Annotated in this window: 53 protein-coding genes and 1 pseudogene (2 of these 54 cut by a window edge); 27 read left to right on the top strand and 27 right to left on the bottom strand. The window is 39.0% G+C overall.

Annotated features, from left to right (window positions below; genetic code table 11):
- Positions 1–958: the 5' end (the start) of a chromosome segregation protein SMC gene (smc, locus tag M2419_RS07530; protein WP_259254703.1), read on the bottom strand. It extends 2,585 nt beyond the left edge of the window; 958 of the gene's 3,543 nt are visible here — the first part of the coding sequence; its start codon is at positions 956–958; the stop codon falls past the left edge of the window.
- Between the two features lie 69 nt (positions 959–1,027).
- Positions 1,028–1,732 (bottom strand): DsbA family oxidoreductase, encoded by a 705-nt coding sequence (locus tag M2419_RS07535; RefSeq protein ID WP_159726487.1) that lies wholly within the window; start codon positions 1,730–1,732, stop codon positions 1,028–1,030.
- Positions 1,733–1,842: 110 nt separating this feature from the next.
- On the opposite strand from M2419_RS07535, the gene M2419_RS07540 reads away from it, so the two are divergent.
- Positions 1,843–2,658 carry a patatin-like phospholipase family protein gene (locus tag M2419_RS07540; protein ID WP_259254704.1) on the top strand — a complete coding sequence of 272 codons (816 nt, stop codon included), beginning with the start codon at positions 1,843–1,845 and terminating at the stop codon, positions 2,656–2,658.
- Positions 2,659–2,762: 104 nt separating this feature from the next.
- Here M2419_RS07540 and M2419_RS07545 read toward each other — a convergent pair whose 3' ends face one another.
- Positions 2,763–3,677: a glycerophosphodiester phosphodiesterase family protein gene (locus M2419_RS07545; protein WP_259254705.1), complete on the bottom strand. Its 915-nt coding sequence runs from the start codon at positions 3,675–3,677 to the stop codon at positions 2,763–2,765.
- A gap of 378 nt (positions 3,678–4,055) precedes the next feature.
- On the opposite strand from M2419_RS07545, the gene topA reads away from it, so the two are divergent.
- The 3 genes from topA to cmk are packed head-to-tail and all read left to right on the top strand — an operon-like array spanning position 4,056 to position 7,566.
- On the top strand, positions 4,056–6,455 hold the full coding sequence (gene topA, locus M2419_RS07550) for a type I DNA topoisomerase (RefSeq protein ID WP_259254706.1): 2,400 nt from the start codon (positions 4,056–4,058) through the stop codon (positions 6,453–6,455).
- Positions 6,456–6,457: 2 nt separating this feature from the next.
- Positions 6,458–6,871 carry a hypothetical protein gene (locus M2419_RS07555; RefSeq protein WP_153844669.1) on the top strand — a complete coding sequence of 138 codons (414 nt, stop codon included), beginning with the start codon at positions 6,458–6,460 and terminating at the stop codon, positions 6,869–6,871.
- A complete protein-coding gene (gene cmk, locus M2419_RS07560; protein ID WP_259254707.1) occupies positions 6,871–7,566 on the top strand; it encodes a (d)CMP kinase in 696 nt (231 codons plus the stop codon). Before M2419_RS07555 ends, cmk begins: the two co-directional genes overlap by 1 nt.
- 43 nt (positions 7,567–7,609) lie before the next feature.
- Here cmk and M2419_RS07565 read toward each other — a convergent pair whose 3' ends face one another.
- The 4 genes from M2419_RS07565 to M2419_RS07580 all read right to left on the bottom strand — a co-directional run bounded on the left by M2419_RS07565 (position 7,610) and on the right by M2419_RS07580 (position 10,802).
- Complete coding sequence (locus M2419_RS07565) at positions 7,610–7,903, bottom strand: hypothetical protein (protein ID WP_075992843.1); 294 nt, start codon at positions 7,901–7,903, stop codon at positions 7,610–7,612.
- Positions 7,904–8,066: 163 nt separating this feature from the next.
- Positions 8,067–9,266: a pyridoxal phosphate-dependent aminotransferase gene (locus M2419_RS07570; RefSeq protein ID WP_153844667.1), complete on the bottom strand. Its 1,200-nt coding sequence runs from the start codon at positions 9,264–9,266 to the stop codon at positions 8,067–8,069.
- Positions 9,267–9,363: 97 nt separating this feature from the next.
- Positions 9,364–9,738, bottom strand: coding sequence for a DUF1573 domain-containing protein (locus tag M2419_RS07575; protein WP_075992841.1), 375 nt, complete (start codon positions 9,736–9,738; stop codon positions 9,364–9,366).
- Between the two features lie 98 nt (positions 9,739–9,836).
- Positions 9,837–10,802, bottom strand: a complete 966-nt coding sequence (locus tag M2419_RS07580; RefSeq protein ID WP_153844666.1) for an SIS domain-containing protein — start codon at positions 10,800–10,802, stop codon at positions 9,837–9,839.
- A 101-nt stretch (positions 10,803–10,903) separates the two neighbouring features.
- Here M2419_RS07580 and recQ point away from each other — a divergent pair, with 101 nt between their 5' ends.
- The 3 genes from recQ (at position 10,904) to M2419_RS07595 (ending at position 15,103) form a co-directional block, all read left to right on the top strand.
- Positions 10,904–13,093, top strand: a complete 2,190-nt coding sequence (gene recQ / locus M2419_RS07585; RefSeq protein WP_153844665.1) for a DNA helicase RecQ — start codon at positions 10,904–10,906, stop codon at positions 13,091–13,093.
- A gap of 15 nt (positions 13,094–13,108) precedes the next feature.
- The gene (kdsA, locus tag M2419_RS07590; protein ID WP_120334127.1) at positions 13,109–13,924 is read left to right on the top strand and encodes a 3-deoxy-8-phosphooctulonate synthase; all 816 of its coding nucleotides are present in this window, start codon (positions 13,109–13,111) and stop codon (positions 13,922–13,924) included.
- An 84-nt stretch (positions 13,925–14,008) separates the two neighbouring features.
- Positions 14,009–15,103: an SGNH/GDSL hydrolase family protein gene (locus M2419_RS07595; protein WP_153844664.1), complete on the top strand. Its 1,095-nt coding sequence runs from the start codon at positions 14,009–14,011 to the stop codon at positions 15,101–15,103.
- Between the two features lie 152 nt (positions 15,104–15,255).
- Here M2419_RS07595 and M2419_RS07600 read toward each other — a convergent pair whose 3' ends face one another.
- Together M2419_RS07600 and M2419_RS07605 are read right to left on the bottom strand one after the other, a co-directional pair.
- Positions 15,256–16,557: a DEAD/DEAH box helicase gene (locus M2419_RS07600; protein ID WP_153844663.1), complete on the bottom strand. Its 1,302-nt coding sequence runs from the start codon at positions 16,555–16,557 to the stop codon at positions 15,256–15,258.
- A 53-nt stretch (positions 16,558–16,610) separates the two neighbouring features.
- On the bottom strand, positions 16,611–16,940 hold the full coding sequence (locus tag M2419_RS07605; protein WP_153844662.1) for a multidrug efflux SMR transporter: 330 nt from the start codon (positions 16,938–16,940) through the stop codon (positions 16,611–16,613).
- 152 nt (positions 16,941–17,092) lie between these two features.
- Here M2419_RS07605 and M2419_RS07610 point away from each other — a divergent pair, with 152 nt between their 5' ends.
- The 6 genes from M2419_RS07610 to M2419_RS07635 all read left to right on the top strand — a co-directional run bounded on the left by M2419_RS07610 (position 17,093) and on the right by M2419_RS07635 (position 24,586).
- A complete protein-coding gene (locus M2419_RS07610; protein ID WP_153844661.1) occupies positions 17,093–19,339 on the top strand; it encodes a sensor histidine kinase in 2,247 nt (748 codons plus the stop codon).
- 12 nt (positions 19,340–19,351) lie between these two features.
- Entirely contained in the window at positions 19,352–19,984 is a 633-nt protein-coding gene (locus M2419_RS07615; RefSeq protein ID WP_153844660.1) for a response regulator transcription factor, read from the top strand.
- 314 nt (positions 19,985–20,298) lie between these two features.
- Positions 20,299–21,579, top strand: coding sequence for a hypothetical protein (locus tag M2419_RS07620; protein WP_153844659.1), 1,281 nt, complete (start codon positions 20,299–20,301; stop codon positions 21,577–21,579).
- 65 nt (positions 21,580–21,644) lie between these two features.
- Positions 21,645–22,649 (top strand): YihY/virulence factor BrkB family protein, encoded by a 1,005-nt coding sequence (locus M2419_RS07625; protein WP_182331898.1) that lies wholly within the window; start codon positions 21,645–21,647, stop codon positions 22,647–22,649.
- Between the two features lie 67 nt (positions 22,650–22,716).
- A complete protein-coding gene (locus M2419_RS07630) occupies positions 22,717–23,256 on the top strand; it encodes a helix-turn-helix domain-containing protein (protein ID WP_259254710.1) in 540 nt (179 codons plus the stop codon).
- A gap of 106 nt (positions 23,257–23,362) precedes the next feature.
- Entirely contained in the window at positions 23,363–24,586 is a 1,224-nt protein-coding gene (locus tag M2419_RS07635) for a retropepsin-like aspartic protease (RefSeq protein ID WP_159726507.1), read from the top strand.
- A gap of 65 nt (positions 24,587–24,651) precedes the next feature.
- On the opposite strand, the gene M2419_RS07640 is transcribed toward M2419_RS07635, so the two are convergent.
- Positions 24,652–25,809, bottom strand: coding sequence for a Gfo/Idh/MocA family protein (locus M2419_RS07640; protein WP_153844655.1), 1,158 nt, complete (start codon positions 25,807–25,809; stop codon positions 24,652–24,654).
- Positions 25,810–25,843: 34 nt separating this feature from the next.
- Positions 25,844–26,896, bottom strand: coding sequence for a sugar phosphate isomerase/epimerase (locus M2419_RS07645; protein ID WP_182331900.1), 1,053 nt, complete (start codon positions 26,894–26,896; stop codon positions 25,844–25,846).
- Between the two features lie 331 nt (positions 26,897–27,227).
- Between M2419_RS07645 and M2419_RS07650 the strand changes: the two genes are divergently transcribed.
- Both M2419_RS07650 and M2419_RS07655 read left to right on the top strand, forming a co-directional pair.
- Positions 27,228–28,916: a GMC oxidoreductase gene (locus tag M2419_RS07650; RefSeq protein ID WP_182331902.1), complete on the top strand. Its 1,689-nt coding sequence runs from the start codon at positions 27,228–27,230 to the stop codon at positions 28,914–28,916.
- A 20-nt stretch (positions 28,917–28,936) separates the two neighbouring features.
- Positions 28,937–29,506 (top strand): gluconate 2-dehydrogenase subunit 3 family protein, encoded by a 570-nt coding sequence (locus tag M2419_RS07655; RefSeq protein WP_259254712.1) that lies wholly within the window; start codon positions 28,937–28,939, stop codon positions 29,504–29,506.
- Positions 29,507–29,535: 29 nt separating this feature from the next.
- On the opposite strand, the gene M2419_RS07660 is transcribed toward M2419_RS07655, so the two are convergent.
- The 4 genes from M2419_RS07660 to M2419_RS07675 form a co-directional block, all read right to left on the bottom strand.
- Positions 29,536–30,075 (bottom strand): hypothetical protein, encoded by a 540-nt coding sequence (locus tag M2419_RS07660; protein WP_153844651.1) that lies wholly within the window; start codon positions 30,073–30,075, stop codon positions 29,536–29,538.
- Positions 30,076–30,206: 131 nt separating this feature from the next.
- On the bottom strand, positions 30,207–30,800 hold the full coding sequence (locus M2419_RS07665) for a LytTR family DNA-binding domain-containing protein (RefSeq protein ID WP_259254713.1): 594 nt from the start codon (positions 30,798–30,800) through the stop codon (positions 30,207–30,209).
- Positions 30,793–31,968, bottom strand: coding sequence for a sensor histidine kinase (locus tag M2419_RS07670; RefSeq protein WP_259254714.1), 1,176 nt, complete (start codon positions 31,966–31,968; stop codon positions 30,793–30,795). The genes M2419_RS07665 and M2419_RS07670 overlap by 8 nt, the downstream gene beginning before the upstream one ends.
- A gap of 63 nt (positions 31,969–32,031) precedes the next feature.
- Positions 32,032–34,434, bottom strand: a complete 2,403-nt coding sequence (locus tag M2419_RS07675; RefSeq protein WP_259254715.1) for an outer membrane beta-barrel protein — start codon at positions 34,432–34,434, stop codon at positions 32,032–32,034.
- 247 nt (positions 34,435–34,681) lie between these two features.
- Here M2419_RS07675 and M2419_RS07680 point away from each other — a divergent pair, with 247 nt between their 5' ends.
- A complete protein-coding gene (locus M2419_RS07680; RefSeq protein ID WP_259254716.1) occupies positions 34,682–35,704 on the top strand; it encodes a bestrophin family protein in 1,023 nt (340 codons plus the stop codon).
- Between the two features lie 6 nt (positions 35,705–35,710).
- Here the strand turns inward: M2419_RS07680 and M2419_RS07685 are convergent, their stop codons facing one another.
- A complete protein-coding gene (locus M2419_RS07685; RefSeq protein ID WP_153844647.1) occupies positions 35,711–36,169 on the bottom strand; it encodes an Lrp/AsnC family transcriptional regulator in 459 nt (152 codons plus the stop codon).
- A 144-nt stretch (positions 36,170–36,313) separates the two neighbouring features.
- Between M2419_RS07685 and M2419_RS07690 the strand changes: the two genes are divergently transcribed.
- The gene (locus M2419_RS07690; RefSeq protein ID WP_259254718.1) at positions 36,314–37,519 is read left to right on the top strand and encodes an aminotransferase class I/II-fold pyridoxal phosphate-dependent enzyme; all 1,206 of its coding nucleotides are present in this window, start codon (positions 36,314–36,316) and stop codon (positions 37,517–37,519) included.
- 208 nt (positions 37,520–37,727) lie between these two features.
- Positions 37,728–38,912 carry a metallophosphoesterase gene (locus M2419_RS07695; protein ID WP_259254720.1) on the top strand — a complete coding sequence of 395 codons (1,185 nt, stop codon included), beginning with the start codon at positions 37,728–37,730 and terminating at the stop codon, positions 38,910–38,912.
- A 35-nt stretch (positions 38,913–38,947) separates the two neighbouring features.
- On the opposite strand, the gene M2419_RS07700 is transcribed toward M2419_RS07695, so the two are convergent.
- Both M2419_RS07700 and M2419_RS07705 read right to left on the bottom strand, forming a co-directional pair.
- Positions 38,948–39,352, bottom strand: coding sequence for an NUDIX domain-containing protein (locus M2419_RS07700; protein ID WP_259254722.1), 405 nt, complete (start codon positions 39,350–39,352; stop codon positions 38,948–38,950).
- Positions 39,353–39,450: 98 nt separating this feature from the next.
- Positions 39,451–40,278, bottom strand: coding sequence for an ankyrin repeat domain-containing protein (locus M2419_RS07705; protein ID WP_259254723.1), 828 nt, complete (start codon positions 40,276–40,278; stop codon positions 39,451–39,453).
- Between the two features lie 236 nt (positions 40,279–40,514).
- Between M2419_RS07705 and M2419_RS07710 the strand changes: the two genes are divergently transcribed.
- Together M2419_RS07710 and arr are read left to right on the top strand one after the other, a co-directional pair.
- The gene (locus M2419_RS07710; RefSeq protein WP_259254724.1) at positions 40,515–41,726 is read left to right on the top strand and encodes an amidohydrolase; all 1,212 of its coding nucleotides are present in this window, start codon (positions 40,515–40,517) and stop codon (positions 41,724–41,726) included.
- A gap of 225 nt (positions 41,727–41,951) precedes the next feature.
- The gene (gene arr, locus M2419_RS07715; protein WP_182331912.1) at positions 41,952–42,695 is read left to right on the top strand and encodes an NAD(+)--rifampin ADP-ribosyltransferase; all 744 of its coding nucleotides are present in this window, start codon (positions 41,952–41,954) and stop codon (positions 42,693–42,695) included.
- A 32-nt stretch (positions 42,696–42,727) separates the two neighbouring features.
- On the opposite strand, the gene M2419_RS07720 is transcribed toward arr, so the two are convergent.
- Positions 42,728–43,312 carry a hypothetical protein gene (locus M2419_RS07720; protein ID WP_182331914.1) on the bottom strand — a complete coding sequence of 195 codons (585 nt, stop codon included), beginning with the start codon at positions 43,310–43,312 and terminating at the stop codon, positions 42,728–42,730.
- A gap of 324 nt (positions 43,313–43,636) precedes the next feature.
- Positions 43,637–44,203: a YceI family protein gene (locus M2419_RS07725; RefSeq protein ID WP_259254725.1), complete on the bottom strand. Its 567-nt coding sequence runs from the start codon at positions 44,201–44,203 to the stop codon at positions 43,637–43,639.
- Between the two features lie 199 nt (positions 44,204–44,402).
- Here M2419_RS07725 and M2419_RS07730 point away from each other — a divergent pair, with 199 nt between their 5' ends.
- The gene (locus tag M2419_RS07730; RefSeq protein WP_182331915.1) at positions 44,403–45,458 is read left to right on the top strand and encodes an NAD(P)-dependent alcohol dehydrogenase; all 1,056 of its coding nucleotides are present in this window, start codon (positions 44,403–44,405) and stop codon (positions 45,456–45,458) included.
- Positions 45,459–45,495: 37 nt separating this feature from the next.
- On the opposite strand, the gene M2419_RS27465 is transcribed toward M2419_RS07730, so the two are convergent.
- Positions 45,496–45,750, bottom strand: coding sequence for a GNAT family N-acetyltransferase (locus M2419_RS27465; protein ID WP_409049504.1), 255 nt, complete (start codon positions 45,748–45,750; stop codon positions 45,496–45,498).
- Positions 45,747–45,944 carry a hypothetical protein gene (locus tag M2419_RS07735; RefSeq protein ID WP_259254726.1) on the bottom strand — a complete coding sequence of 66 codons (198 nt, stop codon included), beginning with the start codon at positions 45,942–45,944 and terminating at the stop codon, positions 45,747–45,749. Before M2419_RS07735 ends, M2419_RS27465 begins: the two co-directional genes overlap by 4 nt.
- 323 nt (positions 45,945–46,267) lie before the next feature.
- Here M2419_RS07735 and M2419_RS07740 point away from each other — a divergent pair, with 323 nt between their 5' ends.
- Positions 46,268–47,212 carry an aldo/keto reductase gene (locus M2419_RS07740; RefSeq protein ID WP_182331917.1) on the top strand — a complete coding sequence of 315 codons (945 nt, stop codon included), beginning with the start codon at positions 46,268–46,270 and terminating at the stop codon, positions 47,210–47,212.
- 139 nt (positions 47,213–47,351) lie between these two features.
- On the top strand, positions 47,352–49,067 hold the full coding sequence (locus M2419_RS07745; RefSeq protein WP_182331918.1) for a hypothetical protein: 1,716 nt from the start codon (positions 47,352–47,354) through the stop codon (positions 49,065–49,067).
- Between the two features lie 45 nt (positions 49,068–49,112).
- Here the strand turns inward: M2419_RS07745 and M2419_RS07750 are convergent, their stop codons facing one another.
- Both M2419_RS07750 and M2419_RS07755 read right to left on the bottom strand, forming a co-directional pair.
- Positions 49,113–49,844, bottom strand: a complete 732-nt coding sequence (locus M2419_RS07750) for a DUF3667 domain-containing protein (protein ID WP_227550078.1) — start codon at positions 49,842–49,844, stop codon at positions 49,113–49,115.
- Between the two features lie 85 nt (positions 49,845–49,929).
- Entirely contained in the window at positions 49,930–50,736 is an 807-nt protein-coding gene (locus tag M2419_RS07755) for a DUF5694 domain-containing protein (protein ID WP_259254728.1), read from the bottom strand.
- 150 nt (positions 50,737–50,886) lie between these two features.
- Here M2419_RS07755 and M2419_RS07760 point away from each other — a divergent pair, with 150 nt between their 5' ends.
- Entirely contained in the window at positions 50,887–51,642 is a 756-nt protein-coding gene (locus M2419_RS07760; RefSeq protein ID WP_182331920.1) for a response regulator transcription factor, read from the top strand.
- A gap of 59 nt (positions 51,643–51,701) precedes the next feature.
- On the opposite strand, the gene msrB is transcribed toward M2419_RS07760, so the two are convergent.
- From msrB to dxs, 3 genes and pseudogenes are all read right to left on the bottom strand, one after another.
- Positions 51,702–52,121: a peptide-methionine (R)-S-oxide reductase MsrB gene (gene msrB / locus M2419_RS27470; RefSeq protein ID WP_349675893.1), complete on the bottom strand. Its 420-nt coding sequence runs from the start codon at positions 52,119–52,121 to the stop codon at positions 51,702–51,704.
- Positions 52,122–52,229: 108 nt separating this feature from the next.
- Positions 52,230–52,805 (bottom strand): annotated as a pseudogene (msrA, locus tag M2419_RS27475) (peptide-methionine (S)-S-oxide reductase MsrA); the annotation flags it as partial.
- A gap of 293 nt (positions 52,806–53,098) precedes the next feature.
- Positions 53,099–55,051: a 1-deoxy-D-xylulose-5-phosphate synthase gene (gene dxs / locus M2419_RS07770; RefSeq protein ID WP_259254730.1), complete on the bottom strand. Its 1,953-nt coding sequence runs from the start codon at positions 55,049–55,051 to the stop codon at positions 53,099–53,101.
- A 73-nt stretch (positions 55,052–55,124) separates the two neighbouring features.
- Between dxs and M2419_RS07775 the strand changes: the two genes are divergently transcribed.
- From M2419_RS07775 to M2419_RS07785, 3 genes are all read left to right on the top strand, one after another.
- Positions 55,125–56,543 carry a PLP-dependent aminotransferase family protein gene (locus tag M2419_RS07775; RefSeq protein WP_259254731.1) on the top strand — a complete coding sequence of 473 codons (1,419 nt, stop codon included), beginning with the start codon at positions 55,125–55,127 and terminating at the stop codon, positions 56,541–56,543.
- Between the two features lie 76 nt (positions 56,544–56,619).
- Complete coding sequence (locus M2419_RS07780) at positions 56,620–57,135, top strand: N-acetyltransferase (protein ID WP_182331926.1); 516 nt, start codon at positions 56,620–56,622, stop codon at positions 57,133–57,135.
- Positions 57,136–57,346: 211 nt separating this feature from the next.
- Positions 57,347–57,671, top strand: partial view of a hypothetical protein gene (locus M2419_RS07785; protein WP_182331928.1) — the 5' portion only. 974 nt of this gene lie beyond the right edge of the window; 325 of the gene's 1,299 nt are visible here — the first part of the coding sequence; its start codon is at positions 57,347–57,349; its stop codon lies off the right edge, out of view.

Below are 57,671 nucleotides of genomic sequence, written 5' to 3' on the forward strand. Positions count from 1 at the left end.
GGTTTTCCTTATCTTGAAGATTTTTAACTTTTTCGTTTTTGATCTTCTTTTCCGATTCATAACCTCGGATTTTATTGACAAATTCCTGTGTTGTTTTTTGCTGTACCGAAAGGTTTTTTTCCTGTTCCAAATTTGTCTGGCGGAGTGTTTGGAGTTCAGTTTCCGCGTTCAGGATATTTTGCTGTGCATTGATGGCATCTTTTTGAACCTTGGATTCTTGTGTCTGAAGTCTTTCTAATTCGGTCGAAAAATCAGCAATTCTATAATAAGCCAAATCTATACTGCTTTGGCGGTATTCTGCTTTAAGTGAGGTATATTTTTCAGCTTTTTTAGCTTGATTTTCTAATGATTTGAGATTCTTTGTGATTTCATAAAGCAAATCATCCACACGGCTAAGATCGGCCTCAGTATCTCTCAGCTTTGCTAAAGTTTGTTTTTTACGAACTTTATACTTAGAGATTCCGGATGCTTCTTCGAAGAGGTTGCGACGTGAATTATCTTTGTTGTTGATAATTTCATCAATCATTTTCAATTCGATAATCGAATAACTGTCGGCACCAACCCCGGTATCCAGGAACAGATCCGTGATATCTTTTAAACGACATTTGACATCATTCAATCGATATTCACTATCGCCGTTGCGAAACAGCTTACGAGTGACGGTCACTGTCGAGAATTCCGTTGGCAGAATATTATTGTTGTTGTTGAAGGTCAGCGAAACTTCTGCAAGGTTTGCCGGCTTTCTATTTTTCGTTCCATTGAAGATAATATTTTCCATTTTATCGGAGCGAAGCATCTTTGTGCTTTGTTCTCCCAGTACCCAGCGTATGGCGTCGACCACATTGGACTTCCCGCATCCATTGGGACCGACAATCGCTGTGACACCATCATTGAAGTTGATCGTGATCTTGTCTCCGAAACTCTTAAATCCTTTAATTTCTAGTTTGGTTAACTGCATTTATACCAAATTTGTTTGTCGTTATAAGCTTGCGAAAATAGTAAAATTAAACAATAATTTTTTCTTTCTTTATTCACATTTTCCTGTTTCAGGATCACATGAAGGGCCTTCTTCGCCTCTGCGTTCAAGAGGTGCAGGCTGACTGGCCAGGCATTCATTTATTGTATTGTGAAAGACTTCCATGGGCTGTGCTCCGGGGATAGCGTATTTTCTGTCAAATACAAAGAAAGGAACACCTCGGAGTCCTAAGCTGACACCTTCTTGGATATCCTGTGCAACATCATAAGCAAATTCATCTGATTCCAATAAGTTTTTTACCTCCTGAGCGGAAAGATGCTCTTCTGTTGCGATAGCGATGAGAACCTCGTTGTTATTTACATCGAGACCATCGGTGAAATGAGCCTTAAATAAGGCTTTTTTGAGCTGAGTGCCTTTTTGCTGTGCCTGGGCGAAATGGATCAGACGATGAGCTTTTTTTGTATTTACAACGATTGCTTTTTCAAAATTCAGGTCAATACCCAGCTCTTTTCCCTGCGCACTGAGTTGTGAAGTCATCGCAACCACATCGTCCATGCTCATGCCCTTCGTTTGAACGAGGTAGTCGTAGGTTGGCATTGCCGGAGCATCTTCGGGATAGTCGGGGTTAAGCTGATACGATTTCCAGATGATTTCAGCGGCTGGCTTACTTGCGGTTTGCTGGAGCGCCAATTCAAGCTTTGTCAAGCCAATATAACAAAATGGACAAATGATGTCCGACCAAATTTCTATTTTCATATTTCTTTTTTTACTGCGTATATTGTAATCAAAAATACATATAATAACGATGATTATCTGTTTACATTGTTGCTTGGATGTAAACAAGTGTTTCATGTACTTGTATACTTATGTTGGAGAAAGCTTTTTTGAATCGTAAAGTTACCCTTGTCCTGGGTGGAGGTGGTGCAAGAGGTCTTGTGCATATTGGTATTATTCGACGGCTTGAAGAGCTGGGCTTCGAAATCGATGAGGTGGTAGGTTGTTCAATAGGAGCACTTGTTGGTGGTATTTATGCGCAAGGGAAGATGGATGTTCTCGAAGATTGGATGCAGAGCCTGACGAAGAAATCGGTCTTTAATATGATGGATTTTAGCTGGAAGGGGCTAGGAATGATGAAGGGAATCAAGGTGTTTAACGCCTTGAAATCTGTGATCCCTGATGCTAATATAGAGACTTTTCCAATTTTGTTTAAAGCCATTGCGACAGACCTAAACTACGAAAAGGAGGTTGTGCTGGATTTTGGGAGTATGTATGATGCCATTCGTGCTTCGATTGCTATTCCAGCTGTATTTACAGCGGTGGAAGAGGAGAACCATGTGTACGTTGACGGTGGTGTGCTGAATCCATTGCCCATAAATCATGTAACCAAGAAAGAGAATTTAATCATTGCTGTTAATTTGGAATCTAAACCGGATAAACAATATTCTGTTATCAAAAAACTGGACCCGAAGACTTCGAATTCCTTGGATATTCTACAAGCCTCATACTATGTGATGCGCAGGAAAATGAGCCGTATGATTGTTGATTTATACCATCCCGATGTGGTGGTGGATATTCCCTATAATATATGTAACCTTTGGGATTACCACCGCTCTGAATTTTTGGTTCAAAAGGGACGTGAATATATTGACAAAGCATTAAAAAACAAAACCAAAACAAAGTAGTTTAGGGCGATTAACGAACTGCTTTGCTTTGGCTTGGTTTCTCCTGACATTAAGATGCACTGGAATTTATTTTTTTATTCTTAACGAAACAAGAAAGGTGTTTGTTAAAACAAATTGGGGTAATCGCTAATAATTCCGTCAACCTTTACAGCCTTCAGCTGTTCTATCTCGTCTTTTGTGTTGACTGTCCATGGAATAACCTTGATATCCGCTTTATGGCACTGTGTAATAAAATCGCGTGTAGCTATTTTATAGTGCGTACTTATAATAAAAGGTGTAAAGCCCAAAGCTGCAATTGTTTGCTCAACACTCTTGGTGTAATTTGCATCAATAAGATAAGAAACTTTGATTTGAGGATATGCTTTGTGCAGATATTTAATAGCCCTGCTGTCAAATGATTGGATGACGGTTCGTGAAGCAATTTTCTTATCGGTGATCACCTGCACCATAAGGTCCACAAACTCTTCTACCTTTGGATGGAAAATACCATCTTTATCTTCCTTACTCTTCACTTCGATATTGTAAAACATCGGTGCTTTCCTTTTTAGACTTGCGTAGGCTTCAGTACTATCAATAAGGTCTGATAGCTTTGCTATACGTGTAACCTGTTTTTTCTGTTCTGGAAACTCTTTATAAAATTTCGATCCGATATCGTATTTAATCAGATCTTTATAAAGCATATCATAAATTCTCAGCGATTTGTCCTTGTCAGAAATTTCGGAGCCATTGGGTTTCAAGACAAATTTTGGGTTAAGATAATCGTCGTGAAAGACAACAACCTTACGGTCTTTGGTAATGTGGCAATCCATTTCCAGTGTGGTCACCTTTGCAAGATCTATTGCATTTTTCATAGCAGCGATAGACTCTTCAGGATATAGGCCGCGGCCGCCGCGATGTGCTTCCAGACTAAGTTTAGGGAAATTGCCTGAATTTGTTTTTGCTGAATCTTTCATAACTGAACAAGATACAAATGGTAATAACGTGCCCCAAAAGGCAATTCTGAGAAGACTTCTTTTCATTATTGAAATATTTAAACAAAATAGGGGAGTTGCTATATATTGCCCTTTTGAATAAGCGAATATACATATATATTTTACTTATACGTATTTTAACTGTTTCGAATATTTGATTTAGCAACTTTATGAAGGTGGATTCGAAACCGAATAAAGTTAAATGAATTTATTTTTGTCTGAAATAGATTGAAACAAGGTAGTTGGATCGGTGAATCTCCTTGATCTGACAGCGTTTCTGTGTCGACCTCAACTCCGTTACGCGGTCCTTTGTCCTTGGATAAATTTCTTAATTGTCGACATGAAATCTATTTTTTTTGTCTTTTTTGCAAGAAATTATTGTCATTCCTTTCAGAATTCCCTTTATTTGCACAAATCTCAAATTAGATGGCGAAAAATTTATTGATAGTTGAGTCTCCAGCGAAAGCGAAAACGATAGAAGGGTATTTAGGAAAGGATTTTTTGGTCAAGTCAAGTTATGGACATATTCGCGACTTGGTGAAAACCGATGATGCAATTGATACCGAAAAGAATTTTGAACAAAAGTATGAAGTTCCCTCCGACAAAAAGGCGGTTGTAAGTGAACTGAGGAAATTGGCTAAAGCTGCAGAAACCGTTTGGTTAGCGTCCGATGAGGACCGCGAAGGAGAGGCTATTTCATGGCACTTATTTGAGACTTTGGGATTAAAAGATGAAAATACAAAAAGGATTGTGTTTCATGAGATTACGAAGCCAGCTATCCTGAAGGCTATTGACAATCCGCGTAAAATAGATTATAACCTAGTAAATGCACAACAAGCGCGAAGGGTTCTAGATCGATTAGTCGGTTTTGAATTATCTCCGGTTCTATGGAAAAAGGTGAAGCCTTCTTTATCTGCTGGGCGGGTGCAGTCTGTTGCGGTTCGTCTGATTGTAGATCGTGAGCGTGAAATCAATAAATTTGAACCCGAAGCGGCTTTTAAGATCGTTGCTTTTTTTCATACGGGAAAAGTTAAAGATAGTTTTAAAGCCGAGCTTCCGCAGCGTTTTGCAACAGAAGCAGAGGCGACCAAATTTTTGGAAGATTGTAAAGCAGCGCTGTTTTCTGTAAAAAATCTAGAAACAAAACCTGCAAAGCGTTCACCATCGGCGCCATTTACAACATCAACATTACAGCAGGAAGCAAGTAGAAAACTTGGATTTTCGGTTGCCCGCACCATGCAGGTGGCTCAAAGGCTGTATGAATCAGGACGAATTACCTATATGCGTACCGATTCTGTTAATTTGAGTGATACGGCGATTGAGGCTGCTGAAAAGGAAATCAAATCGGCTTATGGTAACCAGTACCATAAACTCAGAAAATATAAAACAAAAACATCGGGTGCACAAGAGGCACACGAAGCTATTCGTCCTACCTATTTCTCAGAGCACACCATTGATGGTGATGCATCCGAAAAAAGATTATATGAGCTTATTTGGAAAAGAGCAATTGCTTCCCAAATGAGTGAGGCGGAGTTTGAACGTACATTGGCAAAGATCGACATCTCAACCCGTACTGAAGATTTGAATGCTTCAGGAGAGGTTATGAAATTTGATGGATTCTTGAAAGTTTACATGGAATCCTTGGACGACGAGCAAGACAGCGCGACGGACGAAGATAGTGACAATGCTATTCTTCCACCATTAGCCGTTGGTATGCCATTGACTTTGAAAAACATGTCGGCAACAGAGCGTTTTACACGACCTCCAGCACGTTATACGGAAGCTGCTTTGGTGAAAAAATTGGAGGAATTGGGAATCGGCCGTCCTTCAACCTACGCACCTACGATTTCAACGATTCAAAACCGCGGTTATGTTATAAAGGAAGAACGTGAAGGTAAATCGCGTGATTACCGTGTACTAACATTAAAGGATGCTGAATTAACAGCGATAACAAAAACTGAAATAACCGGTGCCGAAAAAGGAAAAATGTTTCCAACGGATATCGGTGTTGTGGTGAATGATTTTTTGGTTGAACACTTCAACGGTATTGTGGATTTTCATTTTACGGCCAACGTAGAAAAAGAATTTGACGATATTGCGCATGGACTGACCGAATGGACAAAAATGTTGCATGATTTCTATGGACCTTTTCATTCTGAGGTAGAAGATACTTTAGTAAATGCAGATCGTGCGAATAATGAGCGTGAGCTCGGTATCGATCCAGTGTCCGGTAAACCCGTTTCGGTTCGCATTGGTAAGTTCGGCCCACTGGTACAGATTGGTTCTCCTGACGATGAAGAAAAACCTCGTTTTGCTTCCTTGCGGAAGGGACAGATGATCGAAACCATTACTTTTGAGGATGCCATGGAATTATTCAAATTACCGAAAAAAGTCGGTTTATTTGAAGACAAGGAAATGACTGTCGCGGTGGGACGATTTGGACCTTATATACGTCACAATTCAGCGTTTTACTCGTTGCCTAAAGGCGTTGATCCTTTGGACGTAACAGAAGAAGAGGCGATACAGATTATCAAAGACAAACGTCAGAAAGATATCGAGAAAGTTATTCGGGTTTTTGAGGAAAATCTGGATGCTCAAATTGAGCAGGGACGCTGGGGACCATTTATTCGTTTTGGCAAGCAAAATCTGAAAATACCTAAAGGAACCGAGATTGAAAAAATCACGTATGCGGATGTGCTGAAATGGGCTGAGGCAGATGCTCCAAAAGGAAAAGCGACTAAAGCAAAAACAACAGAAAAGAAAACTGTAGCAAAAAAGGCTCCAGCAAAGAAGGCTCCAGCTAAAAAAACTACAAAGTCTAAATAAGGATGAAAGCAGATTTTCCTGAAAATATTGTCAAAGACATTATGATCGCCGTTGTTTTGGAAGGTGAGACGGTGGAGACAAAAAATTGGACTGTCTATGTTATCAACGACAAGAACATTGCCATTCAGAATGTGCTGATCAGCTCAAAAGGTTATGGCGAAAAGGATGGCCGACAAGTAACAACAACGACTTTGCGTCATTTTATTGGAAATATAGAAGCGAAATCTTTCGATCGTGTTGAAGCGATCGATGAACAGGTATTCGGGCTGACAAATGAATATTGGTTGAGTTTTTATATTGATAATATTATTTACGATAAAAAATATATCTTTTTACCCGAAAGCATTGTGGATGGTAACCTCACTAAGGTTCCTTTGGTCAATCGTCCAGGTGTAATCATAGGAGGAAACGAATAATGAGTGGACGTCACAATTTTATTATCGCCATAGATGGTTTTTCCTCCTGCGGTAAGAGTACCCTGGCAAAGGCTTTGGCAAAAAAACTGAAGTTCGCCTTTATTGACAGTGGAGCCATGTATAGGGCTGTCACACTCTATTTTATCCGGTATGAAATAGCGCTGGATGATAAAGAAGCGATAGAAAATGCACTGGACGATATCCATATTGATTTTATCCCAAACGCAATAAAGACGGAGATCCATCTAAACGATGAGGATATCTCTGAAGAGATCCGTCAGATGTATATTTCTGATAAAGTCAGCGATGTGAGTGCGATCAAAGCTGTTCGGGTTGCTATGGTTGCCCAGCAGCAAAAATTGGGTAGCAGGCGAAATATTATTATGGATGGCCGTGATATTGGTACTACCGTTTTTCCAGATGCTGATCTGAAGATTTTTATGACCGCAGATCCTAAAGTACGTGCTGCGAGGCGTTATCTAGAGTTAACGGAAAAAGGAGAGGACGTGACTTTAGAAGAAGTTGTGGAGAATCTTTCTACACGTGACCGTATCGACAGTACGCGTGCGGAAAGTCCATTACGACAAGCCGAAGATGCGATTGTTTTGGACAATTCAAATCTGACACCAGAACAACAGCTTCATTTTGTTGAAGAAGAATATTTAAAAGCTAAGGCTGCAAAAGCCCAGTCATAAAACAAAAAATAGGCCGATTATTTAATCGGCCTATTTTTTTTAGCTATTTTACGCTATTGATCTGTTGTTGTTCCAATAGTTTTCCAACATTGTTTTTCTCCCCAAATTCTGCTGTCTGCTCTTGAAAAGATTCCAGAAGAGCTTTGATAGCATCTGAATTATCTGCTGTGCGCTGATAGATATCGGGAATTGTTTTTTCAATATTCTTATCGCCGAGTTCAATGTTATCAACTTCGATTTTGCCTATTTTTTCCAAAACAGCTTGTTGGCTATTTCTGACATCTTCTAATTCTCTTGCTATTTTTTCCATTAATTGGAATTTCTTCAATTTATCCATATGAAATCGCTTTGGTTACTATAATAAGAACAAGATGCTTCAAAAGTTTGTTTTGTTTTTTTTAAAATAGCAAATAGAAGAAGGGTTTATGAGGAGGAGCTATGAAAAAAGAAAAAGACGGAACATACATGTCCCGCCTTTCATAAGTGCTGTTATTTTGTTATTAATTTGTACGTCCCGGATACACTTGAAGAGCTTTCTCTAGGCAAACCAATGCTTTATTGAGATCATCTTGATTAAGCACATAGGCAAGGCGTACTTCATTTATACCGGCACCCTCCGTACTGTAAAAACCGGTAGCGGGAGCCATCATTACCGTTTCGTTATTGTAAGAGAAATCTTCCAACATCCATTGACAGAATTTATCAGCATTGTCAATCGGTAGTTTGGCAACGACGTAAAATGCACCACCTGGGTTAGGAGAGTAAACTCCTTCAATGGCGTTAAGTCCTTTCACGAGGGTATCTCTTCTTGCTGTGTATTCTTTGGATACTGCTTCAAAGTAACTGTCTGGTGTATCAACAGCAGCCTCACCCGCAATTTGACCTTCCAACGAAGGGCTTAAGCGAGCTTGCGCAAATTTCAGTGCAGTCTGATATAGCACTTTATTTTTGGTAATGATACATCCAATACGCGCACCACAAGCAGAGTAACGTTTTGATACTGTATCAAAAATAACCACATTATTTTCGAGACCTTCTAAATGCATTGGTGAGATAAACTCTCTACCATCGTAACAAAATTCACGATAGGCCTCATCTGAGAAAAGGTAAAGATCATATTTTAGACAAAGTTCACGAAGAGCTTCGAGTTCTTCTCTGGAATAAAGGTACCCCGTCGGGTTATTTGGATTACAGATGCAGATCGCTCTGGTTTTCGGGGTAATTACTTTTTCAAATTCAGCGATAGAAGGTAATGCAAATCCGCTTTCAATATAGGATATGATTGGTTTGATTACAACATCAGAGGAACAGGCAAAACCATTGTAATTTGCATAAAATGGCTCCGGAATGATAATCTCTTCTCCTTCATTTAAACAGGCTTGCATAGCGATCATAATCGCTTCCGAGCCGCCATTAGTTACTAATATATCAGTTGGCTCAATATTATAATTTAGCTTATTATAATATTCTGCTAACTTGTTCCGATAAGAGGCTGTACCTTCAGAAGCTGTGTAAGCCCACACTTTGAACTGTATATTTTTCAAAGCATTAAGCATCACTTCAGGTGTTTGGATATCAGGTTGTCCGATATTGAGGTGGTATATCTTTTTACCTTCTTTTTTTGCTTGATCAGCATATGGCGTCAACTTTCTAATAGGCGACGCAGGCATATTTAGCCCTTTTTCTGATATTACTGGCATTATAGTTTTTTTAAAATTAGTAGTGCAAAGCTAACCAAAATAAAACGAAAAAAGCCACATGATTGAGTGGCTTTTTTCGTTTTATTTACAAGAATTGTTATTCTACAATACCCTTAATATATAGCGTTTTTACAGGAGTCTTGGTGTTCGACTGTACCGTGAAACTCTTTGTGAATGGAGCTTTTGCCGCTGCATTGTAAGTCACTTTGATCGTTCCGCTTTCGCCTGGTTTAATTGGCGTTTTCGTAAATTCTGCTACAGAACATCCGCAGGTAGGCACAACATTTGAAATGATAATTGGCTCACTGCCTGTATTTGAAAACTTGAAATTATACGAAACGGGCGTACCGGCCGGAATTTTGCCAAAATCATGGGTTTCTTTTTCAAATTTAAATTCCCCTTGTCCTGTCTGCATCGAAGAAAAACCAATAAAGGAAATGATCACTGCTAAGATTGTTATATACTTTTTCATGCTTCTAAAATATTACTTTACGATTAAAATAGTACAACTGATATGCCAAATTTAATATTTATTGCCAATTTATTGTACATCTAACAACTTTATTACAGTTATATTATACCTTCTTTCAGTAAGTCCTGTATGTGGATAACACCAGCATAATTCCCTTTGTCGGAAACCAATAATTGTGTGATGTTATTTTCTCGCATAATATGGAGAGCATTGGCTGCCAATTCATTTTTGTCAATGATTTTTGGTGATTTCCCCATGATATCGGCGGCAGTAATTGTCGCTAAATCGGTGTGTTTCTCCAGCATACGACGGATATCACCGTCTGTGATGATGCCGAGTATGTGGTCAGCATCCAACACGGCTACAGCTCCCAGTCTAAACTGTGTTATGGTGATGATGATATCACTTACAGTGGCTTGCGGTTGGACACTGGGTTTGCCGTTCTGATCGGATAGATCGCCGACTCTTAAGTACAGTTTTTTGCCTAATGCTCCTCCTGGATGGTATTTTGCAAAATCTTTGTCTGTGAAATCGCGGCACTCTTGTAAAACGACAGCAAGCGCATCACCCATTGCTAACTGAGCAGTTGTACTTGAAGTTGGTGCAAGGTTGTTAGGACAAGCTTCTTTCTCAACGGTAGTATTTAAGATATAGTCTGCATTTTTAGCGAGGTAGGATTCGGTATTTCCAACCAAAGCAACCAATACATTCTTTGTCTGTTTTAAAAAGGGAACAAGCACTTTAATCTCAGGTGTATTACCACTTTTAGAGATCGCAATAATTAAATCATTTTGTTGGATAATACCAAGATCTCCGTGGATAGCATCAGCTGCATGCATAAAGATCGATGGTGTACCTGTCGAATTTAGTGTTGCAACTATCTTTTGGGCGATAATAGCACTTTTGCCGATTCCAGTTACAATAACTCGGCCTTGCAAATTTAGAATACGATCGACAACGGTAACAAAATCATCATCAATATATTGAGCCAAAGCAGCTACTGCCTTGGCTTCTTCTTGAATAGCTTGAATAGCTATATTTTTTATTTCGTAGTTGTTTTTCACAAAAAATACTCTTACTTTTATGTATTAGAATAGATTGCAAAAATAGATTATTTTTCAAGATTATTTCTTCATTTATCTATCTTATTTTTGCCCAAGGCGCAATGGAAATAGAAAAATCACTTTTCGACAATTTACAAGATTTTTTTGGTTTTGATACTTTTAAAGGGGATCAAGAGGCAATTATAACTAGTATTCTTCAACGAAGAGATACTTTTGTAATTATGCCAACCGGAGGAGGGAAATCAATTTGCTATCAACTTCCTGCTCTCATGAGTGAGGGAACTGCAATTGTTATTTCTCCGCTGATTGCTTTAATGAAAAACCAGGTAGATCAGCTTCGTGCATTCGGTGGCGAAGATAGTATCGCTCATTTTTTAAATTCATCATTGAATAAGAGCGAAATTACAAAGGTTAAGGATGATGTACTCGCCGGGAAGACCAAATTGCTGTATGTAGCTCCAGAATCACTTGCCAAGCAAGATAATCTGGAATTCTTACATCAGATTACCGTGTCTTTCGTAGCGGTTGACGAAGCGCATTGTATTTCGGAATGGGGACACGATTTCAGACCAGAATATCGTAAAATACGCCAGGTAATTAACGAAATAGGTGCCAATATTCCTATTATAGCTCTTACTGCGACTGCGACTCCCAAAGTTCAGTCTGATATTCGTAAAAATTTGCAGATGACTGATGCTGTTTTATTTAAGTCATCATTTAATCGGAGCAATTTATATTACGAGGTAAGACCTAAAAAAGATGTTGTTAAAGAGATTGTTCGCTTTATCAAAACCAAACCGGGAAAGACTGGTATAGTTTATTGCTTAAGCCGTAAGAAAGTAGAAGAAATCAGTGAGGTTCTGAACCTAAATGGTATCAAAGCTTTACCTTATCATGCAGGTCTAGATGCGAAAACGAGAGCTGATACGCAGGATAAATTTCTGATGGAAGACGTCGAAGTTATTGTTGCTACCATCGCTTTTGGTATGGGAATAGACAAACCGGATGTTCGTTATGTCATTCACCATGATATTCCTAAATCCATGGAAGGTTACTATCAGGAAACGGGACGTGCTGGCCGTGATGGCGGAGATGGTTATTGTTTGGCTTTTTACTCGGAAAAAGATGTTGAAAAGCTGACCAAGTTTATGAAAGATAAACCTGTGGCCGAACGCGAGATCGGGACACAGATTTTAAAAGAAGTTATTGATTATTCCGAGTCTGCAGTATGTCGTCGCAAACAGATCCTCCACTATTTTGGGGAAAATTTTGACGAGCAGGGCTGCAGTAACATGTGCGATAACTGCCGCTCGGAGAAAGAATATTTTGAGGCAGAAGATTCCTTGAAAAATGTACTGGGCTTCATTCAGGAGCAGGGCGAGAAATTTGATGATCATCACGTGATCAACGTCATGATGGGTCAAAATAATCAACCAGTATCTTCCTATAAACATGATGAACACCGTCTTTTCGGAACGGGTAAAGAGAAAGGTGTTATCTATTGGAAATCTTTGCTTAGACAGGCTGTGCTTGATAACTTTATCCAAAAAGATATTGATCATTATGGCCTTTTAAAATTGACAGATATTGGCCGTCATTATTTGGATAATCCTTATCAACTAAAATTTGTTTTGAATCGTCCAATCGAAGGGGGAGATAACACAAATTCGGAAGATGCAGGGCACGGTACAGGAGCCTTAGATACCGTCTTACTGGGTATGCTTAAAGATCTACGCAAGAAAATTGCAAAAGGGAAGGCACTGCCACCGTTTGTTATCTTTCAAGATCCTTCGCTGGAAGAAATGTGTACACATTATCCAATTGCCATCGATGAGTTGAAACAGATTCAGGGAGTAGGGAATGGTAAAGCGATTAAATTTGGAGCACCATTTATTGCCTTGATCAAAGACTACGTTGAGGAAAATGAAATCGATAGACCTGTGGATCTTGTCATTAAAAGTACAGCTAATAAATCGGCATTAAAGGTATCTATTATCCAAAATATCGATCGTAAAATCGCATTGGATGATATTGCCTCAGCTAAGGGGATAACTTATGAGGAAATATTGAAGGAAATAGAGACGATTGTAAATGCGGGTACAAAAATCAATATCAATTATTTTATTGACGAGATTATTGATGAGGATCGCCAGGATGAGGTATACGACTATTTTAAGACAGCGGAGACTGATTCAATTAATGATGCGCTTAAAGAACTTGGAGGGGATGATTACAGTTATGAAGATCTCCAATTGATGCGAATCAAATTTTTATCGGAGCTTGGCAATTAATTTTTTTATAATTATATGATTAATAAATACATTCCCGAAATAAAGAATGGGACATCGCAGAATTTCTTTTTAATGGCGGGGCCCTGTGCAATTGAGGGAGAAGAAATCGCTTTGCGTATTGCTGAAAAGATTGTTACAATTACAGATAAACTTAATATTCCTTACATTTTCAAGGGATCCTACCGCAAGGCCAATAGATCCCGTCTAGATTCATTTATGGGAATAGGTGATGAAAAGGCGCTGAAGATTTTGGAAAAAGTTGGAAAAACTTTTGGTGTGCCCACGGTGACAGATATCCATGAGAGCCACGAGGCAGAAATGGCAGCCGCATACGTTGACGTTCTTCAAATTCCGGCATTTTTGTGCAGACAGACTGATTTATTGGTTGCAGCGGCAAAAACGAATAAGGTGGTCAATGTAAAAAAAGGTCAGTTTTTGAGCGCTGGATCTATGAAATTTGCAGTAGATAAGATCGTGGAATCTGGAAATGAAAAGGTTTTTTTAACTGATCGTGGCAATACATTCGGCTATCAGGATCTCATTGTAGATTATCGAGGGATTCCCGAAATGCGTGCTTTTAACGTACCCACAGTGATGGACTGTACACATTCCTTGCAACAACCGAATCAGACTTCTGGCGTAACAGGAGGAAAACCAGCTTTAATTGAAACAATAGCAAAAGCTGCAATCGCCGTGGGAGCTGACGGTCTGTTTATAGAAACACATCCTGATCCGGCAAATGCGAAATCTGATGGCGCCAATATGTTACATTTGGATTTACTTGAAGGCTTGATGGAAAAACTTGTACGAGTTAGACAAGCTATTTTATAGTATAATAAATAAATCACAATAGAAAGGAGCCAATAGGCTCCTTTTTTATAATCAATTATATCAAACTTAAAGCCAAATTATTGTATGTTATCAAAAGTTGCGTTGACAGCGTTTTTTCTGTTGTCTTTTTCTGCCATCAAAGCGCAGGAGAATTATAGTTGGTTTTCTCCACTAGAAGATAAGCATGTGGAAGGTCGGTTGGAGAATCAGAAGCTTTCAGCCTTCAACAGGCTTCCGGATGAATTGGAAAGTCAGGTACGTAAACCTGTATGGGAGCTGGGGAAGAATAGCGCCGGATTCTATATTGACTTTCAAACTTCTTCACCTGAGATTACAGTTCAATACCAAGTTGCGGGAGGCTTAAATATGCCCCATATGCCCACGACAGGTGTTAGTGGGCTGGATCTTTATGCTTATGATACAGCAAAGAAGGAATGGAAATGGGCTTATGGTAGTTATGATTTTTCGGATACCATTTCTTATACGTGGAAGAATATTGGGCGCAATGAAAAATTTAATTACCGCTTATATCTTCCGCTCTACAATACAGTTAAGTGGTTAAAGATTGGTGTGCCAAATACGGCTAAATTAACGTATACTCATACCACAGCGGCAAAGCCTATTGTTGTCTATGGAACCTCGATTGGACAGGGGGCCTGTACAAGCCGTCCTGGTTTGGCTTGGACCAGTCAGGTAGGAAGGGCATTTAATCACGAAGTGATCAATTTATGTTTCTCTGGAAATGGTCGACTCGAACAACCTATTTTAAATATGATGAACCAAGAAGATGCCGCCTGCTATATTCTCGATTGTATTCCCAATCTGGCTATTTCGAAATCGTTAACAGAAACACAATTGGATTCTTTGTTGGTCCATGCAGTGACATTTTTAAGAAAAGAACATCCTACAACGCCTATTATTTTGACGCAGCATAGTTCGGGGAATATAGCCGAAGTCTTTAATGAAGATAAAAATGCAGAATATCAGCAAAGCAGCCGGGTACTGAAAGCGACGTTTGAAAAATTACAATCAAAAGGAATTCGTCAGCTTTTCCTATTGTCGAGCCAAGAGCTTAATCTGGATCTGAATTCAACTGTAGACTATGCCCATCCAAATGATCAAGGTATGGACAGAATCGCAAATGCGTATATTAAATTGTTGAAGAAAATTCTAAAGTAGGCTGCCGCTAACGGCGCCTTCACGATATTGGCGTTCAGAATTTATTATATCGATAGACTTGTATACGAAATAGATTTATTGGATTAGCAGACATCCCTCAGCAAAAGAAATAAAAATAGAAAAGGGAAGTTTTAAACTTCCCTTTTCTATTTTTATTTCTTTTTCATTTTCATCGTCATTTTTGCCTTTTCGCCCCCCCCATAATTAAAGGTCTTGGCATTGCTTTCTTTCTTTTGGTGAAAAGCACCGCCACGGGAAAAATCTTCTTTATTATCTTCCTCCTTGCTGGACTTTTTCTTTTTGTCGGTGATGTGATTATAGATCGCAAGATCCTCTGGCAATTCCAAAACATCCATTCTTTTACCGACGGCCTGTTCTATTTTTTTGACCATTGGTAATTCCAGATCTGTTGTGAAAGTCAACACGACCGATTCTTCATTTTCGTCATTTTTAACAAGATGATTTAAGAATTCCTCCTTTTCATTCGGTAACTCAAATTGAAAAATGAATGGAATAGCGGAAAGGTCCACATCGTTTGTATTTTCCCGAGCAATAATCAAGACACGAGATTGACTATTTTCTTTGAAATCTTCCATGTTGTCATAGCCAAAATCATCGTAGAACAATGGATTGAGGATAGCAATTTCTTCTTTATTGCTACTGAACAAACTGCTGGCCAACTTTTGTGCAGTAAGCTTAGAGTTCACAAAGACGACTACTTTTTGAAATACTTCTTTATCCTGCAACAGAAGATTTAATAAATTGATCTTTGTTGTGAAATTAGGAACATGATATAATAGTAGATCTAGGGTATCGACAATGTCATTCTCAAGTTCATCTATTTCGACTGAGGCACAATTTTCATTCATGAAATTGTCGATCATGTCATAAAGTTTTTGGTGTTCAACAGTACTGAAAACCAAATGTTGTACTTTTCCGCAGCTTTCGGCTAATTCCCTTACTGTATTTTGCATTCCTTGCTTGATAATCTCCTCAGCATCATCAATAATTAATGTCTGAATACGGTTGAGATTCAAGGCCAATTTAAGATAGATAGCTCTTGCACGATTTGGAGTAGCTACAACGATGTCTTTTCCATCGACCAGTTCTTCGATTTCTTCTTCCATGCTGCCTGAAGACCGCAATCCAATGATGCGAAGATCTTTATTTTTGCTTAATTGGTAGAATCTCTCAACAATTTCGTCGATACGTTCTTCATTAGGCGCCAAGATCAAAAACTTCGGAGCTTCATCTGTTGTGAATTTCAACTTCATCAAGGTAGATAAGACATAAGTTGTGGTTTTGCCAGCACCTTCCGGAGCGATGGCAATCACATCCTGTCCACCAAGAATTCTGGAAATGCATCTACTTTGAATTTCCTTTGGAGCCAGATAACCGAGTTCAGTCATCGCAGCAGTCAATCTTTTGCTAAGTTTTAGTTTCTCTAACGACACGTATCCTTTTATTTATGTAAGTTACAAAAGTACAAATTTAGATCTTAGATCAGCTAATGTGTGCCCATTTTTGAAAATAGATTGATAATAATGACTCCAACGACAATCAAGACCATGCCAATAATGGCTGCTGTATCGGGGATCTGTTTGAATAAGAACATACCAATCAGTGTAATGGCTACAATACCAACGCCAGACCAAATTGCATAAGATATTCCGACAGGCAGGTATTTAAGTGTGATACTTAAAAAATAGAAGGCAATGATATAACCTACAATACAGATAAGGGTAGGTTTTATAAGGGTAAAACCTGCAGATTTCTTTAAGAAAGTGGTTGCAAATATCTCAGCGGCTATGGCAAGAAAAAGATAGATGTACTTCATTGTTACAAAGGTACAATTTTTTGTTTGGTAAGGTTCGATTAATTAGGTCAATAACAGCGAGAAGTTAAGTTATTTTAGAGATAATGAATTGCGTATAAGGGTAAATTTATCTAAGTTTGGCCAATTCACATAGCTAGAGCAATTATTTTTTTATGGGGCATATTCAAAATTTTTGGAGATCGGTACTGATATTTTTTACCTTTTTATGTTTCTGTTGTACTGTTTTTGCCCAAGAACAACTGCAGGAGTTAAAAAAATCATATTACAGTCTTCCCTTAGGAAGCAAGGAACGTTTTGTATTAACAGGAAAATATGCACAGGCTTTATATTTTAATAATGAGAAAGCGCTGGCTAGTCAATTGCTTAATGATAATATTCAGTTGGCCAGAAATTATCCTGACAAACAATATTATGCCTACTTGAATTGTATTGCTGCCATGAATAGCTTCAACGATCATGCGTTTGAAAAATCACGCTATTATTTAGAACATGCTAAATCTGTGCTCCCCATAGTTAGCGATAATGGAATTAAGGGTTATGTCCATTATTGTGATGGATGGGTTATGACACGGCAGAATAAGGAAGATGAGGCTGTTTCCCAGTTCCATAAAGCAATTTCATTTTTGGAGAAGGCGCCACAGACTGAGACAAATATCGCCCGAAAATTGGCGGTTTATAAGGAGCTTACAGCTATCTATGCCAATCAGCGTAACTATGATTTCCAGGAGAAGTATACATCGCTTTTGTTGGAAACGGCTAAGGAAGGGAAAAATATCAATAGTTTATTTGATGCCTACATGCAAGCTGGTTACTTATTTGAAGAGGAGTATAGATCAAATAATGCAGATCGCAATTTATTGAGAAAAGCTGAGCACCATTATCTTGAGGCATATAATTTGGTAAAAAATAATGAGAAGAATCTGGTTAATCCGACTGATCTAGCGTATGTTTCTGTTAATTTGGCGAATCTGTACCATGAGTTTTATCCTGATAATGGCGGTAAAAAAGCAATATCATATGCGAAACAGGCCTTAAATATCGCCGCCGAAACAGGCCAGTATGCGATTACAATACCTGCATATGGCGTCTTGGCAGATGAATCTTTTAAATTGGGACGTCGGGAGGAAGGTAAAAAATATTTACAGCAAGCACTGTATAATCTTCAACAAGAGCCTCATTATGACTACCAGGTAGGGTTAAGCCTGTTTAGCAGATTGGCCGAAGTAAGTGTGGAAGAGGGAAAATATGAAGAAGCTTTCAACTATCAAAAAAGCTACATTGACGTCTTTGAAAAGGCATTTAATTCGGACAAACTGGATAAGACGAAGCAGCTGGAGCTGAAGTATGAGCGCGAACTGCAAAACCAAAAATTAATGCGGCTTCGACTGGAAGGGGAGAAAAAGGAACAGCAGATCAAGTTGATGAAAGCATTGAATGATAGGCAGCATCAACTGGTGGAGAATCTGAAGTTAAATGAATTGAATCGAACCCAGCAACTTAAAGTATTACAGCTTGAACGCGATAAAAAGGAGCAGGATCTGCAATTAAGCCGACTGGAAAATGAACAGCGCTTACAAGAGCTTGATGTCTCCAAAAAACAGATTGCTTTCAAATCACGGATGAATTCGATCTATATCTGGTTATTTATCAGTTGTTTGATCGTGATCGTATTGTTGTTTTACGCCTATTGGCAGCGATCAAAAGCATTGAAGCATAAGGAACATTTGCATGAACTTGAAATAGAAAAGAATAATCAGCAACATGCCATTAAAAATCTAACTGCGATGCTTGCAGGAGAGGAGAAGGAGCGGACCCGCCTTGCCCGAGATTTGCATGATGGCTTGGGTGGTTTACTTTCGAGCACCAAATTGGGATTATCAGCCATCAATAAAAATACTTTAGAACAGGAATCCATGAAAGAAGGGATCGACCGAAGTATTGATTTGCTGGACGGGGCTGTCGATGAACTTCGTAGGCTTGCACATAATCTTATGCCAGATTTAATTGTAAAATATGGTTTGAAAGAAACTTTAAGAGACTATGCGGGCCGAATGAGTCAATCTACATGTCAAGTTGAATGTGAATTTTTACAATTTGAATCAACCTTAAGTACGGAACAGGAGATTTTTTTGTACAGAATTATTCAAGAATTGGTGAATAACGCATTGAAGCATGCTAATGCGGCCAACATTTTAATACAGCTTTCTTCACATAATAAACGTTTACATATTACAATTGAAGATGATGGCAAGGGTTTTGATATGGAAAGTGTCGATTTGCAGCATTCTGCAGGAATGCACAATGTGAGATCAAGACTTTCATTTCTACAAGGAGAGATGAAGATTATGTCGGAGAATGGAGCGGGTACAACCATAGAATTGGAATTACCCATGATTTAACTTTTTGGAAAAATGATAAAAATAGCGATTACAGACGATCACCCTTTGCTACTTGAGGGATTGAAAAACATTATAAATGCGCATGAGGATTTTGAAGTAGTGGGCATGTATTCGAGTGCGACTGAACTGTTCCATCATATTGCTACTGATATGCCATTGGTATTGCTACTTGATATCAATCTACCAGATGCTAATGGTATCGATTTGGTTAAAGGCCTGAAGGAAAGCAATAAGGATTTAAAAATTATTGCGTTTAGTGTCCACAATGAATTTGCAGTGATCAACAGCATTTTAAATGAGGGTGCCAATGCCTATTTACAGAAAAATGCAAATGGTGATGAAATACTTGCTGCCATTTCCGCTGTTCTTGTTGGAAGAAGATATCTGTGTGAAAAAACTCAGACCATCTTGAACAAGAAGGTGGAAATGGGGCTTAAGCAGGTACCAAAATTGACACGTCGTGAGAAAGAAGTGCTTACTTTCGTAGCACAAGGAATGACAACAAATCAAATTGCAGATTCATTGTTTATCAGTTCACATACAGTAGAAAGCCATCGCAAAAATCTAATGGAGAAATTTCAAACCAAAAGTGTTACTGCTGCAGTAAAATCGGCTATAGAATACGGATTAATTCGGGAAACCTAATTAAATTCCCCAATTCCCTGATTTCAGGGATGAAAAGATCTCCAGGCATTTGATACTTTTGCTATTATTGATTTAAAATAGAAGGTATCAAGTGCATTGCTGAAACCCAGTATTTTACGATATTTCAAGAGATAGCATCGTTTCAGTCTTCGATTCATTGATCTATTTTAAATAGAATATGTTTCAGAACAAAATTTCAAATCTAGGTTTTTCTTAGGGCGCCCAATATTGCGAAATCTAATTTTTTTAGCTTGGGGGATCTATCAGGCGAGCCTTTACGAGATAAACAACCAAAAATTACTGATTCAATTGATATGATTAAAAAAATAATACTTTGGACGATAGCTGTCCTCGTACTTTTGGTGATTGTCGCCTGGGGCGGATATATACTGCGACAGCAAGAATCCTACAAATCATTGGTTCATAAAAAAAGTAAGGCTTTGTTGACCGTATCATTGGATGATATCCTTTTGAATCAGTTTTTTAATAAATGGCAGTCAGCGCCGAAAGAGGGGCAAGATTTTGGTAAAAAACTACGTAAACTCAAAGACAATGGAATTGATATCAAAGCGAATGTATTTCTTTTTGCTTTGGAGCCCCACCCCAAAAACTTTTATGCTTTTTTTCAGCTAAAGGATAAACAGCAATTTTTGAACTTTCTAAAAGATGTGATACAGGTTGGTGCGGTGGAAAGTAATTTAGCCCCTGATGTGAGCTATGCTTATCATCAACCGAGCAAAATCGCATTTATCTGGAAAGGGGATGATCTGCTGCTAAGTCTAGGCTTTGATCTTGATACAAAGAAGAACGAAATGCTGCAGCTAATTCAATCAAAAGAAGACCGGGTTACCATTGAGCAATTTATTAGCCGTCCAAGTACATTGACAGGTAAATCACTGCGTTATAGCGATATTTCAACAGATAATTTTATTGAACTTGATTTGAAAGGAGACCATGTCGATGTGTCTGGCGAATTTTTCTCAACAGATTGGAACTTTCCGAAGGAATATCTTGTTAGAGAACTCGTTTCCGCAAAATACATTGGTAAAGCTTGGATCAATATCCCAAATAGTCAACTTAAAAATCAGCTAAAACAACTATTTAGCGAACTTCCTATAGCCGCTGATTCTATTATGGCACATTTGGATGGAAATTACGTCGATATTGAAATTTTGAAAAATAAGGTCATTCAAACAGATACCATTGTTAATTATGCGGTTGACGAAAATTTCGAAACGATCGAAGAGAAAACACCCTACGAAACGAAAGTTCCCGAAGTAAGATTAGCCATGCGTGGAGATAGCGACATGCGCAGGTTCCTACCCAGTAAATTATTTTATCAATGGTTTCAAAAACAAGATAATGGATTTAGTCTGTTGTCCACGTCAAAGGATATTGATAAACTTAATGTGGCTTACAATAAGACAGCTGAGCTATCCCATGTGGCAGTTCATTTGGCGGATTGGCCAAATGAAGCTAAAATATCACCGATTCTATTATTGAAAACTATCGCTTCAGATATTACGGTGAGTCTGAAAGTTGTAGACCACAATCGCTTGGTTCTCCAGGGAACTATAGTGGACTACTCGCATTAAAACACACTAATCACAAACTTTCTTCGCTTCTCAATGGTTTGTTCTTGAGTACAAAGTACAAGAACATGGATAAACGAACTAAAAGTAAAAGTATGGTGAAAACCTATTGGCGAATTTTAAAGAGTACGGTCTCGGGATTTTTGAATGAGGATTCGATGAAGTATAGTGCTTCATTATCCTATTATACTGTTTTCTCTATTGGCCCAATATTGGTTTTAATGATTGCCTTAGCCGGAATTTTTTATGGTGAGGATGCGATTGAAGGGAAAGTATTCTTGGAACTCCGTGGATTGGTGGGAAGCAGTGCTGCAAAACAGATTCAGGAAGTTATTCAGAATTTGCAACTTTCGGGAAAGTCAAACCTGGCATTGCTTGTCAGTGGTATTACATTGATTTTAGGAGCAACGACTGTTTTTGGGGATATACAGAATTCGATCAATAAGATTTGGCATGTAAGGGCGAAGCCGAAAAAAGGCTGGTTAAAATTGATTCAGGATAGATTATTGTCTTCATCTTTGGTGATTGGATTGGGGTTCTTGTTAGTTGTTACATTGATTGTAAATGGTGTAATATTAGCATTGACAGATCAGCTACAGCATTATTTCCCGGACATAACGGTGATGTTAATGGATGGGATTAACTTTGCATTGTCCTTCGGAATTATATTCTTGTTATTTAGTGTCATATTTAAAGCGCTTCCGGATGTCAATATACATTGGCGGACAGTAAGGGCGGGGGCCTTATTTACTTCAATTTTATTTGTATTGGGACGTTATTTAATTGGAGTCTATCTGGAGCATTCTGCAACCCAAGATACCTATGGAGCGGCAGGTTCATTTGTGCTGATCTTACTTTGGGTCTACTACACAGCAGCCATTTTATATTTTGGTGCAATCTACACGAGGGAGTATGCTACTGTAATGGGAATCCCTATTGAACCCTCACAATATGCCGTGCATGTTGAAACGCAGGAAATTGAGCGTAATGTAACCGAAATACCTCCCGCCCCGTTAACACAAGAGGAACAGACAATTACCGAGCAGGACGCTAAGATTCCCAATAAACCATAAACCTTAGATTTACTGAATTCTTACCACCAAATTCTGTAAATTTGATGGTAAGATCGATCTATTGTTTATGAACAAATTACAATCATTACGTGAGAAACTCAATTTAACCCAAGAGGAACTAGCGCATAAATCAAGTATTTCAGTTAGAACAATTCAGCGGATTGAAGCGGGGCAGTCGCCAAAGGGCTACACCCTTCGTGCACTTGCTCAAGCGTTGAATGTGGACGAATCGGAGTTTTCTGCATATGATATGCCTCTTGAATCCGAAAATCTCACATGGATCAAGATTATCAACCTTTCTTCCTTACCCTTTTCTATATTGCCTCCATTAAATGTTTTGGTGCCCATTGCAATCATGCTGTTCAAAAAACAGCATTCGTATAAGGTCCGTCAGTTAATCTCCATTCAGATCGTATCTACCTTAATCGCGGTGTTACTGATGCTTGTTATTTTTATACTCAACGATTGGCTAGGTGTTAAAAGCAATGTGAAATTGCTTATTCCGCTATGTTGGATCCTTATGAATATAATCGTTATACTGCGAAATGCGATCGGATTAAATAAAGGTTATAATTCACGGATTTTGCCCGATATTAGTATTTTATAGCGACTATTATACAATTGTCGGGTAGCTGTCGGGACATTGTCGGGTAGCAAAAGGATGTTCATCTTTTAGTATTTTTTTTCTTTGATCTTGAAAAAAAAGCAAAATTATGAAAACAGACTATCAAAAAAAGCAAAGCCATCTTGCCTTGGCTATCTTTGTTATTATTCTTTCTCTTTTTACGATGACAAACGTCTTTCCACAAGATAAGATACCTTTGATCAAAGCTTCATCTGAGAGAGCTGGTATTAAAGACGGCGCCTATTGCCATGTCGACTGGAAATTAGACCCTAAAGCAGACCCTGATGTCTATTTCGTGAATATTCCAACAAAAGAAAGTACAGTCGTTTTCAAAACAGATCAGGAGGAATTAACTGTTATGACTAAACCCGGAGCGATGTATGATTTCATAGTACTATTGAACGGCACGGATTCTTGTCACATTCGTATAAAGACTCAACTACCGCTTGACCTACCCGTATTGGATCGAAACGAGGCGTTTCCTATGCGAATACCTTTTCGTCTTATTGGTTCACGGATTTTCCTGAATGGAACAATTAACAAGAAAAATGTTGCGATACAGTTTGATTTAGGAGCAGGGACAGGTGTTGTCAATAGAAATAACTCAAAGCAGCTAGATTTATCATTTTCATCGTTTACGACAGTTGTGAATACCGATGGGATCAATAGTGAGCGGACAAGCCTAGGCAATCAATTGCGTATTGGGCCGATGGTTTGGAAAAATGTGTCAATGACAGAAGTCGGAAATATGAAGTCCTTTGAAGATCTTATTATTGGTAACAGTTTCTTTCGAAATCACATTATTGAAATCGATTATGACAAAATGGAATTGGTAATTCATCGCGATCTCCCCGGCAAAGCAAAGAAATATACAAAGCTTCCGGTATTCTATGAGCAAAATCGACCCAAGTTTAAAGCTGCTTTTAGACATAACCAACGACACTATGATTTTTGGTTCCTTTTTGATACGGGCCGTGATGGTACGATGCTGTTAGGGGAAGATTTTACAGGTATAGGTCATAATTGGACCGATCTAGAGCCGCTTACCATGATCAGTAACCGTAAGATTATCCGTTTGGATGCTTCAATAGCTGGTGTTGAATTTAAAGACATTGTGACGAATGCCGCTGATCCAGCCAAGCTTAATGGCAGACCAAGCTTGTTCGGAAATCAGATTCTGAACCATTTTAATGTTATTTTGGATAATCAGGAAGGATTTCTTTATCTGAAACCAAATGGTAGGATCAAGGAACCTTATTCAAACTATGAGGGATATTTGAAACAGATGTCTCAGTCAATGCAGAAAAATTAAAGTGAGCAGCCAATGTCGTTTGTTCAGGGAGCAAATGACATTGGCTACTTGTGGTAACTATATATCTAACGAATGAAATTGGTCCATTTTTGTGCTGATTTTCCCGAGGCAATAACAGTTTCTAGGAACTTCATGCCACGCAGACCATCAGCTACAGTAGGAAAATCAGTATCTTCTTCTCGCGGATCTATACCTTGCATAGATGCCAATAGTGTGGCTGCAAAATTTCTATAAATATTGGCAAATGCTTCTATATATCCTTCGGGGTGACCGGCCGGTAGACGGATGTTGTGTTTGGCGATTGGTGAAAGGTACTGTTGACCTGCACGAAATAGCTGGGTCGGCGCATCGAGCTGTTTAAAGATGAGTGTATTTGCATCCTGTTGGTTCCATTCCAATCCTCCAAGTTCACCATATACTCTAATTTTTAACGCATTTTCTTCACCTGCAGCAACTTGGGATGCCGATAGCACACCCGTGGCTCCATTTTCAAATCCAAGTAATATGTTGCCGTCATCTTCAAGTTTTCTTCCGGTCACAAATGTTTGAAGGTCGGCACACATTTTAGTGATTTTTAAACCTGAAATATATTCTGCGAGGTGGGCAGCATGTGTTCCAATATCGCCCATACAACCACTTTTTCCACTCTTTTCGGGATCTGTACGCCAAAAGGCCAGAGAAAGACCATTTTCGATCATCTTACTGAGCCAACCCTGCGGATACTCGACCATAATCTTTCTAATCGAACCTAATTGGCCCTCTTTGACAAGATGACGAGCTTGTTTTACCATCGGATAGGCAGAGTAGGTGTATGTAACACAGAGTATTAATCCTGTTTCAGCTACTTTTTGTTGGAGCAATTCGGCCTGTTCTGTTGTCAGAGTCATCGGCTTTTCAAGCACGACATGGAAGCCATGTTCCAGAGCCATCATTGCTGGTTCAAAATGAGCAAAATTTGGCGTGACTATGCTGACAAAGTTCATGCGGTCATCCGCCGAACGTTTACTTTCCTCGACAATCATTTCCTGGTAACTTCCATAGCTCCTTTCCTTCGGAAGCCCTAAAAGCGCGGCGGATTCTCTTGCGACAAGGGGATCAGCGCTCAGTGCTCCGCAACATAATTCAATCTGACCGTCAATTCCAGCAGCCATACGATGTACCGCCCCTATGAATGCATTTTTTCCACCGCCGACCATGCCCATTTTTAGTTTTGTATTGCGCATAAAGTTGATTTTTTAATGACGATATCTTTTGTAATTACAAACCCAATAGTTTACGGTTAAGGCTATCATTGGTTTCGACGGCAGCAAAATTATCGAATGCCTTATCAGTAACACGGATAATATAGTCTTTAATATGCAGCGCGCCTTCCCGTGCACCATCTTCAGCATTTTTGAATGCACATTCCCATTCCAGTACTGCCCAGCCTTGATAATCATATTGTGTGAGTTTGGTAAATATGGCTTTGAAATCCACTTGTCCATCACCAATTGATCTGAAACGACCGGCTCTTGACTGCCAGCTTTGGAAGCCACCATAGACGCCCTGACGACCAGAACGATTGAACTCAGCATCTTTAACATGAAACATTTTAATTCGCTCATGGTAAATGTCGATGAATTGAAGGTAGTCAAGACATTGAAGGACAAAATGGGAGGGATCATAGAGAATGTTTGCCCGCTTGTGGTAATTTACATTTTCGAGAAATAAGTCAAAAGTAGCACCGTCATGGAGATCTTCTCCGGGGTGTAATTCATAACATAGGTCGACATCGTACAAGTCACATTCATCGAGAATTGGTAACCATAATTTTGCAAGTTCAGCAAAACCTGTTTCGATCAGATTAGCTGGTCTTTGTGGCCAAGGGTATATAAATGGCCATAGAAAAGCTCCACTAAAGGTTGCTAGCGCTTTAAGTCCGAGGTTGTGGGAAGCTTGTACGGCATATTTTAATTGCTGGATCGCCCACTGTTGTCGTGCTTGAGGATTACCATGTAAATGCTGTGGCGCAAAGGCATCAAATAGATCATCGAAACTTGGATTTACAGCCACTAATTGCCCTTGGAGATGGGTTGAAAGTTCGGTGATCTCCAATCCAAAAGATTGTACTTTAGCTTTTAGATCAAGTGCATAGCTTTTATCGAGCGCTGCTTTTTCTAGATCGATAAAACGGGCATCTAAGGTTGGTAGTTGTATTCCCTTATAGCCAAGCTCTGCAGCCCACTGGCAGATTGAGTCCAAGGAGTTAAATGGAGCTTCATCGCCGATAAACTGTGCGAGAAAGATAGCAGGACCTTTAATTGTTGTCATATGTATTGTGTTTTGAAAAAGACTATGTTATGTACAAAACAGATCAATATTCCAATTCGTTTGAAGAAATGGCTCAGTCTGTCGTTTATACTATTATAATTTGGTTATTCAAGCTACCTGCTTGTTTAATACAATATTACAAAAATTTGCAACCGGTTGCAATAAAATCAAAAAAAAACCTTAAACTTGTTTAGACGATCTATTCTTACGCTTTCGAAAATATAAGAATGGATCGTTTAAACAAGGTAAAACTGTCAGGCATCTTTGTGGCGCTTGATTTGAGAGGGAAATTTCCCTTCGAGTAATAACCAAATAAACCAATTATAAATAAATGGCAAATAATGTTTATGATGCAATTGTCATCGGGTCTGGGATCACAGGTGGCTGGGCAGCCAAGGAACTAACGGAGCGTGGACTTAAAACCATCATGTTAGAAAGAGGACGCAATATTGAGCATATCAAAGATTACCCATCACCAAACAAAGATCCTTGGGATTTTCCGCATCGGGGTCGGGTGCCCTTGGATCGTGCCCAGCACTACTTACCTTTTGGAATTAAAAATCAATGGATGAACGAAGGGAACATCGACTTTTGGACTAATGAGACAGAAAGTCCATATAAGGAAATAAAACCCTTTAATTGGTTCCGGGGCTATCACGTTGGTGGGCGCTCGCTTATGTGGGGGCGGCAAAGCTATCGGTGGTCGGATGTTGATTTTGAAGCAAATAGCAAAGACGGGCATGGGGTTGACTGGCCCGTACGTTATAAAGATATAGCACCTTGGTATAGTCACGTTGAAAAATTTGCGGGTATTTCGGGTAATAGAGACGGTATAGCGGTGCTGCCCGATGGCGAATTTATGCCACCAATGGACATGAATATTGTGGAGAAAGATCTTGCTGCGCGATTGAAATCGCATTATCAGGGAAAACGACACTTTATAATTGGCCGGGTAGCCAACATAACAGTGCCCCACCATGGCCGTGTTAATTGCCAATACCAGAACAAATGTTGGCTGGGTTGCAATTTCGGCGCTTATTTTAGCACACAGTCTGCAACATTGCCTGCAGCAGTGAAGACAGGGAAACTTACCCTACGACCATTTTCCATTGTAAAAAGCATTATTTACGATCGGGATACACAGAAAGCTAAAGGAGTAGAAATTGTTGATGCGGAGACGAATCAAACCTACGAGTATTTTGCTAAAATTGTCTTTGTATGTGCTTCGACTTTAAATTCCACCTGGGTGTTAATGAATTCAGCTACCGATGTATGGGAAGGTGGTCTTGGGAGCAGCAGTGGTGAATTGGGACATAATCTGATGGATCACATGTTAAATAGTGGGGCTGGGGGAAGAGTTGAAGGATTTGAGGATAAATATATTTTTGGACGACGCGCCAATGGATTATATGTACCCCGATTTGCTAATATTGCTGGCGATACCAAGAAGAGAGATTACATACGTGGTTTTGGCTATCAAGGCGGAGCTTCAAGGGGACAATGGTCAGGTAAGGTCGATAATAAGAGCGTAGGCGGGGCTTGGAAAGATGCTATCGCCGAGCCCGGAAGCTGGGGAGTAGGTTTTACTTCATTTGGCGAAATACTTCCATATCACGAAAATAAAGTCCTATTGGATTCATCTGTAAAAGATAAGTGGGGCCTTCCTGTACTGGCTATAGATGCAGAGATTAAGGATAATGAGCGGAAAATACGGGTTGATGCAAGCCATGAAATGAAGGAAATGTTGGAATCTATCGGTGTCAAAGACGTAACAACCTACGACAACGGGTTTAGTATGGGACAGGGAATTCATGAAATGGGAACAGCACGGATGGGCAATGATCCGAAAACCTCGGTATTAAACAAATTTAACCAAGTATGGGATGCTAAAAATGTTTTTGTGACAGACGGGGCCTTTATGACTTCTTCTTCCTGTGTGAATCCATCGCTTACCTATATGGCATTTACAGCAAGAGCAGTAGATTTTGCTGTAAATGAGTTAAAAAAAGGGAATCTTTAATATTTTATGGTGCAATAGTTATGAATAGACGAGAAGCAATACAACGTGTAGCCATACTCATGGGAGGAACAGTTATTGGTGCTTCGTTATTTTTGGAAGGATGCCAAAGGTCTGCTTCGAAAGATATAGAAATGCTCTTTGATCCAAAATCAATCGATTTTTTGGGAGATCTCGCGGAGGCGATTCTTCCTAAAACTACTACCCCAGGGGCGAAAGAAGCTGGTGTAGGTTCTGAAATTCCCGTTATAGTGCGAGACTGCTATAAACTTGAAGAACAGCAGGTTTTTCTGACTGGAACAGCCGGAATTGACGAACGTGCCAAGAAAGAATTCGGACGTAATTTTCAGCAACTCGACAAAAAAGACCAAACTGCTTTTGTTGATATTTTGGACAAGGAAGCACAAGATTACGATGAAAAGAAAGCAACTAATGAACTGCCCCATTTTTTCACACTCTTTAAACAGCTTACACTCCTTACATTCTTTAGCTCAAAATTAGGCGCCACGGAAGTGTTCCGTTATGTGAAAATCCCAGGGAAATATAACGGCGATTTCCCTTATCAAAAGGGTGATCATGCTTGGGCAACCTAGCTAATAAATTTTATATTGACCCCTTGTCTTTAATTGGCAGCGGGGTCAATTAAAGAGGTTGTCAAGCCTATGAACTTTAAAAGATTTTTGCTATCGAAAAGTAAAGTGGTAAAATGTGTTCCTGTTTTCATCGTCAGTCTGGTACCACCCGGAAAAGAGCTTCCAGCATCAAGTTTTTCCTTTTTAACATTGTGTCGGCTGAATTTTGAGAGCGCCTCCTTGACTGTTGTTTTATTGATCGCTAGATCAAAAGGCAACCCTTCGACAACCAGAAACTTGTCATCAGGGATATCAAAAAATAGTTCATTGACGGATTTATCAGCCCCATAATTGCTATAGAGTTCCAAGCCGGATTTTGTGATCCATTTTGCATACTTTTCTTCGTTGGCATCTTCATAGAATACTGTTTTTACATTTAATGTAGCCGCTATTTTATCTATTGTCTGCGGAAATACAAATTCACTGTTTTTATTTAACAGTGATTTTAACTCCGCTTTGTTCTGCGCGAAAGTCGTTGCAGCAAAAAGGAAAAGACCTATATTTAATGTAAATGCTTTTATCTTCATCATATCCTCGTTCTATGTTTGGCAGTTGTTTATGTCCGTTAGATTAAAATTAATCAAACGAATCAAAATATACAATAGTGCTTTATACTTGTTTTGATAGCGGGATCAACTAAAGTTTTCAGCATGCGTATCGTCTATAATCGATCTAATTTAATCCTAAAAGTACTGGTGTTATGTAAAATTTCTTCCATCGCCTTAAGGGTAGATAGGGTTTGATGTGCACTGGTATGCGTGACAATATTCAAATAGTTTCCCTGAGCTTCAATATATAGAATATCACTAAGCATAATCTTTATAAATTTATTTTCACTTTTTATAAAAATTCGTTCTGTTTTTATCGAGCTGTTATTTAGTTTGTTAAGGGGTAATATTTGTTCCTTTACTCTATTTGCAGCTTTCAAAAAACGTTCAAATCGAATGGGTTTAATGAGGTAATCTACGGCACCTTTTTCAAATCCGTCAATGGCGAAATGTCGATGGGCAGTTATAAAAATAAAGTAAGGTTTTTGGGCCAGCGTTTCCAACAGATCTAAACCAGTTAAGCGGGGCATCTCAATATCGCTAAATACAATATCGATCGGATTTTCCTGCAGAAAAGCCATTGCCTCTAGTGGCTTACTGAAGGTCTTTTTTAATTCCAAAAAAGGTACTTGTTCGACGAAATCCGTAATAAGTTCAATGCCTAAAGGTTCATCATCGATGATGATGCAACTATATTTTTCAATCATGTTGTAATGCGATATTCAATGCAACGCTAAATTCATTGGAGCTATCTATGATGTGAAGGTCGCTTTGGTTTGGGTAAATTAATTGTAAACGCTTTTGTAAATTTTTAATACCGATACCCGTAAAGCTAGGCGTTTTCACGGTATTGAATACATCTTTGTCATTTTTTATTTTAAAGGTGACCTGATCTTTGCTGATGTGAATAGTAAGTATGACATAGGATGCTTCCTCGTTTTTCAGCCCATATTTAAATGCATTTTCGATAAGGGTGAAGGTCAATAACGGAGCAATCGTTAAAGCGTGAGCATGCGCTCGCCCCTCTATATTTAGTTCAATCTGATATGATTTTGGGTAACGCATTTTTTCCAATGAAAAGTAATTCTCTATAAAATCCAGCTCTTTAGCTAAGGAGACGTATTCTGCATCCGAATCGTATAGTGTATACCCCATAATTTCGGATAAATTTAATACGACCTCAGGCGCTGTGTCGTCTTTTTTTAGCGTCAAACGATAGAGGTTGTTAAGCGTGTTGAATAAAAAATGTGGATTGAGCTGTGCTTTTAAGAATGCCTTCTCTACGCTAATATTTTCCAATAATAATTTTGACTTCTGCTCTAGGATTCGCATTCGGTCTTTATTTATTCTTCTGATGTCGATTAGTATTTTGGTAAAGAAAAAAGGTGACAATGAATAGATAACCGACAATGCATTTAATAGCACTGCTTTAAAGCTGAATACGGACCACAGGTTGGGAATGAAGTCCTTTTCCTTGCCCATTAATGGATACAAATTGGAAATATCAAAACCATATTTGTAAGCTAGCACATAAAACAAATTATTGATAAATAACCAAATAAAAATACATACTGGCGCAGTTAAGAGAGGTAATATCCATAAATTTAAGTTCCTCGCGTAAGGGATAACCAAGTAGAAAAATAGATAAAAGACAACAAGAGAAGACAATAAAACACGCGTTGACAAAAATATTGACTGGTTTGAGGATATTCCAGTTACATAATAGTAGTTGCTGAAGAGGATTAGGGTAAATGTAAACCACATTCCAAAATGAAGTAGGATACGTACATTCGTTGTATAAAAAGTATCGAAATCCTGCTTCCTGAAAAATGTATCTGCTTTAGTGATGTATTGATTAAGTCGAGATTGTTTCATAAATCCTTAGATAGTTCAGTTTTGCGGCTCATTGAGCCGCAAAGATAAAAAATAGTGGTACATTTATAATCTTCCTTTCTCCTCCGTACTGCTTGATTCCATTCGTTTTGCTTTAAAGGTAGTGCCGGTTCTGAAGTTATATAGTAAAGAAATGGAGCATACACGCGATTGCTCCCTGTGCATTATCCAGATTTTAGTATTGTTAAAATAACTTGTCGCGCGATAATTATTGGTAAAAAAGATGTCGCTAATATTTGCTTTGGCAACCAATTGATCTTTGATTAGTTTTTTCTGGATCCCTAGATCAACGGAGCCGATGGCTTTAGTTACAATATTTCCAAGTAACATTTGGGGGGTGTAAAAAGCATTCAGATTTATAGTATATCCTTTGCCAAAGGAAATTTCTTGTTCTGTCTGTAATATAAAAGAAGCTTTCTTTAGATTAAAATAGGGGGAAGTTGAACGTGTATGAGTGAATAAAATCGTGTTCGTACTTGACCAGCAGGGTAGCAATGAAATGGGAGCGCTCAGAGTGGCCGTCCATACTCCTTGAGTCCCCACGTTGTCTTTAATAACTGTTAATAGTTCTTCTTCTGCCTGGTTGCGTATAATTTGTGAGATCGCATTTCTGGTATGGGAATAGTTCAAAGCAGTATAATATTTTTCCTTCCACAATCCACTAATTTCGAGCGAATTTGTAAACTGCGGCTTCAGAAAGGGATTTCCCGTCTGTACGGAATAATTATCTATATAATATTTATAAGGATTTAAATCAAAATATGAGGGCCGTTTAATTCTTCTATTGTAGGTAAGTGATACATAATTGCTTCCCTGCGAGTTTAAATTCTTCTTTAAAAAAATACTTGGGAACAAATTGAAATAGTCTTGTGCGAGTTTGTCCCTTTGCTCGCTCAAAAGTTGTCCTTGAATATTGGATTTCTCGCCTCTTAATCCCAATTGATAATCTATTTGGGCCCATTTTCCCGTATAATTTGCATAGGTAGCATAAATTCGTTCTTCATAATCGAATTGGAAATCAAGGGCAGGCATTGGCATCCAGGCCTGATGAAAGACCTGGTATTGATTGGTATTCATGATATTTGTTGCGGTCGCTTTTACACCAATTGATAAATTGTTTCCAGATTTAGTTATCCAATTATACTTTGCGTCGCCAGTAAAAATTTTTGCTTCGCTGGGATAATCCAATCTGAACAAAGTATCACTGCGTATGTTACCATTAGCATCGAAATCGGCACTATTGCTGATACTATTTCCGTTTCGTTGATTGTGCGTGTAATCGATAACAAGGCTGAATTTCGAATGTAAACTGTCTGTTTCCACGACATAATTTAAACCTAGATTCTGGTAGTTGGATTTTGATTCGGACGGAAAGCTACCTTGCGAGTGGATATTTTTTGCCACATCGGGGTAGATAATTGTCGAATGAGCCGTGGATGGCCCAAGGAAACTGCTGTATTGACCGGTGTAGGATAATCCGAGGAATTGTTTTCCCGTGAAATCATAGGTCGCACCAAGCCGTATACGGTCGTTTCTGTTGGTCTGAGTATTTTCCGTTTCTTGCTGATATAATCCCTGATTTGGAAAATCTCGTCGTTGTTTTAGTTCCTCGTATGACTTTGCACGGCTATGGGAATAACTTGCCATTAAACCAACTTTACCCATTCGATAATTCAAACCTGCATAAGGAGTGTACGTACCATATTTTCCAAGCCCAATTGCATAGTCATTGCCAATATAACCATTGAGCCCCTGTTTATCTTGCTTTTTTAGCACAATATTGATGATACCACCACTGCCTTCTGCGTCGAACTCTGCAGAGGGATGTGCGATAATTTCAATGGATTGGATATCGTTGGAACGCAAGGTTTGAAGGTAGTTCCTGAGATCATTTCCCGCGAGGTTAATACTTTTGCCATCGACAAGAATACGTGTTCCTACAACCCCATTAATGGAGATTCGACCATTGTTAACGAATACCCCGGGAGCCATTTTAAATAATTCCAAAGCCGATTTTCCAGAAGCATTGGCGGTTTGTGCTACATCCATAATGAGGCGGTCAATTTTTCGCTGTATTGTTGGTTTGCGCTTATTTACTGTTACTTCATCTAATTTGAGGTTGGATAGTAGTGATTTTGGGATAATGAATGCTAGCGGGACTTTAAGGTCGTTAATTTCAATTTTTTGCTGCGTTCTGAGTACATTTTCCACACGAATCGAAACGAGGTAAGTCTCTTTTTCGGTAAGCGTTAACTGAAAATTTCCATGTTCATCTGTTATTTTTTCAATGAGAGAATCTTTCTTTACATGTAATGCGCGAAAGGATAATGAAGCATAGGGTATCGACGCGCCATATTGATCCGAGACTTTACCAACAATGGCGGTTTGGGCGAATAGGAAGTTGTTAAGGAGAAAGGTGATAAGACTGAAAGTAATTAATTTGATCATAAATTTTGAATAATTATTCAAAACTAGTTTCGCTGGTGGCTTATTTCAATTTTTCTGGACATAAGGGGACCTTTTAGGGATGGAAGCATTAAATTTAGGGATAAGCTATATAAAGCGACGAGGTTTATTGTTATAAAAATGAGCGGGATAAAATATCACCGTGCGGAAAACAATTTAGCGTATTGGACAGTTACAATTTAAATTGTACTTTCATAACGTTTTTAATAAAGGAAGATATTTAATTTTTATGATCACAACCAAGTATTTTAATCATCGACAAATATTTAATTTAGCGGGTGCACATTTAATATGGCTGACGCTTTGGTGCTCTCTGGTGGCGATCATCTATTATTTTTTTAATTGGCAGTGGATGATAATTCCTTGGGTGCCATTGGCTTTGATTGGAACCGCTGAGGCTTTTTACGTCGGGTTTAAGAATAATCAGGCCTATGACAGACTTTGGGAAGCCCGGAAAATCTGGGGTGGGATTGTTAATTCAAGTCGTTCTTTCACGGCAATGTTATATGCCTTTGATACTCAAGATGGTGATCATACCGATTTGGAGGAGCGGAGGAAAAGGATTGCCTATCGCCATATAGCTTGGTTATATACTTTTCGTGAGCAGTTGTTGATCCCGACAGAATGGGAGCATGTCAGTTTGAAAAAACACTTTGGTTCAATGAATGTTAAACGGAACAGGTTGATAAAGGCTGGCTTTCCTGATTACAGTAGAACATCGATTTTTTTGCGCAAATACCTTTCTACAGATGAGTTTAAGTTGCAGAGCACCTATAAAAATTTTGCAACGTATTTGATTTCTAAACAAGCAAAGGAAGTTAATGCATTGAAAAATGATCAAATCATTTCGGATTTTAACCAAACGCAATTGCAGAATTGCCTGAATCAATTTTACGACTATCAAGGTCAGGCAGAAAGAATCAAAAAATTTCCTTCACCGAGACAGTTTGCCAGTACAGCATTTGTCTTTAATGTCATTCTCATCATTCTGCTCCCATTGGGCCTAGTAAATGAATTTGCGAAATTGGGCGACTGGGGGATATGGACGAGTATTCCTTTTTGTGTGGTAATTGGATGGATTTATATTGTGATGGAATTGGTCGGCGATTATACCGAAAATCCTTTTGGAGGACTCATGTTTGATGTGCCTATGCTTTCGATTTGTCGAACCATCGAAATTGATGTGTTGCAAATGGTGGGAGATGAGGATCTTCCGGAGGCAATTGCATCGAAAAATGGTGTTTTGGTTTAAATTTTCTTACAGATCTATTGCTATTGTATTTTTCACCTCAGCGATCATAAATGAGCTATGGGTGCTTGCGATATGCTGTAGGCTCGTTAACTTCGTTAACATAAAACTGCGATAGTCTGCCATATCCTGGACACAAATCTTTAGGATATAGTCGTAGTCGCCACTCACGTGGAAACACTCGGTTACCTCCTGAAGGTTCATGACCTCTTTTTCAAATTGTAAGATATACTCCTTTTTGTGCTGTGTTAATTTTACGTGGCATAATACGAGGAAATCTTTTGCTATTTTCTTTTTATCAAGTATGGCGACATAGCCTGCGATAATTCCAGTATTTTCGAGTTTACGGACTCTTTCATAGACCGCAGTTACGGACAAGCTCAGTTTGTAGGAGAGTTCTTTGGTCGTTTGTTTGGCATCTTCCTGTAGAAAACGCAATAGCTTACGGTCAATCTCGTCGAAGTGCATAGATTTTTTTTTTGTTTTTACTAGCTCGTTTTAAATCGGCTAGATGTTTTAACTAATTATTGTTTGTATAATAGATTTATATTCTAAGATAAGTAAAATTACTTGTAATATAATTTGAAATATCTCAATTTTAAAGATAAAAACATGGAAAATTTTAATGCAGCAAATGAAATTCAAGATTTGCAATACTTTGGTGAGTTTGGAGGAGTGAACCCGTCAATTTCAGATAGCTCCACCTATACTTTTCTTTCCGCTAAAAAGATGTTCGACACATTCGAAGGGAATGCGGAAGGCTGTTATCTCTATTCAAGGCATTCGTCGCCGATGAATTTGTATTTGGCACAAGCCTTAGCAAAAATGGAGGATACCGCTGCGGCCAATGTAACATCTTCGGGGATGGGTGCGATTACAACAGTTCTTTTACAACTATGTAAAAGTGGTGACCATATCATTTCCAGTAGGACAATCTACGGTGGAACTTATGCCTTTCTTAAGAATTTTCTCCCGCCTTTCCAGATTGAGACGACATTTTTGGATATTAATGATGCCGAAGAACTCGAAAGATCGATAAGACCTAATACAAAAGTGCTGTATTGTGAAAGTGTGAGCAACCCTTTATTGCATGTGGCAGATCTAAGAAAACTTTCGGCCATCTGTAAAAAATACAAGCTAAAACTGATTGTCGACAATACGTTTTCCCCATTGTCCATCTCGCCAACACTTTTGGGAGCAGACATTGTCATTCATAGTTTAACGAAATTTATCAATGGCAGCAGTGACACTGTCGGTGGGGTTTATTGTGGAAGTCAGGAGTTTATTAATGAAACAAAAAATGTGAACACAGGGGCCTGTATGTTATTGGGGCCAACGATGGACAGTTTACGTTCGGCGAGTATATTGAAAAATTTAAGAACACTTCATATACGGATGAAACAGCATAGCTATAATGCGATGTATCTTGCCGAGCGGTTTGAGAAAGATGGACTAAAGGTATCTTATCCGGGCTTGCAGTCGCATCGAGATCATGAATTAATGAAAAACATGATGCAAGAGACCTATGGTTTTGGGGGCTTAATGACAGTTGATGTGGAAACAACCGAAAGAGCCAATGAATTAATGGAACTGATGCAGGCTGAAAATTTAGGGTATTTAGCCGTCAGCCTAGGATTCTATAAGACGCTATTCTCCTGTTCAGGTAGTTCTACGTCGTCAGAAATTCCTGAAGAAGATCGTTTAAAGATGGGCATTTCCGATGGATTGATCAGGTTTTCCATTGGCCTAGATCAAGATATTGAGCGTACTTATCAAAAAATGAGAGCATGCATGCAAAAGAATGGAATTTTGGAGTAATAAGCAGCATTTCGGTTGGATCATTTATGGGATAATCAGACATCTTGACATGTTTTGGAGGAAACTATGCGAGGTTTTCTGATTGATTGGAGTGCAAAAAGTTTCAATTGTCATATAGACATCACTATTTACGATGATAGGGGCTTTAACAGTTGGAAAATCTCTTTTGGCATATCATTAGCAATTTAAAATCAATATTTTAATCAATATGGCAAAGAGACTTTTACTGATATTATTCCTATTTGTTTTGGGGGATATCTATTTTTTTCAGGCGTTCAGTACGGTTATTCATGGTTCAATTTGGAACAACATGTATTGGGGCATTGATATCCTGTTGTTTTTTGGTGTTTTTAGTTTAATTTTTTTACGGAGAGCGGGTTATGATGTCCAGGAGACAGCGACAAGTTTGATCACGGCATTTTTAATTGTTTTCATACCGAAATTGCTTGCTGTTCCCTTTTTATTTGTTGAAGATCTGATGCGTATTTTTCGTTCCTTCCCTCCACGTAGTATATTTTTGAGTGAGGTTGTATTGTTTTTGGCGGGGGCCATGTTATTGGTTATTTTTTTCGGTTTAACGAAAGGTCGTTATTTCTATAAAGTGCGGGAGGAAGTATTGAGTTTTCCTGATCTACCTATGGCGTTTGACGGTTTTAAAATTACGCAGCTGTCGGATATTCACTCTGGTAGTTTATCTGATATCAAAAGGGTACGTAAAGGTATCGAATTGGCCAATGCACAAAACAGTGATCTGGTATTGTTTACGGGTGATCTAGTCAATAATAAGGCTTCCGAAATGGAACCCTGGGTTTCGGACTTCAATCGATTAGAAGCTCCTTCGGGCAAGTTTTCAGTCCTTGGAAATCACGATTATGGAGATTATGTGCAATGGGAAAGTGTTGAATCAAAAGCCTTAAATTTGAATAGGCTTAAGGAAATTCATCATGAAATGGGATTTAAATTGCTGCTAAATGAATCGATAGCGATAGAAAAGCGAGGTGAGCATATTTCGTTAATTGGTGTTGAAAATTGGGGAAAAGGAGGGTTCCATCAATATGGTGATCTCGCTAAAGCAACCCTTGGATTGGACGCGGATACCTTCAAAATTTTGATGTCTCATGATCCTTCACATTGGGATCATGTTACTTTGGACTATAACCAACATGTCCATCTGACGCTGGCGGGACATACGCATGGTATGCAGTTTGGGATAGAATTATTTGGGTTAAAATGGAGTCCAATTCAATATTTTTATAAACAGTGGGCTGGACTCTATCAAAAACAAGGAAAATATCTTTATGTCAACCGTGGTTTTGGTTTTCACGGCCTAAAAGGTCGGATAGGTGTTTGGCCTGAAATTACGGTTATTACATTACGGAAAAGCGTTGTCTGATATTTTGGTATGAGAAACAACGCTCATCTGTTCTATCAATCGATAAGGTTCATTTCCTTTAATCGGTGAAAGATAATCTGATCTACGGCAGAAGTCCTATGTTTGTCCTTATAGGTTAACCATTCAAATGTCTCGATTTCATTCGCTGGATGCAATACTCCTTCGAAATCAGAAAAGTAGCAGATCATTCTTACGAGCGTACCTTGATTTCGTCCATCGGCGATTGCTTCAAAGGTGCCCAAAAGGCGCATTGATTCTTCGACGATGTGCACAGAAAGCTCCTCCAGTATTTCTCTTTTTAAACAGGTAATATCGGATTCATTATTCTCTCGTTTACCACCGGGAAAGTAAAATTTTGTTTTAGTCTTGGAACGTGTGCTCAGGATTTTCCTATCTTTAATGCTAATTAAAGCAACTTTGTCTATTATTTTATGCTGCATATTGCAAAACTAGCCATTGAGAATGAAAAATCAGATAGCATAGTGAAATACTGCTTGAAATTTTATTCAAATTTGAGTACTTAAAGGAAGATGAACCTTTATATTTCTGATGTTAGTATCTTAACAATTTCATTGAAGCCTCTTTGTTTTGCGTGTTGCATAGGGCTTGTGCCATTGAAGTCCGGAATATCCAATTTTGCCCCAGCATCTTTTAGAATCTGAATAATTTCCTGATATTTTTTGCTTCCGTCACCGAGTAGAATTGCTTCCATCAAAGCAGTCCATCCTAAACGATTGACATGGTCCAAAGGGAAATTTTTGGTATTGGCCAATAATCTTACCGTTTCTACATATCCACGTTCACAAGCCGGGATTAAAGCTGTGCCATTATATCGATTAAATAAATCAAAGCGAGCGCCGTGATCTAAGAAAAGTTTGACGAGTTCAACTTGCCCACTTGCTCCTGCGTATAAAAATGGGCTATCCATATTGTCGGCCTGAAGGTTGACATCGGCACCATATTCTACCAATAATTTAGCCATTTCAATATTTCCGTTGTTTGTCGCGATAAGTAGAATAGAACGTTTATTCGTATCTTCACTATTCACGTTGGCATTATTTTCTAGCGCTTTTTTCACTCCCTGTAAGTCATTTTTGGTGACCAATTTAATAATCTCTTCCTTGGACGGATTTTCAGTATATGAGTTTTCGGTTAATGCCGATCGGCACGAATTTGTTATGCTCATCATTATCAAGAGTATTAAAGTTGTTTTCATCATTTTATTGTGCTGTAATTTTTTCAATAAAGCCGAAGAAGCTTCGCTGTCTAATACAAAAATAGTAGCTAAGGCTGTTTTTACAATGTGGTTTTCATTCCATCTGTTGGACAATTTATTACTACAGTGCATTTTAAGTGTCGTTCTCATTGGTCTCATGCTGGCTGAAAGCACATTCGTTGTAGTTTCACCTTATGCATACTGTTGAGCAAAAGTCGGCGCTGTGATAAATTGTTCAAGTATCGAGATGTATTCTGCAAAAGATCTGGGAGAATCATTGCGACCTTTGTTCTGGTGATACTGAATAACAAAAGTGGAAAAATAATACCGTTTCTATTGTCCGGTAAATTTTAGAGAACAAGAAAAAGAATATTATCAAAATAAATATGAAAGCTAAAACATATATTTTAGAAAACGTACGGCTTGAGACAGGATTCGAGTTTGATGGAAAGGACGTTATAAGCACAAATACGGCTTTATTCTGTGTAGAAGTTGAAGAGGGTAAGATCAAAGGAATCAAGCCAAATACTGCAAATGCTAATGCGATCGATGCAAAAGGACATTTGATGTTGCCGGCTTTTAAGGATATGCATGCCCATTTGGATAAAATGTTGTTTGGTCTGCCATGGGAAGCTGTATCGCCAACACGGCATACCGTAAAAGATATGATCGCGTATGAGCAGAAGATGATCCCAGAATGGTTAAGCACCTCCGTCGAAAGAACGGGCAAAATGCTGAATTTTCTGCAGGCATACGGAACTGATTTTATTCGTTCACACTTCAATGTTGATCCAACATCTGGACTAAAATCGTTAACAAATTTGGAAAAGGCACTTGCATCGAAAAAAGACACGGTAGAAGCGGAGCTGGTTGCTTTTCCACAGCATGGCCTCTATTATACGGATACTTTACCCATTTTGAAGGATGTTGCAAAACTGGATGCTGTTAGTTTCATAGGTGGAGTAGATCCGTACTCTTTGGACGGAAGTATCGAAAAAAGTATGGAGCAGATTACACAGTTGGCGCTTGATAACAATAAGGGAATTGACATACACCTCCATGAAATGGGAGAAAGTGGTATGAAGACAATCGAGTTTTTGATCGACCGTACATTGGAAAACCCCCAATTAAAAGGGAAAGCTTTTGTTAGCCATGCTTTTGCACTTAGTCGTCTCACAAATGTAGAAGCTGAAAAAATTGCGGCACGTCTCGCAGAGGCGGGTGTAGGAATTGTGTCCTCTGTGCCCTTTGGCAATATGATTATGCCTATTCCGACGCTTCGGAAATATGGTGTGGAGGTTTTGATTGGAAATGACAATATTCAGGATCACTGGAATACGTTTGGCTCGGGAAACATGCTGCAGAAAGCGAATCTTATTGCTGAGCTTTATGGTTATGGAACAGAATTCGGCTTATCTAGAACACTTGCTTTCGCGACACGCTACAAATTGCCTTTGGACAATAATGGAAATCAACAATGGCCGAAAGTGGGTGATGAAGCAAGTATGGTTTTTGTTGAGGCAAGTTGTTCCGCTGAAGCAGTTTCTCGTATTTCACCGGTGACTTCCTTGATACACAAAGGCAATATTGCATTCTAAAGAGACCGACTATCGGATAATTTAGCTGCTCTCTGGATGTCAACTGTTCTCAGGATTCCAGCGAGAAATATTGAAAATAAGAGAACAATTTTGTTGAAGAGCCGGTTATTCTTAATAACTGGCTTTTTACATACAGAGCCTTGCTTAAGTCCTGATGTTACTAAGGGTGTTCACTTATAACTACAGCGAGGATAATATTCGGTTGAATAGATAATAATTTATACGATGGAATTTTCACCATTTAACGGGGTTGTCAAACTTTGCCTAAAAGGCATACAATTGGAAGAAAACGGTAGACACGATGAAGCGCTGTTCTTTTTTGCAGAGGGTTATCGGGAGGCAAGCGATGACCATGAGAAGTTTATTGCAGCCTATTTTGTATCCCGGCAGCAGAAAACGGTGTCGGATCTTTTGAAATGGCTGCACATAGCCTTAGATCACGCATTGGTAATCGGTGATGATCGAGCTACCAGTGCGTTGCCCGGAATGTATTTGAAGATTTGTGCCTGTTACACAAGTTTAGGAGAAGAAGCAAAGGCAAGTGAATATGCTAGGTTGGCCTCTTCTTATAAGAACATTCCCTTTGATAAGGGACCTTTTTATCACGGTACAAAAGCAGATGCACAAATCGGCGACTTATTGGTTCCAGGCTTCAATTCTAACTATCAAGCCGACTTCAAAATGAATCATATTTATTTTACAGGTATGATGAATGGGGCCGGACTTGCAGCGGCCCTGGCAAAAGGTGAGCGCAGCGAGCGGGTATTTATTGTTGAACCTACCGGTGATTATGAGCATGACCCTAATCTGACGGACCAGAAGTTTCCCGGAAATCCGACACGTTCCTATAGATCTGAATTTCCATTAAAAATTATAGGTGAGGTTGCTGAATGGGCAAAACCAGGTGTTCAGGAACTTGGAAAATTTCGTGATAAACTAGATCAGAATGATGGCGAGATTATCAATTAAGAAACCAAGAGCGGTTGCTCCGGCAATCGAAATTATGTCTTACTGATAACAATCTTACTGATGACTTCAAAATCTGAAATTCGATAATCGTCGTCAAAAAATAACCCGTTGATATAACGTTGTATAGGATAGAACAGATCGGCCGGTGTATCACCGAAAAACGTTTTGAAATCGTTCGGAATAGAATACAGATAATTGTATTGCCCTTTACCCAAACTGATACCGCCGATCTTTTTGAGATAACCCGTTATCTTATGTTTATTTTTGTTGGAGAATGCTTCTTTCGTCTCTATAAAATAATCTTCAATGTAAAAATTACGGATATCCTGAAGATTAAGTATGCTGTTTGGAGCAGGTTTGATACGTCTTGAATAGGATACATCAACCAAAATACAACTGGCTTTATGCGCTTTCGCGAGATCAATAAAGTAGCCTTCATCGACCATAAGGTGTTTACTGTCTTTATATACACCGAGCAGCATTTCATTGATCTCCCGATCCGAATAATCGGATATATTAGAAGATCTTCCCAACTTTTCAAATGCGAGGTCACTTTCACTCCAATTTTTTCTAATTCTATTAAGCTCGTGCTGTTGAAAAGTTTTTATTTTCTCCATATATAATTTGTCTACCCTTACTTTAGCGAGTTTAAAGATAATTTTAAAACTTTACTTTCATCAATCTTATCGCTTGCTAAGTGCAATTTGAATCAAATCTAATTTAACAGAGTCTTTGTTTAATGTTGTAGCACAGCGCTAATGCGCTATTTCTGAGGAAGAATAAGTGCCGCACTGTTGGATTTTCCATGCCGGTATGAGGTGACATCACAGCCTTAAGTAGTCTGTGTGTAAAAGCAGCTCGAGTAAATTATGTCGATTCTCGGTGCGATTATTCAATGAAGGAAGAGCCGCCTGTATTAACAGAGGGCTCCTACGAAGTTTTTACTTTACAGCCTTAAGCACGATATCTAAGGTGAATTCATCATCGATGGCGCGATTGCCTAGGTCGGAGAAAAAGCTTGCTGAACGATACTGTATATCAAAGTCCAGCCGATTTACCTTAACTCCTATAGCTTCAGCAGAAAGTCCATCTGCAGTTGTGGTGACTTTTGCTGGAAAGGAGATCGATTTTGTTTTATTCTTAATCGTCAGATTACCGGTTATGATTGGAGTGTCTTTGCTATTATCAACTTTACTGATGACAAATTTGCTGCTAGGGTAGGTAGGCACATTGAAGAAATCTTCATTTTTTAGGTGCCCGGTCAATTTAGGTGCGTCAGTACAAGCCATGGAATTCATATCTATGGTAAAACCTCCGCCGGTAATTTTCCCTTTTTCTGTCTGTACCGTGCCTTCTTGTATATTGATTGTTCCCACATGTCCCCCGACAACTTTTTTCGCATTCCATTTGATCGTCGAATTTTGCGTGTTCACTTTGTAGCTTATCTTTTGGGCGAAGGCCATTGATGTTAAGCAAATAATTGCTAGCGTTAGACTGGTTCTTTTCATTGAAGTGATTTATATGAACTCAAATATACATGGTCTTGTGCGGATACTTCTATGTTTAAACTTGTTTTTTTGTTTGCGCAGTGTCAATATTGTGTTTGCCTTTCTTTATCCGTCATCGATACCCGCTAACTTAGCACAACGTAAATAGGGGATCGAAGATATCTTCGTATCCAAATTGTGGTCTATAAAAAAAGATAATATGATTAAGTCGAAAGGTTATGCGGCGAAAGACAGTAGTTCTCCACTTGAATACTGGGAGTTTGAAAGGAGAGAGCTTGGTGCAAACGATGTTTTAATAGATATCTTGTACAGCGGGATCTGTCACTCTGATATTCATCAAGTACATGATGAGTGGGGTGGTACACAATACCCAATTGTTCCCGGGCACGAAATTGTTGGTCGGATAAGTGCAGTTGGTCCTGGAGTGACTAAGTTCAAAAAAGGTGACCTGGCAGGTGTCGGTTGTATGGTTGCTTCCTGTGGCGAATGCGATAACTGTAAGTCAGACCAACAACAGTTCTGTTCAGAAAAGAAGACCGTCTGGACGTACAACAGCAAAGATGTGATGCACGATCACAGCTATACTTTTGGTGGTTATAGCAATAATATTGTTGCGGATGCAGATTTTGTGCTGCATGTGCCGGAATCTTTGGATATTAAAAAGGTGGCACCGCTACTCTGTGCAGGAATCACCACCTATTCGCCATTAAAAAGATGGAATGTTAGCAAAGGGCATAAAGTTGGTGTGTTAGGCTTAGGCGGATTGGGACATATGGCTGTTAAAATTGCAGTGGCAATGGGGGCAGAAGTCACAATGATAAGTCATTCACCGCGCAAAAAGGAGGATGCTGCTCTACTTGGAGCACACAAGTTCTTAAATACGCATGAGGCCGATGAAATAAAAGAATTCTCATCGTATTTTGATTTTATTATTGATACCGTATCAGCACCGCATGACTATAACCTCTATCTTGCATTATTGAAAACAAAAGGAGTTTATATTTGCGTGGGGATTCCGGCTGCGCCCATGGAAATTAATGGACGCTCAATCATGGGGGGAAATAAGATCCTAACGGCTTCCAGCATTGGGGGAATACAGGAAACTCAGGATATGCTTGATTTTTGTGCTGAACATAATATTCTACCTGAAACAGAAATGATTGATATCGACTATGTAAATGAGGCGTATCAAAGGGTATTGGATAGTGATGTGAAATATCGTTTTGTAATCGATATGTCGTCTATTGAAAAGTAATGCAAAAACAGGTCGGTTAAAGAGCCGACCTGTTTTTTTAAATCTTATCCTTGTTTGAGTACTTCATATGATATGAATGCTCGTCTTCTCCGATAATTTCGAAACCAAGACTAAAGTAGAGCTTTTGCGCTTTATTAGTTTTTAACACATGTAATGAAATCGACTTCCCTTCATAAATTGCCTCATTTATAAGATCTTTTAATATCTTTTTTCCCAGCCCTTTCCCTTGATATCGGGGATCGATCTGTATTTGAATCAACTCGATATGAGCCCGTCCTTTCTCGATTTTCAAAAGCCCGATAGGGAGATATTGTCATATTCAATGATAGCAGCATGTTCAAATTTGTATTTAATTCTTTGTAGATGTGAATCCGTAGTAGTGGGTAACGCGGCGGCAATTAAATGTGGGGTCATGGTTTTTGCTCTTAGATCTAAAAGAAAAATCAAATCACTTTCCATTGCTGGTCTATATACTATTGGGATCATGGAAGATTGGGTTTTGTCAATTTAATCTGTTCAATCTATTGAAAGCTTTATCGGACATGTTCAGGACCCGTCATATTGATGTCGGCCATGAGAACTAAGATGGCATTTTAGGCTATGAGCACAATCATCCGGCCGAAAGCCTGTTGCAATTTAGTATAATAAATAGTAACTGCGTACTAAATTACAGTAAAGTACTTTACTCTTTTTGACAATTAGATGTGAAGAATGCTGTCGTGGCTCAAGATGAATACTGTAACTTTAGCTTTATAGCTATACTTGCATAGCGATTTTTTATTTAAAGGAACAATAAACAGATAATTTCAATGAAAAAGGTAGAAATACAACACACAGATTTGCAGATAGCTCCAATTAATTTTGGCGGGAATGTTTTTGGCTGGACATTAGATGAGCAAAAATCGTTTGAAATGCTAGATAAGTTCGTAGGAGCAGGATTTAATTTTATCGATACGGCAGATACCTATTCTTGGTGGGTGAATGGAACCGGCGGGCAGTCCGAAGAAATTATTGGGAAATGGTTAAAAAGCCGTGGTAACCGTCAAAATATAGTAATCGCAACAAAAGTTGGATCCGAGACTAAGGAGCACGGATATGATATCTCAAGGAAACATATTTTGAAATCTGCTGATGAATCATTGCGACGATTGGGAGTAGATCATATTGATTTATACTATACCCACTTTGACGATAACATAACACCTGTGGAGGAGACATTGTCGGCTTATGCTGACTTAATAGAAGCAGGCAAGGTACGTTATATTGCCGCTTCTAATCTATCGCCGGCGCGGTTAACGGAAAGCTTTGATGTTGCGGAGAAAAATGGTCTTCCTAAATATGTTGCTTTGCAACCGCATTATAATTTGGTAGAGCGCACAGGTTTTGAAACAGATTATGCGGGATTGGTCGAGAAGTACGGCTTGAGTGTATTTCCATATTGGTCACTTGCTGCAGGTTTCTTGACCGGTAAATACCGTACTGAAGCTGACTTTGATAAAACGGCTAGAGGCGGTGGGATCAAAAAATATTTTGATGCTAAAGGTAAAGCTGTCCTGGAAGCGCTCGATGTTATCTCCGAGAAACATGGGACAAAACAGGCGACTGTAGCATTAGCATGGTTGTTGGCTAAACCGCTAATTACCGCTCCCATTGTGAGTGCTACAAGTGAGCGTCAATTGGATACGTTATGTGCGGCTCCGGCTCTTAAATTAGATACGGAAGATATTGAATTATTAAACGAGGTCAGCAAATAAGATAGCGATAAAGAGTAAAAACAAAATCCCTACATTTCTTAGGGATTTTGTTTTTATCGGGAAGCCGTTCTTAATAGAAGGGCGAGATTGCTTACGCATTTTAACAAGTTTATCGTAAATTGGAGCCTAAATTGATCTTATGAAACAGTTCCTGATATTATTTTCTTTCATGCTTTTTGGCAGAAGTTATGCCCAAATACTTACACCTTATGAACGGGGTAATGGCAATCAATCGGCAACTTTTGAAGAAATGCGGGCATATTATCAGGAATTGGCACAGAAATATACAACAATTCACTATGAAACAAGGGGAGAAGACGATAACAATAAACCAATAGATGTTGTTGTATTTAATCCGTTTGGAAAGACTCTGGAAGTGGCTAGGGAAGAGAGGTGCGTTTTATTGGTCAACAATGGTATTCATCCTGGAGAGCCAGACGGTATTGATGCGACTATGATGCTCATGCGCGATTTGGCGACAGGAAAGATAAAGGCACCTCAAAATGTTATTGTTGTTGCGCTGGCGAGTTACAATGTGAGTGGGATGTTAAATCGTGGGAGCTTTTCCAGAGCTAATCAAAATGGCCCTGAGGAGTATGGTTTTCGTGGAAATGCAAGACACTATGACTTAAATAGGGATTTTATTAAGACAGATACTAAAAACTCGCGGAGTTTTCAGCGAATTTTTCAATGGGTCAAACCAGATGTTTTTATAGATAATCATGTCAGCAATGGGGCCGATTATCAGTACACCTTCACCTATATCTCAACAAACAAAGAACGTCTAGGAAACCTTTTGGGAAATTATTTTAACAGCCACATGCAAAAAAACTTACTCAAGGATCTCCAAAAGAAAGGATTTATGTCTGTTCCCTATGTTAACATCCACAACGATGTGCCCGATGGAGGTTTTCCAACCTTTATGGATTCGCCAAGATACGCAACAGGCTACACCAGTCTATTTAATGTAATCGGAACTGTTGTGGAAACACATATGTTGAAACCTTATCAAGAACGTGTCAAAGCGACTTATGACTATATGCGTTGTAACCTGGATTTTATCGAACAGAATTATAAGGTGATTAAACAAAAAAGAGCTGAAAACCTAAAGCAATATCAAATAGGGGATAAATATGCCATAGCATGGAAGCTTGATTCCTCAAAATATGAATCGCTGGAATTTAAGGGCTTCGAGGCAAAATATAAACCAAGTGACGTTTCTTCGAAAGATAGGTTGTGGTATGATAGAAACGCTAAGTTTTCAAAACAAGTTAAGTTATATAATACATATGTTCCGATAAAAGAAGTGACGATTCCATCGTATTATGTCATTCCGCAGTCTGAATGGAAAATTATTGAATTGTTGACACTCAATCAAATCAAGATGATTCCGCTTAAACAAGATTCTGTTATTGCGGTGGAACAGTATAGGATTAAGGATTTCAAGACAACTTCAAGTCCATATGAGGGGCATTATTTACATTTTGACACCAGTCTCCTTCGGGAGTCCAACAAGGTAAACTTCAGTGCCGGTGATTTTTTGGTCCCTTTGAACCAGGACGGTGTGAAGTTTCTGCTGGAAACCTTGGAACCTGAAGCAATAGACTCTTATTTTAATTGGAATTTCTTTGATGCGATCTTAGGACAAAAAGAATACTATTCAGCTTATGTTTTTGAAGATACAGCAGCCAAGCTTCTAAAGGAGAATAAAGATTTAAGATCTGCCTTTGAGCGCGAAAAGATGAACAACCCTAAACTTGCTGCAAGTAGTAGTGCGCAGCTGGATTGGATATACAAAAATTCACCTTATTATGAAGAGTCACATCTTCTCTATCCTATTTATCGCATCAATTGATGATGGTGGCTTCTTAGATACATGTCTGCATCAGTCACAAAATTGCTATTTTATAAGTATATCCAATGTAATACCAATGAAAAGTATGACGACCAAATAGGAGAAAAAGCCTATTATTGAAGCGGCAAATGCTTTGAAATAGTTGATCTTTTTAGCTTTATCAAAAAACTGTCCCATGGCCCAGGAGTAATATATAAAAGTTACTAAAGTTGCATATAGGATTAAACTTTGGTGCGTGATACCGTCAATTATTGCAAAAAGTGCATAAATTAACATTGTCATCCCCATAATAAAACATAATAAGATGATGATTTCAAAAAGATTATAACCGTATTTTTTAAAGAATAATTTAGTCCAAAGGGCGATAAAGAACCCCATAATAATGTTAGCATAACCATAATGATCTCGTAGCCATCGAAAGATGTTGCTTGTGATTACGAGTTTACTTTCAATACCATGGCTGTCGATTGATTGCATATAGCGCTCTTCAGTATGGAAAAAGTGGGCAATAATAGAATACACTAAAGATGTGACAATAACGAAAATAATAGGTTTGACCAGCCGGCTGCGATTTTCAGAAATGTAGTTTTGCACATTCTTCCCCGGAGCTGTCACCAATTCTCGAATGGTATAGAGGATGCCGCGTTCAAAGTGAAGCACATGTTGTATTTCGTGGGTGATATAATGAGCGTCTATTCTTTTTAGCATTGCAGGTTGGCCACAATCGGGACAGAATTTTGACGTAATGCCTGTGCCACAGTTTTTACAAGTTATCATTTTGAAGTGTTTATTTAAGTAATTAAGGTTTGTTAATCTGTTTCATTCGAAAGTCGACCAAAAGAGTCTTTTCTTACCGATGGTTTTATTGAAGGTATTCGGCAACTTCTACGAGTTTGTATTTGGGGCTCCGTTGCAAAAGTTCACCAAGGAAAGCTGCGTGAGTCGCGCCCGTGATTAGCAAAATTCGATCCTGCCCAGTGACCGGGATCTGATTTAAATTGGAGAATATCCGTAGATTTCTTCGGTAGAATTTACTGGCTTCGTCTGCTCCTTCAAAATTACCTTTTGTACTGCTGTAGGTTAAGATATCAGCGTTTACATTGATAAACTTTTGCAAGGTCTCTTTCTGATTAAATACCTTTAATTTTTCTAAAATGGAGAGTTTATCAATATGGGCGAATTCCTGCATAATTTTTCCCATGTAGCTTTTATAGGTTACACTGTCTACCTGATTCTCCAACTCATTTGCAATGTTGTAATTATAAGCAGCAGTTTGCTGTTCATCAATTCCATAAATTTTTTTTACCCCTGCAAGTTTGCCTACTTCATATGCAATTATGGCTATTTCACCACCGAACTTAGCTTTATGTCCTTTATCTTTAATAAAAGAGCTGTAGTCGCCGTTCAATTCTTCGTTTTTTTCAGGAATGATTTCCACGCAGATGATAGTTGGTTTAAAGTCTGCCAACAGTTTGGCTACTTGATATGTTTCTCTTCTGTTTTTTTGATCTTTTTCGTCAAATTCTACTTTATGTGCATCAGGCGTATAGCTCATGTGAAATGTCCCAAAATTTAGAACCTCAATTTTCTGCTGTGCATTGCTGTTTCCAAAAAATAAGATCCCCAAGGCGATTCCAATATTTCGAATCTGAATAGTGTTAATAAGCATTTGTGTAAGAAATAGTTTTATGTTTTTTCCGGCTTTTCGTTCAGTTAGCTATATTTTTTTAGCTGTTTTGTCCAAAAGTATTACAGTTTGTCCAAATAAAAGCTACACTTGAGTGTAGTTTTATTTAACTTCGACATTTAGAATTTCGTTATGGATTTTAACGCGCTATTTTCACAAAAAAATACTGTTGATCGTCTTTCAGAAAGGGACATCCTGCAGACCCATGGCTATATTGAGCTCGTCAAAGCTTTCTCACGGATTACCTATCAGAGTATTTATCTAATCGATTACCAGGCTAAAAGTTTTGAGTTTGTTTCAGACAACCCGCTGTTTCTCGCTGGTTTAACAGCCAAAGAGGTACTGGAAATGGGCTATGGCTTTTATCAAAAATATGTTCCATCCGATGATTTCCAGATGCTCATTACGATTAATGAAGCGGGGTTCAGCTTTTATGAAAAAATACCCATCGAGGAACGGAAGCTTTATGTTATATCGTATGATTTTCAGATACAAAATGCACACAACAAGTTTATTTTAATTAATCATAAACTGACACCTGTTTTTTTGACAGAAGAGGGGAAAATATGGAAAGCAATTTGTATCGTGTCTTTATCCACTAACGTATCTTCAGGTAACGTGACTATCGAAAAGCTGCACTCCGATCTAGTATGGGAATTGGATCTGTTGACTGGGAAATGGAACTCCCAAAAAAAGATTAATCTTACCGAACGTGAAATAGAGATTTTACGTTTTTATCATCGCGGTCTGACCATTCATGAAACTTCGGAAAAAATTTTCGTTTCCATTGATACGGTGAAATTTCATCGGCGAAAATTATTTGAAAAGCTGGGGGTAAGTAACATGAATGAAGTATTGGTTTTTGCATTGAATAATAGGTTATTATAACGCTAGCTTGAAGGAATCTGAAATGTTCAGGGCAAGCGCCTCGTTTGAGGCGCTGCAGACTATTTTTTTACCAATAATGGCAAATACTTTTCGTAGCCCTGTGCTTTCATCTTGTCTTTTGGAATAAATCGAAGTGAAGCACTGTTTATACAATAGCGTAGACCACCTTTATCTGCCGGTCCATCGTTAAAAACGTGGCCGAGGTGTGCATCACCAGTTTTGCTGCGTACTTCCGTTCTGCGCATCCCGTACGAATTGTCGGAGTGTTCTTGAATCAGGCTATCGCTAATTGGTTTGGAAAAACTGGGCCACCCACATCCCGATTCAAATTTATCTGTAGAAACAAATAAGGGTTCTCCGGTTGTGATATCGACATAAATACCTTCCCTAAATTCATCATTATAGGCATTGTCAAACGCGCGCTCCGTTGCACTGTTTTGTGTAACATCGTATTGCAATGGAGTCAACTCTTTCTTCAAGGTCTCCTTATCTGCTTTTTTATACGTGTTTTTAACGTCCGCTTTCGCTTTTTCGGGGTTGGCATTTCGCGCAAGTTTAAATAAATCAGGGCTTATATGGCAATAACCGCCAGGGTTTTTGTCCAGGTATTTTTGATGATAAGCTTCAGCATTATAATAATTCTGTAAAGATTCTATTTCCACCACGATTTTGCTGTTGTATTGACTTGCTAAAGCAGCTATTTGTTCTTTGATAACAGCGGCATCATCCGCATTGGTATAATAGATTCCTGTACGGTATTGTGTACCGATATCGTTGCCTTGTTTATTTAATGAAGTTGGATCAATTGTTTTGAAGAAAAGGTCTACGAGAAGCTTTAGATCGACAAGCTCCGGGTCGAAGGTTACCTTTACCGTTTCGGCAAAACCTGAGGTTCCTGTCGAAACTTGTGCGTATGAAGGGTGCTGAAGGTTTCCATTGGCATAGCCAACTTCGGTTGCGGTGACCCCGCGGACTTGTTTAAAGAAATGCTCAGTTCCCCAGAAGCATCCTCCGGCAAAATAGACAACATGATCTTTTTGATTTATAGTATTCATAGTATTTTGTATTGACGGTTTTGAATCTTTCCCTTTTTGTGAAAAGCAAACCTTGCTGATTAGAAATAAGCCAGTCGCTATAGCAAGGAGGACGAATAAGTGTTTCATGGTATGAATTGCTACATGAAAGAAACAACATTGTTTCTTTCATGTAAGCCACAAACACCGTACCTTTCTGGATGTTTGTCTTAGAAGATATAGGCAGTTTTGGCTCTTATAGATTCTTTTTACAATTGAAAGACGAAGTAAGTCTATGAAAGGCATGTCCTGACAAAAAGACCTTTTAGGAAAGCTTCGCAAGCTGAATGTCTGACAGGGTTGGTCCTATGCTGTTTACATCCTATGATCAGACCAAATGATAGTTTAATCTATATTGTTTAAGCACTACTATTGTGACTAAGTTAACTGTTTGGGGAAGACTCGTTCGGCTTAAGGCTACACCCTGAGCCTGCCGATTCGAGCGGACCCGTGTATAGCTGTCTCACCGTGGCGATAATAGCCTGCTTGTCGTAGTGATAAAGTTGGTGAAGCTGTTGCTGTGTACCCTGTACTGCAAAAGTATCGGGCAAGCCAAGTCGCTTCAAGGTCGCTGAGTAGCCATGTTCGGCCATAAATTCCAGCACTGCAGTTCCTACTCCACCAGCTATACATCCATCTTCAACAGTGATGATATAGGAATATGATTGGAATACTTCATGTAATAACGCTTCGTCGAGCGGTTTAAAGAACTGTAGATCATAGTGCCCAACCTGCATGCCTTCCCGGAGCAGTTCGTTGCAGGCGTCCTGTGCATATTGACCAACGGGCCCAAGAGAGAGTATGGCAATGTCTTGCCCTGAACAAAGCCTTCTTCCTTTTCCAATTTCAAGTCTTGTACATTTGTCTGATTGCTTCTCTCGACTACCTGGGCCTTTTGGGTAGCGGATTGCAAGCGGTCCGTCAAGAGTGATGTCCTGAGCCGTGAACAACAAATTTTTAAAGTCTGTGAGCGTCATGGGCGAAGCGCCGGTGATGTTGGGTATGCAGCGGAGAAAAGCAATGTCGAATGCCCCCTGATGGGTGGGACCATCGGGACCGACAACACCGGCCCTGTCGATACAGAACACGACCGGTAATTTCTGTAAAGCGACATCGTGGATTAGCTGATCATAGGCGCGTTGTAAGAATGTCGAATAAATCACACAGAAAGGAAGTAGCCCATCAGCAGCAAGGCCGGCAGAAAAAGTAATGGCATGCTGCTCGCAGATACCAACGTCAAAAACGCGGTTAGGCATCTGCTGTTTCATTGCAGTCAGCCTGCTGCCGGAAAGCATGGCCGGGCTTATAGCGATAATACGGCTATTACGTTGGGCGAGCTGTATCAGCGTTTCGCCCAGCACTTGCTGAAAAGTCTCGTTGTGGAGTTGCGGTAACTGGTTTTCTAACCGTATACCTGTCAGCTTGTCGAATTTCCCTGTGGCATGCCATTCCACCTTGTTTAACATGGCCGGTGCAAAACCTTTTCCTTTTTGTGTTACACAATGCACTATTTTGGGTCCCGGGATATGCTTCAACTGCTCGAAAATTTTGATAAGCTTGTGGAGGTTATGACCATCCACTGGTCCAAAATAACGTATACCTAAGGCCTCGAAAATATTGCTCGATGCAAATAGCCCTGTTTTTATCAATTTCTCTATTTTTCTAATCGCAGCAATTGACCATTGTGTCCGATCTTTATGGGGTAACAGCAGCTTTTTGATCTGTGATTTGAACTGATTATAGGCTTGCCCCGAGGTCAGGTCGGTCAGATAGTTTTGTAGGGCTCCCGTACCGGCATCAATAGACATATCATTGTCATTTAATATAATCAATAGGTTAGGCTGTTCAAAACCTATATTATTTAAAGCTTCGAATGCCAGGCCGGCAGTCATGGCGCCGTCGCCTATAACAGCGATGTGTTGACGGCTGTTATCACCCTTATACCTGGCTGCGCAGGCCATACCCAGAATTGCTGATAGGGATGTGGAAGAATGACCTGTACCAAAGGCGTCAAAGTTATTTTCTTCCATAACAGGAAATCCGCTTATACCGCCTAGAAGTCTATTCGAATGGAAGCGAGCCGCTCTCCCCGTGAGTAATTTATGGACATAAGCCTGATGACCAACGTCCCAGATCAATTTATCCTTAGGGGTGTTAAATACATAATGAACTGCTATAGTAAGTTCTACAACTCCAAGGCTTGAACTAAAATGACCGCCATGTGTAGCAATATGGTCAATGAGGAAGTTTCTTAGTTCCTGACTTAATTCGGGTAATACCTCCTGTGGAAGAGCACGTAATTCGCTGGGGCTGTTGATTTGATAATTACCTGTCATTTCTTTTTTAGACAAATTTAGATTGATTAAATTTGCGATACAGGTACAGTATAGGTAAAAGTGATCAATACAGATGAAGAGCTATAAATTTGAAATTTTTACACAAGCAATTGAGAAAAATATAAAATCAGGAGTCTATAAACCGGGGCAAAAGCTGCCTTCAGTACGCGAGTTTAAAGATTACTATGGTTTAAGTATGAGTACTGTTCAGTCAGGTTATGAGTACCTTATGATTATTGGTTTGGTGGAGAGTGTTCCGAAATCTGGCTACTATGTCAGTGCGAAGAATGAAATGCTGGCAGAACCGGAAGGGCGTCGACGTCCACCGGTAGTAAGGGATGCTGTCTTTGAACAAGGGCTTGGTCTGACAACAGCGTCACCTGTGGGGCGGGGTTTTTCGGAATTTAATGTTGCTGCCCCGGGGGATCTTCTTGTTCCGCAAAAACTTTTACTTCGGACCATGCAGCAGGTCATTCGGGAACAAGGGGCAGGGTTACTGCGCTATTATCCATCTAATGGTTCGGTACAATTGAAGGATAATATTATCAGGCGTGCGGCTTCCTATCAGACCTTGCTGCATGCAGATGAATTGCTGATCACAGATGGTGCCTTACAGGCTTTGTATATCGCCTTGGCTGCTGCATGTGAAGCCGGAGATATTGTTGCTGTGGAAAGTCCATGCGTATTTTCTGCGTTAGAGGTCATTCGGGTGCTCAAACTGCGCGTCATTGAAATTCCTGTTCTTGCTAAAGATGGTTTTGATATAGACTTTTTTAGAAAAGCATGTCAAGGAAATGCTGTTAAAGCAGTCGTCCTAACACCGAATTTTCATAATCCAACAGGTATTTTGCTTTCAGATGAACAGAAAATTGCTTTATTGGCGATTGCTCATCAATATCATGTTGCTGTAATCGAGAATGATATCTATGGTGACCTGAACTTTCAGGGGAGCAGACCATCCACACTTAAACAATTTGATGAAAGCGGATTGGTTATGACGTATTCATCGTATTCAAAAACCCTGGCACCTGGAATTCGGCTGGGCTGGTTAAGCACAGGGCGATTTCTGAAGGATGCTGAACAGATCAAGTTTGCATTGGGCAGTACAGTTTCTCCTCTGAATCAGGAGACCGTAAACCGTTTGATCGGTAGCAGCAGTTACGATCGGCATATTCGTTCACTGAAGATGCAACTGGCAAAAAATGCCTATCTGGCCACCAACCTAATCGCTTCCAGTTTTCCTGAAAAAACCAAAGTGATCACACCTGCAGGCGGGTATAATCTTTGGGTTAAAATGCCCGAAAGTACAGATATGGCGGATTTTTACGCGCAGTGTGAAAAAATTGGTGCAAGATTTACGCCGGGCTATACGTTCTCTTTTTCGAATACTTTTGAACATTATTTTAGGTTGGTCATCGCGGATAAGTTTTCTGATAAACGAATAGAAGCGATCCAGCATATAGGTCGTTATTTATGTGGGAGCCTGTACTGATGCTAAATGAACAATGTGTATCGAATAATAGCAAGTGATAGCATGTACATTTGTGTATTTAATAGTAGATGCACATATGAATATAGTCACAAAATTTACGGTAGCAACAGAGCAGGGAATTGAAGCGTTGTCAATGCTCACCAAAACTCTAGCCCTAGAAAAATTCGGCAGCTTAGTGGAGCCAGCTGAACTAGATAATTACATTGTTGATAGTTTTAATTCCAAAACCCTTGTCAGCGAAATAAACAGTATGTCAAATCAATGGCTGGTAGTATATGCTAACGATCAGCCGATGGGTTATGCAAGAATAACCTCAAAAGGGCAGAAGCCGAAAGGCCTGGCAGGTAAACGTGTGATTCGAATCGCGGATTTCGGTGTCTGCCAGCATGAGGCTCTGCAGCAAATGGAGGCATCATTAATGAACAAATGTCTTGCCGTCTGCAGTACCTACGACGTGATTTGGATCAATGAACCCTTAAAAAGTTCGTTGATAGGACTTTTTGAACAGAATGGATTTGTAAAACAACCAGGTATTAGCAGACTCGATGGATTGAACTTGGAATCAGCAGTATATCTCAAGAATACTTTGTAGTTCAAAGAGTCTTTATAATGATGTATAAACACAGCATCGTCGATGTTGAGCAAAAAAGTACACAGATTAAGTGTGCTTTTTTTTGTTTAATGATAGATATTTTAGTGATATAATGTGTATTTTTAGCAATTAGAAAGAAGATGTTTGTCAAATTCTAACAATCTCTTTTTAACCAAAAAATATCATTTATAACCGTTTTCACAAGTGTTTAATGAAGAAAATATCTATAACGTTTCTATATCTTTTGCTCAGTGCATTAGCGCTTGGACAAGAATCTAAGGAGACAAAGCCAGACAGTATTGTTCAATATTTTAGTGAAATTAAAACTGCAACTAAAATTGGTTATTCGTTATGGAATAGAGATTTATATGATGATATTATTTTGGTGAACCCTGAGACACGACAGCTATTTAGTAATAACTTTGGTGCTGATAGTTCGTTTGTGCAATATAAAAATAGCTATATTGCTAAATTGCCCGACAGTGTAAATATTGCCAATACGTCTTTAACGTGGAATGGTCGCACTTGGGCGATGA

The organism is Sphingobacterium sp. BIGb0116, assembly GCF_024808035.1.
Lineage (GTDB): Bacteria > Bacteroidota > Bacteroidia > Sphingobacteriales > Sphingobacteriaceae > Sphingobacterium > Sphingobacterium paramultivorum.

Coding starts and splice junctions, on each gene's coding strand:
- M2419_RS07555 (WP_153844669.1), top strand. CDS start 6,458: ATGAAAGCAGATTTTCCTGAAAATATTGTCAAAGACATTATGATCGCC.
- M2419_RS07570 (WP_153844667.1), bottom strand. CDS start 9,266: ATGCCAGTAATATCAGAAAAAGGGCTAAATATGCCTGCGTCGCCTATT.
- M2419_RS07720 (WP_182331914.1), bottom strand. CDS start 43,312: ATGGAGAAAATAAAAACTTTTCAACAGCACGAGCTTAATAGAATTAGA.
- M2419_RS07665 (WP_259254713.1), bottom strand. CDS start 30,800: ATGATTGAAAAATATAGTTGCATCATCATCGATGATGAACCTTTAGGC.
- M2419_RS07540 (WP_259254704.1), top strand. CDS start 1,843: ATGTTGGAGAAAGCTTTTTTGAATCGTAAAGTTACCCTTGTCCTGGGT.
- M2419_RS07635 (WP_159726507.1), top strand. CDS start 23,363: ATGAAAACAGACTATCAAAAAAAGCAAAGCCATCTTGCCTTGGCTATC.
- M2419_RS07705 (WP_259254723.1), bottom strand. CDS start 40,278: ATGAGAACGACACTTAAAATGCACTGTAGTAATAAATTGTCCAACAGA.
- M2419_RS07680 (WP_259254716.1), top strand. CDS start 34,682: ATGATCACAACCAAGTATTTTAATCATCGACAAATATTTAATTTAGCG.
- dxs (WP_259254730.1), bottom strand. CDS start 55,051: ATGACAGGTAATTATCAAATCAACAGCCCCAGCGAATTACGTGCTCTT.
- M2419_RS07610 (WP_153844661.1), top strand. CDS start 17,093: ATGGGGCATATTCAAAATTTTTGGAGATCGGTACTGATATTTTTTACC.
- kdsA (WP_120334127.1), top strand. CDS start 13,109: ATGATTAATAAATACATTCCCGAAATAAAGAATGGGACATCGCAGAAT.
- M2419_RS07660 (WP_153844651.1), bottom strand. CDS start 30,075: ATGATGAAGATAAAAGCATTTACATTAAATATAGGTCTTTTCCTTTTT.
- M2419_RS07690 (WP_259254718.1), top strand. CDS start 36,314: ATGGAAAATTTTAATGCAGCAAATGAAATTCAAGATTTGCAATACTTT.
- M2419_RS07595 (WP_153844664.1), top strand. CDS start 14,009: ATGTTATCAAAAGTTGCGTTGACAGCGTTTTTTCTGTTGTCTTTTTCT.
- M2419_RS07650 (WP_182331902.1), top strand. CDS start 27,228: ATGGCAAATAATGTTTATGATGCAATTGTCATCGGGTCTGGGATCACA.
- M2419_RS07685 (WP_153844647.1), bottom strand. CDS start 36,169: ATGCACTTCGACGAGATTGACCGTAAGCTATTGCGTTTTCTACAGGAA.
- M2419_RS07545 (WP_259254705.1), bottom strand. CDS start 3,677: ATGAAAAGAAGTCTTCTCAGAATTGCCTTTTGGGGCACGTTATTACCA.
- M2419_RS07745 (WP_182331918.1), top strand. CDS start 47,352: ATGAAACAGTTCCTGATATTATTTTCTTTCATGCTTTTTGGCAGAAGT.
- M2419_RS07725 (WP_259254725.1), bottom strand. CDS start 44,203: ATGAAAAGAACCAGTCTAACGCTAGCAATTATTTGCTTAACATCAATG.
- M2419_RS07625 (WP_182331898.1), top strand. CDS start 21,645: ATGGATAAACGAACTAAAAGTAAAAGTATGGTGAAAACCTATTGGCGA.
- recQ (WP_153844665.1), top strand. CDS start 10,904: ATGGAAATAGAAAAATCACTTTTCGACAATTTACAAGATTTTTTTGGT.
- M2419_RS07605 (WP_153844662.1), bottom strand. CDS start 16,940: ATGAAGTACATCTATCTTTTTCTTGCCATAGCCGCTGAGATATTTGCA.
- M2419_RS07640 (WP_153844655.1), bottom strand. CDS start 25,809: ATGCGCAATACAAAACTAAAAATGGGCATGGTCGGCGGTGGAAAAAAT.
- M2419_RS07740 (WP_182331917.1), top strand. CDS start 46,268: ATGAAAAAGGTAGAAATACAACACACAGATTTGCAGATAGCTCCAATT.
- M2419_RS07575 (WP_075992841.1), bottom strand. CDS start 9,738: ATGAAAAAGTATATAACAATCTTAGCAGTGATCATTTCCTTTATTGGT.
- M2419_RS07750 (WP_227550078.1), bottom strand. CDS start 49,844: ATGATAACTTGTAAAAACTGTGGCACAGGCATTACGTCAAAATTCTGT.
- M2419_RS07700 (WP_259254722.1), bottom strand. CDS start 39,352: ATGCAGCATAAAATAATAGACAAAGTTGCTTTAATTAGCATTAAAGAT.
- M2419_RS07735 (WP_259254726.1), bottom strand. CDS start 45,944: ATGATCCCAATAGTATATAGACCAGCAATGGAAAGTGATTTGATTTTT.
- M2419_RS07730 (WP_182331915.1), top strand. CDS start 44,403: ATGATTAAGTCGAAAGGTTATGCGGCGAAAGACAGTAGTTCTCCACTT.
- M2419_RS07620 (WP_153844659.1), top strand. CDS start 20,299: ATGATTAAAAAAATAATACTTTGGACGATAGCTGTCCTCGTACTTTTG.
- M2419_RS07565 (WP_075992843.1), bottom strand. CDS start 7,903: ATGGATAAATTGAAGAAATTCCAATTAATGGAAAAAATAGCAAGAGAA.
- M2419_RS07780 (WP_182331926.1), top strand. CDS start 56,620: ATGAATATAGTCACAAAATTTACGGTAGCAACAGAGCAGGGAATTGAA.
- M2419_RS07695 (WP_259254720.1), top strand. CDS start 37,728: ATGGCAAAGAGACTTTTACTGATATTATTCCTATTTGTTTTGGGGGAT.
- M2419_RS07615 (WP_153844660.1), top strand. CDS start 19,352: ATGATAAAAATAGCGATTACAGACGATCACCCTTTGCTACTTGAGGGA.
- M2419_RS07645 (WP_182331900.1), bottom strand. CDS start 26,896: ATGACAACAATTAAAGGTCCTGCTATCTTTCTCGCACAGTTTATCGGC.
- cmk (WP_259254707.1), top strand. CDS start 6,871: ATGAGTGGACGTCACAATTTTATTATCGCCATAGATGGTTTTTCCTCC.
- M2419_RS07760 (WP_182331920.1), top strand. CDS start 50,887: ATGGATTTTAACGCGCTATTTTCACAAAAAAATACTGTTGATCGTCTT.
- topA (WP_259254706.1), top strand. CDS start 4,056: ATGGCGAAAAATTTATTGATAGTTGAGTCTCCAGCGAAAGCGAAAACG.
- M2419_RS07535 (WP_159726487.1), bottom strand. CDS start 1,732: ATGAAAATAGAAATTTGGTCGGACATCATTTGTCCATTTTGTTATATT.
- arr (WP_182331912.1), top strand. CDS start 41,952: ATGGAATTTTCACCATTTAACGGGGTTGTCAAACTTTGCCTAAAAGGC.
- M2419_RS07670 (WP_259254714.1), bottom strand. CDS start 31,968: ATGAAACAATCTCGACTTAATCAATACATCACTAAAGCAGATACATTT.
- M2419_RS07710 (WP_259254724.1), top strand. CDS start 40,515: ATGAAAGCTAAAACATATATTTTAGAAAACGTACGGCTTGAGACAGGA.
- M2419_RS07630 (WP_259254710.1), top strand. CDS start 22,717: ATGAACAAATTACAATCATTACGTGAGAAACTCAATTTAACCCAAGAG.
- M2419_RS07675 (WP_259254715.1), bottom strand. CDS start 34,434: ATGATCAAATTAATTACTTTCAGTCTTATCACCTTTCTCCTTAACAAC.
- M2419_RS07655 (WP_259254712.1), top strand. CDS start 28,937: ATGAATAGACGAGAAGCAATACAACGTGTAGCCATACTCATGGGAGGA.
- M2419_RS07775 (WP_259254731.1), top strand. CDS start 55,125: ATGAAGAGCTATAAATTTGAAATTTTTACACAAGCAATTGAGAAAAAT.
- M2419_RS07755 (WP_259254728.1), bottom strand. CDS start 50,736: ATGCTTATTAACACTATTCAGATTCGAAATATTGGAATCGCCTTGGGG.